Raw genomic sequence first — 57,671 nt, 5'->3', positions numbered from 1 at the left:
TAGGTCTCCGTCAGCTTGTCGTACATCCAGTCGGCCACCACGCCGGTCGTGGCGTCGTAGCCGAAGAGGTAGTCCACCGTCGCGGCCAGCTCGAAGGCTCCCTTGTAGCCGTGGCGGCGCATGGCCTCGATCCACTTCGGGTTGACCACGCGGGCGCGGAAGACGCGGGACGTCTCCTCCACCAGGGTGCGGGTCTTGACCGTCTCCGGGCGGGTGGAGTCGCCGATGTACGCCTCCGGCGCGGTACCGCGCAGCGCGCGGACCGTGGCCACCATGCCGCCGTGGTACTGGAAGTAGTCGTCCGAGTCGGCGATGTCGTGCTCGCGGGTGTCCGTGTTCTTCGCGGCCACCGTGATCCGCTTGTAGGCGGTCTCCATCTCCTCGCGCGCGGCCCGGCCCTCCAGGCCGCGGCCGTAGGCGTAACCGCCCCACACCGTGTAGACCTCGGCCAGGTCGGCGTCCGTCCGCCAGTCGCGCGAGTCGATCAGCTGGAGGATGCCCGCGCCGTACGTGCCGGGGCGCGAGCCGAAGATACGGGTCGTCGCGCGCCGTTCGTCGCCGTGCTCGGCCAGGTCCGCCTGGGCGTGGGCCCGGATGAAGTTCTGGTCGGCGGGCTCGTCGAGCGAGGCGGCGAGCCGCACCGCGTCGTCCAGCAGCCCGATGACGTGCGGGAACGCGTCACGGAAGAAGCCCGAGATGCGCAGCGTCACATCGATGCGGGGACGGCCGAGTTCGGCGAGTGGGATCGGCTCCAGGCCGGTCACACGGCGCGAGGCCTCGTCCCAGACCGGCCGGATGCCGAGCAGCGCCATCGCCTCGGCGACGTCGTCGCCCGAGGTGCGCATCGCGCTGGTGCCCCACAGGGACAGGCCGACGGAGGCGGGCCACTCGCCGTTGTCCGTGCGGTAGCGGTTCAGCAGCGAGTCGGCCAGGGCCTGCCCGGTCTCCCACGCGAGGCGGGACGGGACGGCCTTCGGGTCCACCGAGTAGAAGTTGCGGCCGGTGGGCAGGACGTTGACCAGGCCGCGCAGCGGCGAGCCGGACGGGCCCGCCGGTACGAAGGCGCCGTCGAGCGCGCTCACCACGTGGGCGATCTCGTCGGTGGTGCCGGCCAGGCGCGGGACGACCTCGCGGGCCGCGAAGTCCAGTACGGCCGCCACGTCCGCCGAGTATCCGGCGGCTACCGAAGCCACCGCCCCGGGGGCCCAGTTCGCGTCCTCCATCGCCTGGACCAGCGCGCGGGCCGCCGCCTCCGCCTCGTCGGCGGTCGTACGGGTGGCCGCCGACTCGTCGAGGCCGAGCGCCTCGCGCAGGCCGGGCAGGGCCGTCGTACCGCCCCAGATCTGACGGGCGCGCAGGATCGCGAGGACCAGGTTGACCCGGGCCCCGCCGGTCGGGGCGCCGCCCAGGACGTGCAGACCGTCGCGGATCTGGGCGTCCTTGACCTCGCACAGCCAGCCGTCGACGTGCAGCAGGAAGTCGTCGAAGCCGTCGTCGTCCGGGCGCTCTTCGAGGCCGAGGTCGTGGTCGAGCTTCGCGGCCTGGATCAGGGTCCAGATCTGGGCGCGGATGGCCGGCAGCTTCGCCGGGTCCATCGCCGAGATCTGGGCGTACTCGTCCAGGTGCTGCTCCAGGCGCGCGATGTCTCCGTACGACTCCGCGCGCGCCATCGGCGGCACCAGGTGGTCGACCAGGGTGGCGTGCACGCGGCGCTTGGCCTGGGTGCCCTCGCCCGGGTCGTTGACCAGGAACGGGTAGATCAGGGGCAGGTCGCCGAGGGCGGCGTCGGGCGCGCAGGACGCGGACAGGCCGGCGTTCTTGCCCGGCAGCCACTCCAGGTTGCCGTGCTTGCCCAGGTGGATCATCGCGTCGGCGCCGAAGCCGCCGTCCTCCGCGCGCGCCTGGATCCAGCGGTACGCGGCCAGGTAGTGGTGCGACGGCGGCAGGTCCGGGTCGTGGTAGATCGCGATCGGGTTCTCGCCGAAACCGCGCGGCGGCTGGATCAGGATCAGCAGGTTCCCGCGGCGCAGGGCGGCGAGCACGATGTCGCCCTCCGGGTTCGCCGAGCGGTCCACGAACATGGTGCCGGGAGCCTCGCCCCAGTGCTCCTCGACGCTCTCGCGGAGCTCAGCGGGGAGTTCGGCGAACCAGCGCCGGTAGTCGGCGGCCGGGATGCGGACCGGGTTGCGGGCCAGCTGCTCCTCGGTGAGCCAGTCCTGGTCGTGGCCGCCGGCCTCGATCAGGGCGCGGATCAGCTCGTCGCCGTCGCCGGAGACCAGGCCCGGGATGTCCTCGACGGGGCCGAAGTCGTAGCCGCCGGCGATCAGCGTGCGCAGCAGTTCGACGGCGCTGGCCGGGGTGTCGAGCCCGACCGCGTTGCCGATGCGGGAGTGCTTGGTCGGGTACGCCGACAGCACCAGCGCGACCCTCTTGTCGCGGCGTTCGATGTGCCGCAGCCGGGCGTGGCGTACGGCGATCCCCGCGACCCGGGCGGCCCGCTCGGGGTCGGCCACGTAGGCGGGCAGGCCGTCCTCGTCGAGCTCCTTGAAGGAGAACGGGACGGTGATCAGGCGGCCGTCGAACTCGGGCACGGCGACCTGGGTCGCGGCGTCGAGCGGGGACAGGCCCTCGTCGCTCTCCTCCCAGGCGCCGCGCGAGCCCGTGAGGCACAGGGCCTGGAGGATCGGGACACCGAGCGCGGCGAGCGCGCCCGCGTCCCAGGACTCGTCGTCGCCCCCGGCGGAGGCGGTGGCGGGCTTGGTGCCGCCCGCCGCGAGGACGGTGGTGACGACCGCGTCGGCCGACTCCAGCGCGGCGATCAGCTCCGGCTCGGGGGTGCGCAGCGAGGACACGTAGAGGGGGAGCGCCTGGGCGTCCTGGGCCTCGATGGCGTCGCACAGGGCGTGGACGAAGGCGGTGTTGCCGCTCATCTGGTGGGCGCGGTAGTAGAGCACGGCGATCTTGGGGCCGGTGGTGGTCCCGGGCGTGCGCTCCAGCGGGCCCCAGGTGGGCGAGGCGGCGGGCGGTTCGAAGCCGTGGCCGGTGAGGAGCACGGTGTCCGAGAGGAAGCGCGCCAGCTGGTCCAGGTTGGCGGGGCCGCCGTGGGCGAGGTAGCCGTGCGCCTCGGCGGCGATGCCGATCGGGACGGTGGAGGCCTCCATCAGCTGGGCGTCCGGGGCCTGTTCGCCGGTGAGGACGACCACCGGGCGGGTCTGGGCGGGGGCCAGCAGCAGATCGAGGCCCTCCTGCCAGGCGCGGAGGCCGCCGAGGAGGCGTACGACGACCAGGTCGACGCCGTCGAGGAGGCCGGGGAGGTCGTCGAGGGGAAGGCGGGAGGGGTTCGCGAACCGGTACGGGACGGGGCCGTCCGCCGTGTTCGCGGCGCGGGCGCTGAGCAGATCGGTGTCGGACGTCGACAGCAGCAGGATCATGCGGCGGCAGGCCTTCCTCGGGGTTTCCGCGCCCCGGGCAGTGAGGACAGCGGGAGTTCCTGACTCACCCGGCCGATTGGCTCCGCAGGGTTCACAGTGGCGGGACCGCGCCGGATTCGCACCGGGCTTCCTCCCATGTCGCCGTCCTCGGCGATGGCGGGCCGTACGGCTCCGCCGGTGGTCATCCTAGGTGGCCCTTTCCCTGGCCGGGAGTGGGGGTGGGGGTGGGCGTGCCGGTCCCGGCGGGGCGGGTGCCGAGTGCGGCGCCGTTGCCGGGGCTCTGCCCCGGACCCCGCGCCTCAAACGCCGGCGAGGCTGATTCGCGGACTCCGCGCCTCAAACGCCGGCGAGGCTGATGGGGGCGGCGGGGCTGATTGGGTCGGCGAGGCTGATGGGGCGGCGGGGCTGATGGGGGGCGGGCTGGGTGTGGTGGGACGCGTCGTGGCTGGTTCGGGGTGGTGATCGACACAGGGGGCGGGCGCAGAATCGTGGGTATGCTCGCCGCCATGCCCACGCCCCCTTCCGCCGCAGCGCGGGACGAACCCGTCATACGGGATCGCGGCGACGCCTGCCCCGGCGCGCTGCGCCTGCACGCCGCCGACGACGGGTTCCTGGCGCGGATCCGGATACCCGGCGGGCTGCTCACGGTCGCTCAGGCCTCCGTGCTCGGGCTCGCCGCGGACCGGTTCGGCGACGGGCACCTCGAACTGACCTCCCGGGGCAACGTCCAGCTGCGCGGGCTCGACGACGGATGCGGCGCGGCCCTCGCGGGGCTGCTGGACACGGCGGGACTGCTCCCGGCGCCCGGTCACGAGCGCGTCCGCAACATCGTGGCGACGCCCCTGTCCGGCCTGGACACCCCGGCCGAGGTCGCCGGTGAAGGCACCGGTGCGGGCGCGGGCGATGGCGAAGGGGTCGGGCGGCCCGACGTGATGGGGTGGGTGCGCGCGTTCGACGGGTTGCTCTGCGCGAGCCCCCGGGCGGCGGCCCTGTCCGGACGGTTCCTGTTCGCCTTCGACGACGGGCGCGGGGACGTCGCCGCGCTGGGCCCCGACGTGACCGTGCTCGGCGGGCCCGACGGCCGGGCGCTGATCCGGCTCGGCGCGGCCGCCGACGCCGTGGAACTGGCCGCGCCGCACGCGGCCCGGGCGGCGCTGCTCGCCGCCGAATACTTCCTCGACACCGCCGACGCGGCCGGCACCCGGGCCTGGCGGGTGTCCGAACTTCCCCCCGAACACCCCCTGGACGAGGCCGAGTTCACCCGCCGACTGGCCGCCGCCGGGATCGAGGCGGCCGTCGTCACCGAGGTGGCCTGGCCGTACGCGCCGCCGCCCCGGCCGTGGGGCGCGGGGACCGGCAACCGCACGCACCTGTGCGTACTGCCGCCGCTGGGGCGGCTGAGCTCCGAGCAGTGGCGGGTCCTGGTACGGGTCGCGGACCGGGGCGCCCGCGAGCTGCGCGTCACCCCCTGGCGCACCGTCATCCTGCCCTCGGCGAGCACCCGTAGGCCCCTCTCCGGTGCGGACCTGATCGAGAGTGCCGGCCTGGTCCTCGCCCCCGACAGCCCCTGGGAGTCCGTCACCGCCTGTACCGGACGGCCCGGTTGCGCGAAATCCCTCGCGGACGTACGCGCCGACGCGCGCGCCGTCGTGGACCGGGCGCGCGGGCCGCTGCCCCTGCACTGGTCCGGGTGCGAGCGGCGGTGCGGGCACCCCCGGGGCACCGACTGGGTGGACGCCGTGGCCACCCCCGACGGGTACCGCCTGTCCGTCCCGGGAGGCCAGGCACCCCGGCACGTCACGACCCCTGAGCTCGGCGCGGCCCTCCTGGACGCGCGCACCACCTCCCGAACAACCCCGATTTCCCACGACGCAGTGAAGAAATGAGCGAGTACACCGTGTTCGAGTACGAGAAGGACGGCGCCGCGATCTACCGCCAGTCCTTTGCCACGATCCGCGCCGAGGCGGACCTCTCCGGGCTGCCCGCCTCCGTCGCCCAGGTCGCGGTGCGCATGATTCACGCCTGCGGGATGACCGACCTGCCCAAGGACCTCGGCTACACCCCGGACGTCGTGCTGCGGGCGCGCGCCGCCCTCACCGCCGGCGCGCCGATCCTGTGCGACGTGCAGATGGTCGCCAGCGGAGTCACCCGCAAGCGGCTGCCCGCCGACAACGAGGTGATCTGCACCCTCTCCGACCCGGCCGTGCCCGAGCTCGCCGCGAAGATGGGCACCACGCGCAGCGCCGCCGCCCTCGAAGTGTGGCGGGACCGGGGCCTGTTGGAGGGTGCGGTGATCGCCGTCGGCAACGCGCCGACCGCGCTGTTCCGCCTGCTGGAGATGATCGAGGAGGGCGCCCCGCGCCCCGCGGCCGTCATCGGCGTCCCCGTCGGCTTCATCGGCGCCGCCGAGTCCAAGGACGCCCTCGCCGAACACCCCTCGGGCCTCGACCACTTGATCGTGCGCGGACGGCGCGGCGGCAGCGCCATCGCGGCCGCCGCCGTCAACGCGATCGCGAGCGTGGCCGAGTGAGCGCCGCACACGCCAAGGGCCGGCTCTACGGGGTCGGGCTCGGGCCCGGCGACCCCTCCCTGATGACCCTGCGGGCCGTCGAGGTGATCGCCGAGGCGCAGGTCGTCGCGTACCACAGCGCCCGGCACGGCCGCTCGATCGCCCGCTCCATCGCGGCGAAGCACCTGCGCGCGGACCACATCGAGGAACCGCTGGTCTACCCGGTCACCACCGAGACCACCGACCACCCCGGCGGCTACCAGGGGGCGATGGAGGAGTTCTACGAGGCCTCCGCCGCCCGCCTCGCCGCGCACCTCGACGCCGGCCGCACCGTCGCCGTGCTCGCGGAGGGCGACCCGCTCTTCTACGGCTCGTACATGCACATGCACAAGCGCCTCGCCGACCGGTACGAGGCCGAGGTGATCCCCGGGGTCACCTCGGTGAGCGCCGCCGCCGCCCGGCTCGGGACCCCGCTCGTGGAGGGCGAGGAGGTGCTGACCATCCTGCCCGGCACCCTGCCCGAGGAGGAGCTCACCGCCCGCCTCGCCGCCACCGACTCGGCGGTCGTGATGAAGCTCGGCCGCACCTTCCCCGCCGTCCGGCGGGCCATGGAGGCCAGCGGCCGCCTCGCCGAAGCGCGGTACGTGGAGCGCGCGACCATGGCCGGCGAGCGGACCGGGGTCCTCGCCGACACCGACCCCGAGAGCGTCCCCTACTTCGCCGTGGCCGTCGTGCCCAGCCGGATCGGCAACCCGGGCAGCGTGCCGTCCGGGCCCGGTGAGGTCGTGGTCGTCGGCACCGGCCCGGCCGGGCCGCTGTGGCTGACCCCCGAGACCCGGCGGGCGCTGGCCGACGCGGAGGTGCTCGTCGGGTACACGACGTACCTGGACCGGGTTCCGGTCAAGCCGGGCCAGATCCGGCACGGCTCCGACAACAAGGTGGAGTCGGAGCGGGCCGAGTTCGCGCTCGACCTCGCCCGCCGCGGCCAGCGCGTCGCCGTGGTCTCCGGCGGCGACCCCGGCGTCTTCGCCATGGCGACCGCGGTCCTGGAGGTCGCGGGGCAGGCGGAGTACAAGGACGTCCCCGTACGGGTCCTGCCAGGCGTGACCGCCGCCAACGCGGCGGCCGCCGCGGCCGGCGCCCCGCTCGGCCACGACTACGCCACCATCTCGCTCTCCGACCGCCTCAAGCCGTGGGAGGTCATCGCGGAGCGGCTGCGCGCGGCCGCCGCGGCCGACCTGGTTCTCGCCCTGTACAACCCGGGCTCGCGCAGCCGGACCTGGCAGGTGGCCCAGGCCCGGGAGCTGCTGCTGGAGCTGCGCTCCCCGCGGACGCCGGTGGTCGTCGCCCGCGACGTGGGCGGCCCGACGCAGACGGTGCGGATCGTCACCCTCGGCGAACTGGAGCCGTCCGAGGTGGACATGCGCACGATCCTGCTGATCGGCTCCTCGCAGACCCAGGTGACGGAGCGCGCCGACGGCTCGCGCGTGACGTGGACCCCGCGCCGCTACCCCTGATCGTGGCCCATTTTTAGCCTCGCCGGCGTTTGAGGCTCCGCGCCGGGCACATCCAGCCTCGCCGGCGAGGCTGAGGGGGCGTGCTACGAAGTCTTCGCGCCGCCCAGCCAGTTCAGAGCCTCGGCCACCGCGTGCGCCTCCGATACGCCCTCCGGGACCGCGGGACGGCGTACGACCAGGACCGGGATGCCCGCCTCGCGGGCAGCGGTGAGCTTGGGGGAGGTTGCCGAGCCGCCGCTGTCCTTGGTCACCAGTGCGTCGATACGGTGGCGGGCGAGCAGCGCCCGCTCGTCGTCGAGCGTGAACGGGCCGCGGTCCAGGAGGACTTCGAGGCGCGGAGGCACCGGCGCGGCCGGGGGGTCCACCGAACGCACCAGGAACCAGGTGTCGGTGAGGTGCGCGAAGGTGTGCAGGCCCATGCGGCCGGTGGTCAGGAAGGCCCGGCTGCCGAGGGACGGCACCAGGCCGGCGGCCTCTTCCAAGGAGTCGGCGAAGGTCCAGTCGTCACCCGGGCCGGGGACCCAGCCGGGGCGGCGCAGCGCCAGCAGCGGGACGCCCGTACGAGCGGCCGCCTCGGCGGCGTGGAAACTCATCCGCTCCGCGAAGGGGTGGGTGGCATCGACCAGTTGCGTGACCCGGTGGTCCCGGAGCCAGGCGGCGAGGCCCTCAGGCCCGCCGAAGCCGCCGATGCGGGTCTCACCGGGCGGGAGCACGGGTGCGGCGACCCGGCCCGCCAGGGAGGTGGTCACGCGGAGCGTCTCCGGGGCGGGTAGCCCGGCCGGTCGTCCCGACCCCGTACCGTCCTGCACCGTACCGTCCTGCACCGCACCGTCCTGCACCGCATCGTCCCGCCCCGCCCCGGCCAGGGCTTCGGCCAGGCGGCGGGCCTCCGTCGTGCCGCCCAGGATCAGGACGTGCCGTGCGGGGCCGGAGCCAGCGGTGTCAGCGGTGTCAGCAGACATGCCGGTCGCGCTCGGCCGAGTACAGGTGGCTGTCCCGGAACTGCTCGGCGCCCAGGGTGCGGCCCACCACGATCACCGCGGTGCGCACCAGCCCGGCCGCCTTCACCTGGCCCGCGATGTCGGCGAGGGTGCCGCGCAGGATCAGCTCGTCGGGACGGCTGGCCATCGCCACCACCGCCACCGGGCAGTCGGCCCCGTAGTGCGGCAGCAGCTCGTCGACCACCCGCTCCGCGTACCGGGTCGCCAGGTGCAGGACCAGCAGCGCGCCGCTGCGGCCCAGCGTGGCGAGGTCCTCGCCGGGCGGCATGGGCGTGGCCTGCTGGGCGATCCGGGTCAGGATCACGGTCTGGCCGACGGTGGGCACGGTCAGCTCCCGCTTCAGCGCGGCGGCCGCCGCGGCGAACGCCGGTACGCCGGGCACCACCTCGTACGGGATGCCGGCCGCGTCCAGGCGCCGCATCTGTTCCGCGACGGCGCTGAAGATCGACGGGTCGCCCGAGTGCAGCCGCGCCACGTCCTGGCCCGCCTCGTGGGCGCGTACGAACTCGGCGATGATCTCGTCCAGGTTCAACTGCGAGGTGTCGACCAGCCGGGCGTCCGGCGGGCACTCGGCCAGCAGTTCGCGCGGGACCAGGCTGCCCGCGTACAGGCAGACGGGCGCGGCGGCCAGGGTCCGGGCACCGCGCACGGTGATCAGGTCGGCGGCGCCGGGGCCCGCACCGATGAAGTACACGGTCATGTCGTCTGGTCCACCATTCTCTTCGTCACTGACCACTGGGTCACCGGCATCGCCTGCCGCCAGCCCGTGAAACCGCCGACCGGCACCGCGTGCGCGACGGCCAGCTTCACCAGCTCCCCGCCGTGCCGTTTGTGGCGGTCACCGAGCACCGCCTCCGACTCCAGGGTGACGGTGTTCACCACCAGCCGGCCGCCGGGGGCCAGCGCCGCCCAGGCCGCGTCCAGCAGGCCCGGCGCCGTCAGGCCGCCGCCGATGAACACCGCGTCGGGCACCGGGAGTCCGGCCAGCGCCTCCGGGGCCGCACCCGTCACCACGCGCAGGCCGGGCACGCCGAGTGCCGCCGCGTTGCGGGTGATCCGCGCGGCCCGCTCGGGTACGCGTTCCACGGCCACCGCCCGGCAGGAGGGGTGGGTGCGCATCCACTCGATCCCGATGGAGCCGGAGCCGCCGCCGATGTCCCACAGCAGTTCACCGGGGGCCGGGGCCAGCGCGCACAGCGTCGCCGCCCGGACGTGGCGCTTGGTCAGCTGGCCGTCGTGCTCGTACGCGGTGTCCGGCAGGCCGGGCGTCGCGCCCAGGCGGGGGGCGGCGGCGGCCGGATCCCGGCGGCAGTCGACGGCCACCACGTTCAGGGCGTCGCCGGGCTCGTGGTCCCAGCCGTCGGCCCGGCCCTCGTACGCGTCCTCGTGCTCGGACCCGAGCTGCTCCAGCACCCGCATCCGGCTGGGCCCGAAGCCCCGCTCCCGCAGCAGAGCGGCGATCTCGCCCGGGGACGCCGCCCCGGCGCTCAGCACCAGGACCCGCCGCCCCTCGTACAGGGCGGCCGCGAGCCGGGCCACAGGGCGGCCGACCACCGTGACCACCTCGGTGTCCTCCACCGGCCAGCCCAGCCGGGCGCAGGCGTACGAGACGGACGAGGGGTGCGGGTGGACCCGCAGGGAGCCGGCGCCCAGCTCCTCGGAGAGGGCGCGGCCGATCCCGTAGAACATGGGATCCCCGCTGGCCAGCACCGCGATCCGGCGGCCCGCGTGTTCGGCCATGAGCTTCGGCACGGCGGGCCGCAGCGGGCTCGGCCACGCCACCCGTTCACCGGTGCACTCGCCCGGCGGCAGCAGGTCCAGCTGGCGGGGTCCGCCGATCAGCACCTCGGCGCGGGCCAGCGCCTCGCGCGCGCCGGCCGTGAGCCCGGCCCAGCCGTCGGCGCCGAGGCCGACGACCGCCACGGGCAGGGGCGAGGATGGTGCTGCGGAGCTCACTGCGCGGTACCTCGAACGGAAGTCGGAGAGGGGTGGACCCGCAGCCTACTGGTGCGCAACGCGGGCTCCAGGACCAGGGTGACCGCGACCGACGCCGCCGCCAGCACCGTCATCGCGACCGGGGCCGAGGTGTACTGGGCGAGCAGCCCGGCGAGCGCCGCGCAGACGCCCTGCATGGTGAGCATCCCGGCCGAGTGCAGACCCAGCGCCTGGCCCTGGGTGCCCTCGGGGAGCAGCGCGACCAGCCGCTCCTGCATGAGGAGTCCGGCCGAGAAGCCGACGGACGCCACGGCCACCGTGACCGCCGCCACGACGGGGCCGGGCTCCAGGACGAACACCAGGTAGGGCGCGGCGAGCAGCAGCCGCAGCGGGGCCGCCAGCCGGGCCCGCAGCCGCGCGGGCAGATACCGCCCGGCGAGGGTGTCCCCGACGAGCATGCCGGCCGCCGCGCTCCCGAACAGCAGCCCGGCGTGCGCCGCGTCGTAGGGGACGAACAGGGACTCGCAGCCGACGATCAGACCGTTGGGCACCCACAGGGCGAGGTAGAGCGCGCGGCGCGACGGGTCGCGGAACAGGGCGGCGTTGGTACGCCAGGTCTCGGCCGGTGAGGGCCGGCCGCTCGCGCGCGGCTCCCGCCGGCGCAGCCCGAACCGTACGGTGAGCACGGCGGCCAGCGAGAGCCCGGCGGCGGTCAGCAGCGCCCCGCGCGGGGAGATCGCGGCGACCAGCAGCCCGCCGAGGGCGTACCCGGCGATCTGCGTCACTCCGGAGCAGACGGCGAGCAGCGACCGGCCCAGGAGGTAGTCCTCGGCGGGCAGGACTTCGGTGAGCAGCCCGTAGCGGACGCCGCCGGCGAGGGAGTCGGCGAGCCCCTGGCCCAGCAGCACCGCGAACAGCGCCCACAGCGGCAGCCCCGGGACGGCGAGCACCAGCGTGCCGAGCGCGCCGACGGCCGAGAGCCCGCCGAGCGCCGCGCGCGGGGGCAGCCGGTCGGCGGCGGAGAGCAGCAGGGTCGCGCCGAGCATCTGGGCGAAGGACGGGCCGAACATGCTGAGCGCGGAGAGCAGCGGGCTGCGCGTGCGGTCGTAGACGAGGACGGCGAGCGCGAGCCCGCTGACGGTGGAGGCGCCGACGCGCAGGGCGGCCGCCGCGAAGAAGGGGGTGAACTCGGGAACACGGGCGAGTGAGCGGTAGGTCCGGGGCATGCGGGGAGTGTCCGGGGCCGCCCGGCGGGCGCCTAATGTTTCGCGTACCGGCGAAACCCGGAGGGGTGGGAACCGGAGGGTGGGAACCGGAGGGTTGGAAAGAGAGGTGGGGACGGCGCGTGGGCTGGTGGCGGATCGACACCGACGCACTGGCGGACAGCCGGTTCGTGGTGTCCGCGCTCGCCGAGACCACGGCCGCGGTGATGGCACTGCACTGGCAGACCGCCGCGCACCCGGCCGAGCGGGCCTGGCTGGCAGCCCAACTGCCCCGCTACCGCGCCCATATGGCCTCCGAACCGCTCACCGGCGAGCTGGTACGGGCGGCCCTCGGACGGCTGTGGACCGCCGACTTCCTGACGCCGCCGCCGGACGGACGTTCCTTCGAGGAGGAGCTGGAGTCGATCCGCGCGACCCCGGACGCGGTCGTACGGACGAACCTGCGCGCCGCCTCCCGACTCCCCGAGGCCCTCGAACGCGTCCGGGGGCTGGGCCCGCGCACGGCCGAACTGCTGGAGTGGGTCTGGGCCGAGGCCGTACGCCCCGACTGGGAGCGGCGGCGCCGGGTCGTCGAGGCGGACATCCTGGTCCGCACCCGGGAGTTGAGCCTCGGGGGATGGGCGGCGGCGCTGTCGGGGATGCGGCCCGGCATGGCGTGGCTCGGCGAGGGGCGGCTGCGGATCAACCTCCAGCAGAGGCCGCCGCGCGAGCTGTCGGGGGAGGCCGGGCTGGTCTTCGTACCCGTGACGCCCCGGCACGGGTGGGTGTCCTGGCGGGGCGCGCACCGCAACGCCCTGGTGTATCCGTGCGAGGGGCAGCTCACGCAGTCGGGCGCGGGCGCCGCCCCGCAGGCGCTGGTCCGGCTGCTGGGGCCGGTCAGGGCGCGGGTGCTGGTCCTGCTGGAGAGCCCGAAGTCCACGACCCAGCTGGTGGCCCTGACCGGGCTGAGCCTGGGCGCGGTGGCCGGACAACTGAAGGTGCTGCTGGCCGCCGGACTGATCCTGCGGCGGCGCACGGGGCGCACGGTGCTGTACGGCCGGGTCGCCGCCGGGGACGTACTGGTGTCGGCGGCGACCGGGGGCCAGGAGGGCCCGCGCGGTGAGGGCGCGCGGTGACGGCGCGCGGTGAGGCCGCGGGGTGGGGCCGCGCGGTCAGGGAGCGCGCGGTGGGGTCGCGCGGTGAGGCGGCGCGGTCAGGGAGCGCGGTGGGGTCGCGCGGTGGGGCCGCGCGGTGGGGCCGCGCGGTGAGGCGGCGCGGTCAGGGAGTGCTATGAGGGCGCCGGACCCGGCGGGGCTGCTCCCCTCGGGCGCCCCGGGTGTGAGCCCGTCCGCCCCCGGGGTGCCTCAAGGCGCCCCGGGCGGGGGCTGACCTGCCGCGGCGTCACCCCGGAAGACTCGGCCGCATGGACGACGACACGGACAACCACCCAGCAGCCCCTCCGACGGGCCACCCGGCGGGCCATCCGGACGACCACGGCCACGGCCACGGCGGCCACGGCGGTGACCACGCGGTGGTGCTCGGCGCGGGTCTGGCCGGGCTCCTGGCGGCCAGAGTGCTCGCGGAGAAGTTCGCCCGCGTCACCATCGTGGAACGAGACGAACTGTCCGACACCGGGCCCGCCTTCCGGCCCGGGGTCCCGCAGTCCCGGCACGTGCACGTGCTGTGGTCGCGCGGCCTCGCCCTGATCGAGCGGATGCTGCCCGGAATCACCGGCACACTCGAAGCGGCCGGGGCGGCGGTGCTGGAATCGCCCCGGGACTTCCTCTGGCTGAGCCCGGCCGACTGGTTCCGTCCCGTGCCCGGCGCCGAGGTCCTCCTCAGCAGCCGGGAACTGCTCGACTGGACGGTGCGCCAGGAGGTCCTGCGGGACCGGCGCATCCGGATCCGGGCCGGCTCCCCGGCCACCGGACTCGTCGCCGGGGCCGACGGCCGATCGGTGACCGGCGTGGAACTCCAGGACGGTGACCCGTTGGCCGCGCGCTTCGTGGTCGACGCGACCGGACGCACCTCCAAGGCCCCCGCCTGGCTCGCCGCGCTGGGGCATCCGGCCCCGGCGGCCACCCGCTGCGACTCCCATCTCGGCTACTCCAGCCGCTACTTCGAGATCCCGGCGGACCCCGCGCGGCGCTGGCGCGGCATGTACGTCCAGGGCAGACCGGAGAGCCCGCGCGGAGGCGTGCTGGCGCCGCTCGACGGCAACCGCTGGCTGGTGACCCTGCTCGGTTACGGCAGGGAGCACGCCCCTCCCACCAAGGACGAGGAGTTCCTCGACTTCGCCCGCAGCCTGCGCAGCCCCGCCCTGTACGACGCGATCCGCGACGCGAAGCCGCTCTCCTCGGCGACCGGCTTCCGGGGCACGGCGAACGAGTGGCGCCACTTCGAGCGGCTGGACCGCTGGCCGGCCGGGTTCATCGTCCTCGGCGACGCCTCCTGCCGCTTCAACCCCGTGTACGGGCATGGGATGACGGTGGCCGCGCTCGCGGCGGACGCCCTCGCCGCGGAGATCGACGCCCTCGACGCGCGGGGCATCCCCGGAGCGGCACGGCGGATCCAGCGAAGGACCGCCGCCGCGGCGGAGACGGCCTGGCAGATCGCCACCAGCGAGGACATGCGCTACCCGGAGACCGAGGGGCCGCCGCCCGACCGGGCCACCCGGATCCTGCAGAGGTACATGTCCCGGGTGATGGTGGGCGCCAACAGCGACCCGGCGATCTCCACTCCGTTCTTCGGCGTCCTGTCCCTCTCCACCGCCCCGAACGCCCTGCTCAGCCCGAGCACGGTGATACGCGTCCTCTCCAAATGGCGCCTCCCGACGACCCCGCCGACCACCCCCTACCCACCACACCACGGCCCGCCACCGTGAGCGGGCCGCCGGGGGCAAGGTGCCTCCCCGGCGCCGAACGGCCCTGCCCGCACTCCCAGGCGGGCAGGGCCGTCTCGGCCGCCGCTCATGGGGGCCCGCTGACCACGAAAGCCATGAAGCCGCGGAGGACCATGAAGGCCACGGCGCACGATGCGCCGTGGCCTCCGCTCAGGTGCCGGGGATCAGCAGGGACGGTTGTACCAGTTCATGGCCACGCTGGTGGAGCCGCCGTAGCCGGACAGCGTCAGTGCGTTGTAGCCGCTGGTGGGGATGAGGTAATAGGTCGGCGTGAGTGTGACCGTCGTCCCGGCGGGAATGCCGCTGGGAGCGGACAGATTGACCACCTGTGTGGTGCCCGTCGCGCTCGGCACATAGCCCGAGTTGGAGGTGACCTGGAGCCCCTGGTAGCCGGGCTTGCTGACCGTGAACTGCCAGGTGCTGCCGGCCGGCACGCCGGTCGTCGAGGTGATGGTGAAGGCGAACTTGCGGTTGTAGGAAGGCCCGACACAGGTCTGACCCAATGTCGCGTCCTGAATCCCCACCGACGCGGTCTCAGTAGCCGGAGCGGCACTGGCCGCTCCACCGCTGGAGAGCAGGGTCGCGGCGGAAATCGCGAGCGTTCCTGCCACCGAAAGGAGGCGGCGGTTCGCCCGCCCCGTCGTGATCTGCATTCCCGATCCTCCCCGCCGCGGCTGCGGCGATCCGACCCTCGGTCCCGCTCCGGGACCGAGCCGTGCTCGGGCCGACCCCACCTGCGGGCCGTTCACACGGGTAGGCACATGACCCACCGTTGCGCGCCCGGAGCAACATAGCCGACATGAACATGCCAAGCGAGAAAAAACCGAAAAAATGTCGGTCCGGGACCATCCTGATCACGGATTCATCGGTTCCAGATGCCCTTGCCGACAATGTTTGCGGCCGAAACGACTCGGGCGATCTCCAGCACGCGATGATCTTCATGAAGATCCAGGTGGTGGAGCTTCCGCATCACGACGTCCAGCGCTGACACTGACGACGTGAGGTCGTCGGACGCGCACCGGGCTGGCCGAGCGCGGCCTGGACTACGTGACCGCTGTAGGTGCGGACACCAGCGCCCACCCTGGTGGGACGGGGCTCTGCCGGTCGAGACCCTGATCGCCGAGTCGCCGCCTGGTCAGAACGAGCCCACCGATTACTGGCTGACCAGTCTGTCCGCCGGCACCGCACTGCGTCACCTGGTGCGGATGGCGGAGATCCGCTGGCGCGTCGAGCACGACTACCGCGAACTCAAGCACGGCCTGGGCCCGGACCACTTCGAGGGCCGCACCTGGCACGGGTGGCGCCACCACGTGGCCCGAGGTGTCGGCGTGCGGCGAACCCCTCGGCGACGGACTCTCGGCGTCCGGCGATTAGCCCTGGGAGCGAGTTGCCGCCGGGAGAACGGTCGTTACGGGCGCGGAATTCGGCCGACCTGACGGTCCGCCCCCTCTCCCGCTCGGGGGTCTTGTTCGTACAACCCTGCGCCCGAGGCCCAGCGCTCTACCCACGGGCGGGCCTCATCCGCAGAATCCCACAACCCCACGGAAGACCATGCTCCGTTCAGCCGGCGTGCCTCGGCCGGGCTGTAGAGGCCCCGGACACGGAAGTTCTCCAGGTGCCAGACGGGCACGATGACGCATGCCTGCCGCGGTGACCCGCGATGCCGGCCGACGGCGATGACGCGCCCGTGCCCCCAGTCCCACCGGGGCCGCACCAGCCAGACCTTCCCGCCCGGCGGGAAGTGCTTGGTGCCGCGCCTGGTCTCCACCGCGCCGGGCCCGTACGCGAGCTCCCGGCGTACGTTGGCCGCGACCGCGTAACCGAGGGCTTCCTCCGGTGTCCCTGCTCCGCTTGCCACGTACCGTCGGCCCCCTCGCCCTAACCTTCGCCCGCCCGACCGTAGTCCCGGTGCTGTCGCACCGCCAAGGGGTTATCGCCCCTGCTTGAGCGAGGTCGTGCCGATCCGCGTAGTCGGCCGGCCAGTTGGCGGGATTCGGCAACGTGACCCGGACAAGGTCGGCGTCGAGCGCGCCGCCAAGTGGCAGCGCCCCTCGTTCGGTTGACATTCGACTGAGCGCGGACGGACGAAAGGACGCCCGCAGCGGCCGGCTCAGCCGCCGGAGGAGCGTTCGTACAGGGCGAGGACGCCGGCGTCGAAGTAGCTGCTGTACGAGGTCTCCTCGTCGCCGCCCCCGTCGCGGCCGCCGATCACCCCGATCAGGGTGTGCGCGCCGGTCAGGACGGGGCCGCCGCTCGTGCCGTCGGGTACGTCCGCGCAGTCCAGCCGCAGCTGCGTGGGCCCGGCGGCGCGGGCGGTGTTACGGCAGTCCAGCGGCCGCTCGGCGTCGTTGGGGTAGCCCACGACCCGGGCCGGCGCGGGCAGTTCGGGCCGGACGCGGAGGGTCTGGGCCCCCGTGAGGTCTTCCAGCCGCGCGCCCGGATGCCCCGGGCGGCGCAGCCGGAGGAAGGCCACATCGTGATCCGGGTCGAAGTCCTCGGTCCACCGGGGATCCACGTCGATCCGCTCCGGCACCCAGACCCCGTACGGGGCCCCACCGTCCCGGTAGCCGGGGACGAAGGCGAGGTTGGTGCGGAAGCCGCCCTGGTGGACGCAGTGCGCGGCGGTGGCGATGAGGTTCCCGCCGGGGGAGTGCACCACGCTCGCAGAGCAGTGGTGGTCGGAGTCCCCGTCGCCGGGGGAGAAGAGCGCCCCGATCGCGGGCTCGGGCGCGGCGGTCCGGGCGACGAGCGGCTCGGACGCCCGCCACGGAACGGAGTCCTCGGCGGCCACGGTGCCCTCCGGGGCCTCCGGAGCCGGAACCTCCCGGACGATCCCGTCCAGCACGGCGGCCGCCGTACTGTCACCGAGCCCGGGGTCCTGTACGTAGGTTCCCTGCGCGGGATCCCCGTCCGCGACCTGCCCCGCGAGCCCGCCCAACTGCCACGCGCACCCGGCGCTCCCGAGCACGAGGGCGCACCAGACGCCCATGAGGACGGCGCCCCGCAGAGCCCGCCGGTGATCCTTGGTGAACATGGGGAACTCCCGCTCCGGAGACCCGCCCGACTGTACGTGCGAAGCGCGAAGAGGCAAAAACGGGCCGCCGGTGGACGGGAGTCTCGACACCGGCTGGTACGACCGCAACCACTACCTGCTGATCGCCACCGACGCCCACGACGTGGCCCCCGCCATCGACGGCACCCGGCCCACCGAGGCCCAGGCCCGCGACCGCCTCGGCCTGATGGCCGCGCACCACGCCTCCGTCGCCTCGGCCGACTGGTATCCGCTGCCGTCGGTCCTGGCGACGTGGTGCCGCGCGGGTAGCGCGGATGGCGCGGATAGCGACACCGCGATGCACCGCGCGCTCGACCCTCCGGCGGACCCGGGCCGGCCTTGGTCGACATTGGCCGAGGATCTCACCGCGAATTGACAGTGGGCTGCCGTAGGGTGGGTCCCGCAGCTGGTTCGCCCCCGTCCGCCAGGCGGGAAGCGTCGTAAGAGGGAACCCGGTGGGAATCCGGGACTGCCCCGCAGCGGTGAGCGGGAACGACCGCCGTCATACGCACTGGGCCCGGACGGGCCTGGGAAGCGACGGCCAGTAGGTGCTTGCCCCTGACCGACAGGTCATGGCAGGCGTGCTCGCGAGTCCGAAGACCTGCCCGTTGCCCGCCGTGCGGACGCCCATCGTCCGTACGCGGAGATTCCGGTGACCTCTCGGGCGGGTCGGCGTGCACCTCAGCCATCCCTTCGCGTCGCGTCGCGTTCGCGTGCCCTTGTTCCGGCACCGGGGTCTGTCCTCAGACACGCTCGCGAAGGAGAGTTCTGTGACCACCGCATCCGCGACACCCGCCGCCACACCCGCCGCACCCGCCGCTGTACGGGCGACCGTGCACGGCTACCCCCGGCAGGGCCCGCGACGGGAGCTGAAGAAGGCCGTCGAGGGGTACTGGAAGGGCCGCGTCCAGGCCGACGAGCTGCACGACACCGCCGCCCGCCTGCGCCGCGAGGCCTGGCAGCAGCTGGCCGCCGCCGGCCTGACCGAAGTACCGACCGGCGGATTCTCGTACTACGACCACGTGCTCGACACCAGTGTCATGCTGGGCGCCGTCCCGGCCCGCCACCGCGCCGCCCACGACGCCGATCCGCTCGACGGCTACTTCGCGATGGCGCGCGGCACCCAGGACGTGGCGCCGCTGGAGATGACCAAGTGGTTCGACACCAACTACCACTACCTGGTTCCCGAGTTGGGCCCCGACACCGTCTTCGCCGCCGACGCCCGTGCACAGCTCGCCCAGTACCGGGAGGCCGCCGCCCTCGGCCTCGCCGCCCGGCCCGTGCTCGTCGGGCCGGTCACCTACCTGCTGCTCGCCAAGCCCGCCCCCGACGCCGGCCCGGGCTTCGAACCGCTCACCCTGCTCGACCGGCTGCTGCCCGCCTACGCCCGCGTACTGGCCGAACTGCGCGCGGCCGGCGCGCAGTGGGTCCAGCTGGACGAGCCCGCCCTGGTCCAGGACCGCACCCCGGCCGAGCTGAACGCCGCCGCCCGCGCCTACCGTGAGCTGGGCCGGCTCACCGACCGGCCCAAGCTGCTCGTCGCCTCCTACTTCGACCGGCTCGGCCAGGCCCTGCCGGTGCTCGCCGCCGCCCCCGTCGAAGGGCTCGCCCTCGACTTCACCGGCCGCGCCGCGGCCAACCTGGAGGATCTCGCCGCCGCCGGCGGAATCCCGGGGAAGCGGCTGGTCGCGGGCGTCGTCGACGGACGCAACGTCTGGGCCAACGACCTCCGGCGGTCCCTGACCACCCTCGGCACCCTGCTCGGCCTGGCCGGGCAGGTGGACGTGGCCGCCTCCTGCTCCCTGCTCCACGTTCCGCTCGACGTCGCCGCCGAACGGGCCCTCGACCCGCAGGTGGCGCGCTGGCTGTCCTTCGCCCGGCAGAAGACCGCCGAGACCGCCACCCTCGCCCGCGGCCTGGCCGGCGGCACCGAGGTCATCGCCGCCGAACTGGCGGCGAACCGGGCCGCGTTGGCGAGCCGCGCCGGATCCGCGCTCACCCACGACCCGGCCGTCCGGGCGCGCGCGGCCGCCGTCACCGAGGCCGACGCCCGCCGCGCGCTCCCGTACGCGGAGCGCTCCGGCGCCCAGCGGGCCCGCCTCGGCCTGCCGCTGCTGCCGACCACCACCATCGGGTCGTTCCCGCAGACCGGCGAACTGCGCACCGCGCGCGCCGACGTGCGGGCCGGGCGGATCGACGAGGCGGCGTACGAGGACCGGATCGCCGCCGAGATCCGCGAGGTGATCGGTTTCCAGGAGAAGGCCGGGATCGACCTCCTCGTCCACGGCGAACCCGAACGCAACGACATGGTGCAGTACTTCGCCGAGCAGCTCACCGGCTACCTGGCCACCCAGCACGGCTGGGTCCAGTCCTACGGCACCCGGTACGTGCGGCCGCCGATCCTGGCCGGGGACATCTCCCGCCCGGAGCCGATGACCGTACGCTGGACCTCGTACGCGCAGTCGCTGACGGGCCTGCCCGTCAAGGGGATGCTGACCGGCCCGGTGACCATGCTGGCGTGGTCCTTCGTACGGGACGACCAGCCGCTCGGCGAGACGGCACGGCAGGTCGCGCTCGCCCTGCGGGACGAGGTCGCGGACCTGGAGGCCGCCGGTACCTCCGTCATCCAGGTGGACGAGCCGGCCCTGCGCGAGACGCTGCCGCTGCGCGCGGCCGACCACGCCGCGTACCTGGCGTGGGCCACCGAGGCGTTCCGGCTGAGCACCGCGGGGGCGCGGCCGGACACCCAGATCCACACGCACATGTGCTACGCGGAGTTCGGGGACATCCTGCGGGCCATCGAGGACCTCGACGCGGACGTCATCAGCCTGGAGGCGGCGCGCTCGCACATGCAGGTGGCCCGGGAACTGGCGGGCGCGGGCTACCCGCGCGAGGTCGGACCCGGCGTCTACGACATCCACTCGCCGAGGGTGCCGAGCGCGGAGGAGGCGGTGGCCCTGCTGCGCAAGGGGCTTGAGGCGATCCCGGCGGAGCGGCTGTGGGTGAATCCGGACTGCGGCCTCAAGACGCGCGGCTGGCCGGAGACGCGGACGTCCCTGGAACACCTGGTCTCAGCGGCCCGCACGCTCCGCGCGGAGCTGCCCACCACCTGACCCGGGCCCGCCGCCGGGCTCCCGCCGGGGGCCTGTCGGGGTCCCCGCCGTGGGGCGGGTCCGGGGTTCGCCGGTCTGCCGCCTGCCGTCGTCGGCAATCCGGCGGCGGGGTGAGGTGTAGGCGCACCGTTTCTCCTCGGCCGTGTCGTCGTTGATCCCGCAAAGGACCCGGGGCGTGCGCGAGGCCGGCGGGCGGGATCGCCCGCGCATCCGTCGCCCCCGCCGAGCCGAGGAGCCGTGTCATGACCCAAGCCGCCGGAGGCAGGATCGGCCGTCCGGGTCCGGTCGCACCGTGGTGACTTCCCTGGGCGGCACGGATGTCCGTACCGCCGCCGTCGCCGCGCCGCCGGCCCTGGTGTTGCCCCTGCCCGGCGAGCCCCTCGCCGACTGCCGCCACACCGACTGCGCCGAGCGGCTGAGCGCCGGGCTCGCGGCCCTGCGCGACACCCTCGCCGGGCGCCCGCCCGCCGGGTATCCGCCGCCGTCCGGCGAGGCCGACCGGGTCCGCCACCGCCGGCTCACCGGCCGCCGAGCGGCGTTCCCCGTCTGGCAGTCCCTGGCACGGGCGCTGCACGGGCTGGCCGCCACCCCCGAGGGGGCGGCCGACCGCATGGTGGCCCGGGCGGCGGCCCTCTACGACGCCTCCTCCGTGCTCCTCCTCTACGCCGGCGGCGCGGCCGCCGCCCACCCCGGGGTCTGCGACGAATGGGCCCGCGACCACGTGCCCGTACCCGGAGCCCTGCGCGCGGCCCGCGACCGGCATCCGGGACCCGTACTCGACCCGCTGACCCGCGCCGCGCGGGACCACGCCCGGGTGCGCGTGGCGGTGCTGCCGCAGGGCGGCCGGTGTCCGGGGCGCGGGCCGACCGAGGCCGAACAGGCCCGGTACGACGCACACTTCCACGTCGAGCGGCAGCCGGTGTGCCGCCCCGCGTACCGGGCGAGCCTGGCCGGGCTGCTGGCCCGGTGCGCGGCCGACATCGGCGCCCACGGCCTCGGCCCCCTCCCGGACGGCTGCCCGGATCACCTCGGACGGGAGGCGCTCGCCCGGCTGGCGCCGGTGGCCTTGTACGAGGAGCCGCCAGGCCCGGCACGTTGATGCATGATCGTGGCCATCGACACAGGAAGCAGCACCACCGCCACCGATCGGGAGACACCGGCATGACCAGCCGCCACAGCCGCCACAGCCGCCACATCGAGTTCGAGCACCTCCACAACTTCCGCGACCTGGGCGGCTACCGCTCCGCCGACGGCCGTACCGTCGCCTGGGGCAGGCTCTACCGGGCCGACTCCCTCGGCAAGTTGCGGGGCGCCGACTGGGAGCGCTTCCTCGCGCTGGACATCCGTACCGTGATTGACCTGCGCTACCCCTGGGAGATCGAGGCCAAGGGCAGGGTCCCGGAGGCGGACCGCTTCACGTACGCCAACCTCAGCATCGAGCACCGGCCCTACGACCAGGCAGAGATAGACCCCGAGATCGACCCCTGGCGCTACCTGGCCGACCGCGCCGCCGAGGTCACCGAGGACGGGGTCGAGGAGATCCGCCAGGCCGTCGAACTCATCGCCGACGGCCCCGGCCCCACGGTGTTCCACTGCACCTCCGGCAAGGACCGCACCGGGCTGATCGCCGCGTTCGTCCTGACCCTGCTGGGGGTCCCGGAGGAGGAGATCCTGGCCGACTTCGCCCTCACCGAGCTGGCCGCCGCCCGCCTCACCGCCGACTGGCACGCGGCCAACCCCGGCCGCACCCTCCGCTGGCCCGCGTACGGACGCGCCCCGGCGGCCCTCCTGGCACTCGTGCTGGCCGACCTGACGACCCGCTACGGATCCCCGGCCGCGTACCTCACCGACCGCGTCGGCATCACCGCCGCCACCGCCGAGTCCCTGCGGAGCCGCTTGCTGACCGCGTGACGGTGGAAGGTCCACGAGCCGTGGACCGCGAGGGCCGCCGGGGTCACGGGCTCCGGCGGTCGCGGCTGTGTGGGGCCGTGACCGCCGTTCCCCGGCCGGCGGGTCAGGCGCCCGGGGGCACCCGTGACGGGCGGCCCGTGCCGCGGGTCAGCGCGTAGCCGCCGATGCCGGCCAGGGCCGCGAGGAGGCCGCCGGCCGCCGTCCAGACCCACCGGTCGGACCACCAGCCGCCCGACCAGCCGCCCTCGGGCTCCGCGGCGACCGCCGGCTTCGGCGGGGTCAGCGGGGCGGCGAGGGCGGCGTCCACCGCGAGCGCACCCCCGGTCTCCTTCACAGCGGCCCGTACCCGCGCCCGTACCGGCTGGCCGAGGTCCTCCTGCGCCGCGTCACTCACGGTCAGGCGGACGTAATAACTGCCCGGCAGCGGGTCGTTGGCCCACGGCTCCGCCCCGGCCCGGACCGGCCGCAGGGTGCAGGACAGCTCGACGGAGTCGGCCGCCTTGGCTGCCGCCCGGGTCTGCATGCCGTACATGCAGGCCTGCCGGCGGCGCAGCCCGTCGTACACGTCGAGCCGCCAGGTGGCGGAGCCGTGCCGGGAGGCCGCCGGAGGCAGCTTCACGGTCGCCGTGACGGTGGCCCGCTGGCCCGAGTCCAGCGGGACCGCCCAGTACAGGTAGTCGCCGACGGACGCGTCCGCCGTTCCCTCCTGCCCCGGCAGGAGCGCCGCGGCCGTACGGAACGTGGTGCCTGCCTCGGTCGGCCCGGCCGCCGTCGGCCCGGCCTCCTTGCCGCTCGCCGCGGGCGAGGGGCTCGCGGCCGAGGCCGCTCCCGCCGCCGCGAACAGGCCGACGCCGGCCAGCGCGACGGCTGCGGTCAATGTGCGTACGGTACGCATCAGTTGGTCCTCCAGACCGAGATACGCCAGCGCGAGATCCAGCCCCACACCAGACCCGCGAGGAATCCGGTGAGCACCAGCACGGCGAGCAGCCACCAGCCGCGGCCGAGACCGAAGGCGGCGACGTCGGAGGCCTCGTCCGGCGCGTCGACCAGGTCGATGGTCAGCTCGACGGGCAGGCCCGGTGTGGTCTTGACGGAAGCGCCCGCGGAGAAGGAGTTGCTGACCTGGAGGCAGACGGTCTCCGCAGCGGGCTTCCCATCACCGTCGCCGTCCTCATCGTCGGCCTCGGCCGTCGGGTAGCGCAGCCCGGTGGAGATCAGGTCGGTACGCCCGTCTCCGGCCTCCGAGCCTCGGACGATCTCCCGCCCGTGCCCGGTCGTCGCGCGCAGCATGACCCCGTAATCGTTGTTGACGGCGCGGTCGGCGGCGATGCTCACCGAGGCGCGCAGCTCCTGGCCGGGCAGAACGTCCACCCGGTACCAGCGGTGTTCGCCGAAGGCCTCGCGGTCGGTGTAGAGGCCGGCCTCCAGCTTCGGGGCGCCCTCGCACTGCTTGGCCCCCTCGGTCGCGACGGGCTTCACCACCGGGGTCGCCGCCCGGTCCACCAACTGCTTGACGCGGCCGGAGAGTTCGTCGGTGTGCTGGACCGAAGTGTACGTACCGCCGGTGGCCTCGGCGATGCAGAGCAGCTGGCTGCGGGTCTTGGCGTCCGGGACGAGCCCGAGCGTGTCGATGACCAGGTGGATGCCCTGGGCCGCGATGTCCCGTGCCACCTCGCAGGGGTCGAGCGGGGCGCAGGTGTCCTCGCCGTCGGTGATGAGCACGATCCGCCGGGTGGCGTCGCCGCCCTTCAGGTCCTCGGCGGCCCCGAGCAGGGCCGGCCCGATGGGCGTCCAGCCGGTGGGGGCGAGGGTCGCCACCGCCGTCTTCGCCTCGGTCCGGTCGAGCCGGCCGACCGGGTAGAGCTGCTTGGTGTCCTTGCAGCCGAGCTGGCGGTCGTCACCGGGATAGTCGGCCCCGAGGGTCCGTATGCCGAGCCGCACCTCGTCCGGTACGGCGTCCAGCACCTCGTTGAAGGCCTGCTTCGCGGCGGCCATCCGGGACTTGCCGTCGATGTCGGTCGCCCGCATCGAGCCGCTGACGTCCAGCACCAGCTCGACCTTGGGGGACTCCTTCGCCGCGGGCTCCCCGGCGGCGGCATGCGCGGGGAACAGCCCGACGGCCAGTACGGCCAACAGCCCGCCCGCCCCCGCCGTCACCCATCTTCTTGTGATCATCGCCGGATCGTATTGAGGATCACCGCCCAGACCAAACCGCTCCACGGAGTACGAGGCGAGGCGTACGGGGAAAGCTACCGCCCGCCGTGGAACCAGTCGGCGGCGCGCCGCAGTTCCTCCGGGGTGCCGGGGGCGAGCGCGAGGAGGCGTTCGGGGCGGTGGAGCAGCCCGCGGCGGCCGGGGGAGACCCCGGCGTTCGCGAGGAGCCAGCCGCTGAGCGCGTGCGGGTCGGACGGGGAGCCGCGCAGGATGTCGGCGTAGAGCCGCCGCGCCGTGTCCGGGTCCCCGGCGGCCAGGTGGGCGTCGGCCGTGGCCGGGGTGCGGGGCGGGGCGCCGTAGAGGTGGGCGCGCGGGTCGGCCCAGTCGGCGGGCTCGCGCGTGAGAACCGGCCGGTGCAGGGAGGGCGGTGGTGGTGCGGCGCCCTCCCGGAAGGCGGTGGTCAGGGCGGCCCGTTCCTCGTCGCCGCAGCGCAGATTGCGCAGCCGCCATTCGACCCGGTGGCTCCGGGCGGCGGCGCGCGCCCGCGCGGCGATACGGGGGGCGACGGGTTCGCGGAGCCAGGAGTCGAGGGTGGCCGCCAGGCCGTGGAGGAGCCGGGTGCCGGGGCCGGTGAGCCTGGCCCGGGTCAGCAGGGTGCGGATGACGAGCCTGGTCTGGAGACGGCTCAGGGCGAAGTGGAACGCCGCGAGCTCGGGGTCGGCGGTCTTGTCGGCCATCCGGTCGCGCCAGAACCCGGTCACGCCGGTGAAGGCGTACGCGCCTTGCAGCAGACCGGTGGCGGGCCGCGGGTCGGGGCGCCAGGGCGCGTAGTGGACCTCGGCGCCGTCGTCGTCGTCGAGGAGCGGGAAGAGGTGGAGCAGGGCTCCGAGTTTGCTGTGCTGGAACTCGTGCACCATGGCTTCGGCGAGCGCCAGGCCGTCCACGGGCCGGGAGATGACCATGGACCCGAACGCATCCGAGGTAGTCGCGCTCAGCGGCGACGCGGCGGCGGGAGCCGACTCCGACGCGATCCCGGCCGAGGTCCCGGTCTCGGCTCCGGCCTGGGTCCCGGCTCCGGCCTCGGCTCCGGCCTCGGCCCCGGCGTCGGCCCCGGTCCCGGCCTGGGTTCCGATTCCGGTCCCGGCGTCGGTCTCGGTCGCGGCGTCGGGCCCGATTCCGGGCCAGGGGACGATACGGCGGACCTCGTCGACGCGCAGGCGGCCCGGGCCCGTGGCGGTGCTGCCGAGGAGGGCCGCCGCCTCGGTGAACAGCCGCTGCCAGTACGCGGCCTCCGCGCCGCCGAGCGGCCGCGGCGGGACCGGCTCGTCGAGGTCGCGGTACGGATCGAGGTCGTCCAGCCAGGTCGACGTACCGGCGAAGACGCGCGAAGGCGTCCAGTGGGCGTTCGGCGTCGCTCCGTCCCGGGGGCGGACGGTGACCGTTACCTCGTTGGAGCCGGCGCCGGCCGACAGGTGGAGGTCGCCGCCGCGGAGCCGCGCCGTCGCCGTGCCGAAGCCCTCAGGACCGTCGATGCGGGCGAGGCCCAGGGTGGGCAGCGCCAGCCCGCCGTCCCGTACGGGTACGACGACATCGGCGTCCAGCCCCGCCCCGATCCGGGCGACGAGGCCGATCGCGAACAGGTGCCCCGCGTCCACCCACAGCGGCGGCCCGCCCGCCGTCCCGTGCAGGCGGCGCAGCATGTGCGCCATCCAGCACCCGACATGAGGGCTCATCAGCAGGGCCTCGGCGGCCTCGGGCCGCGCCTCGGCCGCCTCCGCGATCAGCCGCCAGGCGGTGTCGGCGGAGCCCAGGCCGCTCAGGGCGTCCGGGTGTTCGTCGAGCCGGTCGAGCAGCTCGCCCAGCAGCATCAGACGCCGGGTCCGCTCGACCCGCACCAGGAATCCGACCGCCTCCGGCGAACCGCCGCCCGACGCGAGCTCGTCGAACAGCCGGCTGGGTATGCGTAACCGGCCGTCATCCTCCCGCGAGCGCGAGGCCATCTACGCGCCCCCGCCGCCGCCACCGCGCGGGGGATTCGGACCGCCCCGGGCGTTGCTGCGGGGGCGCCGGGCCTGGGTCAGCAGCCGCTGGTCGCGCAGAGGTGAGGGAATGCCACGCAGGGCGGCGAGGCTCACTCCGGTCAGATCGATCAGATCGGACGCGACGTGATCGGGGCGGTCCGAACACCCCGGACGGTCCGCGTCGGCCGGCTCATGCACCGTGATTCCCCCTTCATGTGCCCCGATCACGCGGCCTTTTCATGTGTGCCGCTCGCGATGCCGGAGTCCTTACATGATGACGAACGGGAGCACTCCGTGAAACCCATGTGATCAAGCCAGTTGATTGCCGGGCCGCCTACGGCCGGGGACCGGCACATGCCTGAACAGCCGCCTCCAGAGCCACCGCCCGCACCTCGTCGTCGTCGAGCAGCGTGACGGCGTCGTAGAGCATCCACAGTTCGCCGGGTTGCTCGCTCAGCGCACGGATGATGCCGATGAGGTCGATGCGGGGCTTGGCGTGCCGCCGCATGCGCTCGACGCTTCTGGTGCCCAGTTCCGAGACGAGGGTCTGGCGTTCCTCGGGGTCCGTCATCATCGGATAGGAGAGCAGGGCGGCGAGCAGCTGATCGACCGGCGGACGGGACGTACGGGGCGGACGCGGCGCGGCGGGTGGCGGGATGTGCTCGGTCCGCTCGGGGCTGTGGAGGGAGAGCGCGGGCACCTGATCGGTACGGCGGTGGGCCCTGAGCCGCTCCACCCGCTCCCGTACGTCCTGGAAGAGGACCACCGGATCCGGCCACGGCCCGGGCGGCTCCCCCTCCAGTACGTCGAGGACGCTGTCGGAGAACAGCCCGGTACCGCGCCCCGGGTCGTTGGCGGCCCGCTGCCCCCGGGTCGCGGCCAGCAGCAGGGTCTGGTGGTGGCTCTGGACGCGCTGCCCCGCGGGGAGGCCCTCGGTCGGCAGGGTGTGGTGGAAGCCGTGCTCTTCCTCGAAGGTCTGGCAGGCGTCGACGATCCAGATCTGCCGGGCGAAGCCGGGCAGCGCGTCGCTGGCCAGGGTTCTGCGCATCGACTCCAGGTCGAGATTGCGTTTGTCGGCGGTGGTGGCGTCCGCGCAGAACAGCCGCAGCCGTTCCGCCTGGTCGAGTACGCCGTGGCCGCCCCACCACACCCACAGCATCTCCCCGTCGAGGGAGTGGAGCCGGGACAGGAGCAGGCCGCGCAGTGTGGCGTGGTCGGCCGGGCCGTACGGAACGCCGGGGTCGGCGAGCGGGTCGAGGCAGAGCAGGATGTTGCCTTCCGGCATGCCGTTGCGGAGCAGCCACGCGCGGAAGCGGAGCGCGTCGTTCGCCGGCCCGGGCAGGTCCCAGGCGGCCCCGGCGGCATAGCGCTCGATGCCCACGATGAGCGCGAAGCTCCGCTCGGGCGCGGGCGCGGGCTCGGGCGTGGGACGGGGCGCCGGGTGGGGCGTGGTGGCGTCGGTCACGGCAGTCGTGCCGCGATGGCCCGGTAGACGGCGGGGTTGGCCCAGTAGGCGCTGTGCGCGGCGGGGAACGGCTGCCGGTTGTCCACCTCGACGTCGGTGACGCGGCCGGGGAACAGTGGCGCGCCTATGTACCCGAGCAGATCGCGGGGGTCGTACACGTTCAGCCAGACGGGCAGGTGGTCCGGCAGCGGCTCGGGGTGGACGAGCCCGGGCAGCGCGCCGCTCTCGTAGAGGAAGGGCCCCTGGGAACCCACCGTGATCAGCTGCGCGACCTGCGGCAGGGGTGTGGTCAACAGGGTGTCCAGGGCGATGATCCCGCCGAGGCTGTGGCCGATGACGACGACGGGTGGTTCCAGCTCCTTGACCAGCTCGCGCAGGCGTTGGCGCAGGGGCTCGCCGTGGGCCAGGTACAGCATGATGTCGGCGGCCGCCGGGTGGGCCGCCTCGGTCAGTGCCCGCCTGCGGCGAACCGCCTGGTGGGAGGCGATCCGCAGGACGGGGCGGGCCAGCAGGGCGCCCACCCCGCGTTCCGAGCCCTCGGGGCGGGCGCCCATGCGTTCGGCGAGCGCCGCCACGGCCGTGTCCCGGGCGGCGCCGTCGGGCACGACCGGCGCGTCCTCGGCGAGCAGGGCGGCGAGGGCGCCCGCCACCAGGGCGCGGGCGAGCAGCCGGGCGAGTTCCCCGTCGTCGGGCAGGGCCGTGGCGGCGCGGCCCAGCAGCGGGCTGCGGGAGAGTTCGGTGACGGCCGACGCGAGGTACGGGCCCGGCAGGCCGGCGGCGCTCGCGATGCCGGCCACCTGCCCGTCGAGGGCGGCGAGCAGCGCGCGCGGGCGTTCCGCGGGGAGCGGGGCGCCGGGCGGCAGTTCCGCGCCGGGGCCGCCGCCGGAGCCCGGGCCGTTGCCGGAGCCCGGGCCACCGCCGCCGGCCGCGGCGAGCGCGAGTTCGGCGAGCGGGTCGCGGTAGAGACCGGCCCACAGCTCCGTCTCGTCGGCCGGTTCCGCGGCCTCGTCGAGACCGCCGCGGCTCCTTCCCCCGGTGTACGGAACGGAGAGGCCGCCGGCTCCCAGGCGCGCGCCGAGTTCCGCGCCCCAGTAGTACGGGGACACGCGGACGCCGGGGGCGACGTCACGCAGCCCGGCGGTGAAACGTCCATATACGTCCGAGAATCCGGGTTCTCGTACGCCCGTACCGTGAATGAACAGTGCCGTGGTCATGTGCCCCCGTCCTCGCCCTCGCCCCGAGTCACACCGACGCGATCGTGGCACATAACGTGCCGTCAACTTGGCAGTATGCTGAAAAAGTGCCCCCTTGACTCGGGTGCGCTTCAGCTCTGGCGCTCGGTCGTGCTCTGCCGACGCAGCCTGCCCGGCACCGGACTCCACAGGGGGACCGCATGAGTTCTGATGCGATGATCAGTCATCTCGTCGGCGCCACCGCGCTCATTCTGATCATCGCCCACACGGCGGGCTGGCTCGCCCGCCGGCTGGGCCAGCCGACCATCATCGGGCAGTTGACCGCGGGGATCGCGCTGGGGCCGACGATGCTGGCGGAGTTCTCCCCGGGGCTGGCCACGACGCTGTTCCCCCCGGCGCTCGCCCCGGTCCTGACCGGCCTCGCCCAGATCGCCCTCGTCCTCTTCCTCTTCGCGGTCGGGTACGAGCTCGATCTGCGGGTGCTCAAGGGGCGCGCCCACTCGGTGGTCGCCGTGTCCCTCGCCGCCTTCCTGCTGCCGATGGCGGCCGGATGCGGCGCCGCGGTGCTCTTCCACGAGCAACTGGCGGAACTGGGCGCACCCGAGAGGATGACCGGGTCCTCGGTGCTGTTCTTCGGCGTCGCGCTGTCCATCACCGCGGTGCCGGTGCTCACGGCCATCGTCCGGGAGAACGGGCTGGCCGGGACCGTGCCCGGGATCGTCGCCGTCTCCGCCGCCGGGCTGATCGACGTGATGGGCTGGACGGTCCTGGTCGGCACGCTGCTGGAGTCCGACGCGCACGGCGGGCTCAGCTGGCAGGTGCGACTGCTGCTGCTGGTGGTGTTCGCGGCGGTGATGCTGCTCGGTGCCCGGCCGGTGCTGCGCCGCGTGCTGTGGCGCTCGCAGGTCGATCCGTCGCTGCGCCTGGCCGTGCTGGTGGGTTTCGCCTTCGCCTCGGCGTGGGTGACCAACGCCCTGGGGCTGCACGTCATCTTCGGCGCGCTGCTCGCCGGAGTGGTGACGCCCCGGGAGCGGGGCGGCACGCTGGACCCGGATCTGGTGAGGCCGCTGCACGACATCGGCCTGCTCCTGCTGCCGTTCTTCTTCGTGGTCTCCGGCAAGAGCGTCGAGATCGGCGCGCTCGACTCCACCGGGGTGGTCGCGCTGCTGGTGATCACCCTGCTCGCCGTCGCCATCAAGGTGGTCAGCGGGACGGTCGCGGCCCGCCTGTCGGGTCTGGACCGGCATGACGCGCGGACCGTCGGCGTGCTGCTGAACACCCGGGGTCTGACCGAGCTGATCGCCCTGAACGTCGGGCTCCAGGCCGGACTGCTGAGCGGCCGGCTCTATACGGCGCTCGTCCTGATGGCCCTGGTGACCACCGTGATCACCCAGCCCATGCTGGTCGCCGTCCGCCGGATGCGGGAACGGGCGGCGGCGGGCGACCCTACGCCTGTCACCCCCGAGGCGCCCCAGCCGCCCGTGCGGGCCCGTCCCCTGGGCGACGCCCCGGCGGCGGACCTCTGACACCCGCGCCCCGCCCCGGCCCGCCGCCCCGCCCCGGCCCGCCGCCTCGGCCCGCCCCGCGGTTCGGCCCGCCGCCGCGGGCCCGGGGCGCACCCGGGCCCGCGGCGGCGGCCCGCCTACAGCGGCATCGGCGCGATGTCGCACTCGATCCGCTGGTGGAGACGGGCCGCCATCAGCCACGGGTGGTCCGGGCCGAGCACCCTCGTGAAGCCCTGGACCGCTTCCGAATTGAGCTGGTCGGCCTCCTGGATCCGGCCGAGTCCGCGCAGGTCGAGAGCGAGATTCGCGCGGCAGGACAGGGTCAGCGGGTGGTCGGGACCGCACGTCCCGACGAGCTTCGGCAGGTTCTCCTCATCGATGCCCCGGGCCGCTTCGAAGTCCAGCCGGGCGTAGTGGTTGTTCGCCAGACCCATGACGGCCGTCAGGGTGAAGGGGTGCATGTCCCCCAGCGTCGCGAAGAAGGCCTCCGTGGCCTCCGCGTCGACGGCCTCGGCGGCCGCGACCTCCCCGAGGGCGCGCAGGGTCGCCGCGAGGTTGGTCATCGTGATCAGCGTGTACGCGTGCTGGGGGCCGAGTGACGCGCGGTAGCGCTCCAGGGTCTTCTCGCCCAGGTCGCGGGAGCCGGCGAAGTCCCCGCGCAGCCGCCGGTCCACGGTGGCGTTCACCGCGCAGGCGAGGGTGTCCGGGTAGTCGGGGCCGTACCGCAGGGTGAACCGCTCCAGGGTTTCCTCGGTGAGTTCGGACGCTTCGTGCAGGGCGGCGTCGCGGCGCCGGCACACGGCGAGATTGCGCGCGGCCCGGAGGGTGGCGGCGTTGTCCTCGCCGAAGTCCGTGCGGTAGATCCGGTAGGTCTCCTCCTGCATGATGCGTGCGGCCGGGTAGTCGCCGGACTCGCGGATGTCGATGGCGAGGCCGTTCATCGTGTTGAGGGTGAGGCCGCTGGTCGGCCCGTACAGGGTGTCCCACTGCCGGGCCGTCTCCTCGTCCAGTACGCGGGCCGTCGCGAACTGGCCACACGCCCGCAGGGTCACACCGTAGCCGTGGGCGGCCAGCAGGGTCGCCGGCTCCTCCGGCCCGAACAGGTCCCGGGCGCGGCTGTCGGCCTCCTCGTCCAGGGTGCGGGCCGCGTAGAAGTCGCCCTTGTAGCGAAGGACGCCGGCCATCTGCGTCATGGATCCGATGAGATCCTCCTCGGCGATGGAGGCCCGCCGCGAGATGTCGAGGATCGTCTGGTTCAGCTCCAGGGCCTGGGCCACCTCGCCGGTCTGGAGCAGCAGGAAGGCCAAGTGCTTGCCCATCTGGAGGACCTGCGGGTTCTCCTCGCCCGACTCGGCATGCCAGGCGGTCCACGCCTCCCTGGCCACATCGGCGCCCGCGGTGTGCGCGCCCCAGTAGTAGAGGTAGAGCACGATGGACGTGATGAGTTCCCGGCCCCAGGGGTCGGAGGTACGGACTGCTCCACTGCTCAGCACGTGGGGCAGCAGGGCCTGGTAGGCGGCCCACTGGTCGGGCGAGGCCGGGGCGCCGGGTTTGGCGGCGGCCAGCAGTACCTGTGCGGCGCGGCGCAGTTCCCGGGTCTGCTCCTCGTCCAGGCCCGCGGCGAGCACGGCCTGCATCAGGCGGTGGATGTGCAGGGTGCCGCTCTTGTAGTCGAGCTTGATCAGCGACAGCTTGGTGAGGTCCCGGGTGGCCCGGGCGAGCAGGACCGGGTCGCGCAGAACGGGGTCGAGCACCGGGGTGATGTCCACGTTGCGGGTGCCGCGCAGGATGCTCAGCGGAATCGGCTCGGGGGCCATGCAGGCGCAGATCTCCAGCAGTTGCCGGGCGGCCGGATTGCTGGCGGCCAGTTGGTCCAGCGAAATGTTCCACGCGGCGGCGACGGAGATCGGGTAGTCCGGCGCGGGGTCGAGTTCCAGGATGCCGGGCCGGCGCTCCGCCAGCAGGTCCAGGTACTCGCTGACGGGCATGCCGGTGGCGGCGTGCCAGGCGCCGCCCTGCTCGATCGCGAGCGGCAGGTCGCCGAGGGCCTCGGCCAGGCGGTCGGCGTCCTCCGTGCTCAGATCCCTGGCCCGGCGCTGGAGCAGGGCGATGCTCTCCTCGCGTTCGAAGACGTTGACGGTGAGCGGCGCGGCGACACGCTCCCAGTCGCGGTTGCGGGAGGTGACGATGATCTTCCCCGGCCCGCCGGTGGGGAAGTAGCGGCGGACCATCTCGATGTCCTCCGCGTTGTCGAAGACCAGGAGCCAGTTGTCGTGCGGCCGCCCGGTGCGCAGTGCCTCGCGGACGGCGGGCACCGCCGTGTTGGCCTGCGGGCCGACCTCCAGGTTCAGGGCGCGGGCCAGGTCCACGAGGGCGCCGAGGACGAGGTTCTCCCGCTCGGCGGGGATCCACCAGATCACGTTGTACTCGTGGCTGTGCCGGTAGATGTACTCGATGGCCAGCTGGCTCTTTCCGACGCCGCCCATGCCGTGCAGGGCGTGCGGGAGCACCGCCGCGGTCTCGTCCGAACGCAGTTGTTCCTCGACCGCCGCCAGCAGATTCTCCCGACCCGTGAAGTTCGGGTTCTTCGGCGGGACGTTCCCCATGACCCTCGGCTGGCCGGAGCGGACGAAGAGGGGTTGGGCTTTGAGCTCCATGGTCGGGTCAGCCTTCCGGGCTTCGGCGTACGCGGGGTTGGGAGTGGGCGTCGGCACATGTGCTCCAAGCGGTTCGAGGTGGTACGGGGGCACCGGGGTCTGCTCAGGAGATATGCCCGGCTTCGGCAGCTCATGCCCCCCTACGTCGGGTGAGCCACCTGGTGTGGTGACGCCGGAACCGGCGCCGACGCCCGCCGACACGCGGGCGGCCCGACGGGCGTACGGGCCCGCGAGTGCCTTCAGTACGGCCAGCTCGACCCGTACCCAGGGCTCGTTCGCCGGCGTCGCCTCCGGCAGCGCGGCGCCCTCGGGGTCCTGGAGCGCGGCCCGCAGCCGCACACCCCGGTCGCGTGCGCTCGGCAGGTCGGCGAAGAGGTCCACCGTCCTGGCGAGCTGGCTGCGCGTCCCGGTCGCGAGCAGCGCCTCACGGATCCCCTCGGCGAAGTCGGGCCGGCCGTCGCCGTCCGGGCTGCCCCAGTCGATCAGCCCGCCCATCAGGAGCTCGGCCACGTGCCCCGGATCCGCCTCGGGCAGCGCCCGGTTGCGCAGCTCCTCGATCAGCTCGAACTCGAAGGGCACCGCGGCCAGATGGCCGGTCAGCCGCCGCGCGGTCGGGGTGGCCAGCGAGAAGAACCGGCGTACGGCCGCCTCGGCGGAGCCGGGGCCGGTCAGCCGCGGCTTCTGCATCCCCGGCGTCGGTCTGCCCTTGGCCAGGGTGCCCGCGAGGAGGAAGGGCAGGGTCCGTCGCGCGCCGGGCTCCCCCGTGACCAGGTCGGCCCAGGCGGCGAAGGACTCGGGTTTCAGGCTCAGCACCGGAATCGGGACGGCCGGCCCGGCGCCCGGCTTCGGGAGCGGCTCCGCCAAGGGCCCGCCCTCCGGCGGACGGTGCCCGATCCGTGTGTTGGGCGCGCCGAAACCACCCGATTCCAGCTCGGCCCGGTACGGAGGCGCCGAGGAGCGGTGCCAGAGATAGGTGGGCAGCAGATGGACCAGCGCGGTGGGGCCTCCGCGCGCGAGCCGCACCAGCAGGTCGTCCGCCGCCCGGCCGGCCCAGCCGTGCGCCAGTCCGTCGGTCACGAGGAGGTGGACGCGCGTTCCCCGCGCGTCGATCACCTCGGCCGGGTCGCCGGTGCGCTCTCCCGGCCAGCGCAGCCGCGCCGCGCCGCGACGGGGTAACTCCAGGCGGACCACGCGTACATCGCGGAAGGCCCCGCTACGGGTGGCCTCCACGGCGATCGCGGCGACCCGCTCCTCCCAGATCCGCATGGTCGGCGCGGCGTCGATGAGCAGAACGAGGTCGAAGGCCTTCTCGGTGGCGGGCCGCAGATAGGGAAGCCAGAGGTCGTCGGAGATGCCGTGCCGGGCCGTGCGCTCCTCGTCCAGTTCCTGGCGGTTGCGGGCGGGGACACTGCGGCTCAGCCGGTGCAGTGCCTTGGCGAGCCGCAGCGGTTGCGGGCGCCGCACGCGTCGGCGCCCCGCGGGGAGCGCGGCTTCGACCGCCACCTCGACCGTGGCCGCCGTGGCCGGGTCCGGTGCGGTGGAGCCGTCGTCCGGGAGGGAGAGGGACGGGGACATGACGGAGGAACCGTCGTTGCCCGCGTCCGCGGGGGGCGGGAGCGACGGCCGGCCGACGGGCGTCCGGTCGGGATCGACAGCGGGCGGGTGAGGCGGGGGAGTACCGGGATCCTCCGGGGGTTCGGTCTCGCTCCCGGGTCGCGTCCGCTCCGGAACCGGGGGCTCCTCATCCGCCGCCGGAGGCGGGGTCGCCGCCGCGCGGGCGGCCGCCAGCCATACGGCGTCGGCGATCTCCCGCCAGGTCGGACCGTCGGCGGAAGGGCCGTCCGCCCCCGCGCGGGCGTCGGGTGCGCGCTCCCTGGGAGTGCCGTCCATCAGCGGCCTTTCGCGAGGTCGCGCAGCAGCAGTTCAATGAGCTTACGCCCGTCGGCATCCGCCTGAAAACCACCCGCTGTGGTCAAGTGGACCGCATTGAGCAACTGGTCCACGGACTGTGTGCCCCCCTTGCGCACCCGTCGCTCGAAGTCGTCGACGAGGGTGTCCACCCCCTCCGGCCTGCGCCGGAGGTGGCTGACCACGATGGAGATGAGCTGTTCCCGGCTGGGCGGGCGCATCTCCAGCGGCAGACAGCGCCGCCGGAACGCGGCCGGAAACTCCCGTTCGCCATTGCTGGTGATCACCACGAGGGGGAACTCGCGGCACTCGACGCGGCCGCCGACGACCTCGGCGCGGCCGCCCGGGTCGTCCGTGAAGACGCTGACGGCGGGCAGCGCGCTGCGCACCAGCTCGGGCACTTCGTAGCTGCCGTTCTCCAGGACGTGGAGGAGGTCGTTGGGGAGGTCGATGTCGCTCTTGTCGAGTTCGTCGATCAGCAGGACGCGGGGCCGCTCGTAAGCGAGCAGGGCGGTGCCCACGGGGCCGAGGGTGATGAAGTCGCCGAGGTGCGGGGCCTGTTCGGTCGTCGGCGTCGGATCCGGCATCGCCGTCGGCGCGTCCGGGAGCGGTTCGGGGCCGGCTCCCGCCCGCCAGGTGGCGATGGCCTGGGCGCGGCCGATGGAGTCGTACTCGTACAGCCCTTCGCGCACTGTCGTACGACTGACGATGCCCCACTGGAGGACCCGGCCGAGGCCCAGTTCGCGGGCGACCAGATAGGCGAGGGTGGACTTGCCGACGCCGGGCGGTCCGGTGACCAGCAGCGGGCGCCGCAGCAGCAGCGCGGCGTTGACGGTGTCGATCTCCTCGTCCCGCAGGCTGGGCCGGGGGTCGTTCGCGCCCAGGCGGCGGTGGACCGCCCGGTCGTCGTCGGCGGGGGGCGGCTGGAGCGGCAGGCCCGCGAACTCGCGCCAGGGCGGGGCGGGCGGAAGGGCCGGCGGATCGCCGGCCGGCGCGGCACCGGTCGCGTGGAAGACACGCCAGGTTCCGTCGGCTCCGGATCCGGCTCCTTCGGCGGTGGTCGCGTCGACCGCGGTGGCATCCTGCTCCCGCTCGTACTCGGTCACGCCGGTACCTCCTCGCAGTCGATGAGCCTGAAGGGGTCATCGTAGAAGAACGCCACATGCCTACCCGGGAGTTGCTGTCCGTCCGCGTCGGTTTCGGCCTTCATGCGCAGCCGGTGGATGGTGACGGGCAGCTGGGCCCTGGGATAGCCGACGAGCATGTTCAGCGGCGCGCCGAACTGCTGCTCCGACGGGACCCGGCGGTCCCAGAGGGCCACTCCGATGCCCTCGGCGATCGCCGCCTTCAGCGCCTCCAGCGCCTGCCCCTCCACGGCGGGGGCGCCCAGGGTCACGGCGGTCAGTTGCTGGTCCACCACCAGCCGGTTGCGCCAGATCCGCAGTCCGGCCGCCGGGTCGGAGGCCGTCCAGGGGTGGGGCCGGGCCGCGGCGGCCGCTTTGAGCGTCTGCCAGCGCAGGCGCCAGCGACGCAGCTGCGCCGGGTCGCGGGTGCGCATCCGCTCCAGGCTGCGCAGGTGGACGTAGTAGCGCAGCCCGATCGGGACCGGATCGGAGGCGTCCGTTTCTTTGCCGTATTTGCCGTCTTTGCCCAGCCCCGCCACGTCGTGGTTGAGCATGGAGTAGGGCAGGACGAACTCGACGTGGATCGGGCTCAGGTCCTCGCCGGAGCTGTCCGCCTCCGCCCAGAACTCCTCGCCGCGGCGGATCGCCCGCTCCACGGCGCCGCCCAGCGTCTCCAGGGTCGCGCGCTCCATGTTCCCCGAGACGGGGGCCCAGTAGCCCGACGTCCGGTTGACCCAGTGCCGGACGAAGATGTCGGGTGAGCCGTCCCCGGCGGGATCCACCATGACGATCAGGCACCGGGGGAGATCGGCGTCCGGGAGGCCTTCCGTCCGGGTCGATTCGCGCCGCCGCAGCAGCGCCTCCTGCGCCCCGGCGCCCGCCGACCACTTCTCGCACCACTCGCGCAGGCGGCGCCGCTCGCTCTCGCGGGGGGTGAGCTCGGCGACGAACTCCAGCAGGAGGACGGCGGGCGGCAGCCCGTCGGCCTGCGCGTTGAGGTCCAGCAGGTGTTCGAACAGCTGATCGGGGGTCAGGTGGCGCGGCAGGTCCAGCCGCAGCTCGTGGGCGAGCCGGTCGAGCAGTCGGCCCCGGTCGATTCCCGCGTGCGGGGCGAGCAGGGCACGGGCGGCGTTCACGTCCTTGTCCTCGAACGCCCCGAGCAGCGCGAGCGCCGGACCCGGCTCGGGTGCCCAAGCGCTCAGCACCCGCTCGCGCACCCTTCCCGCGATATCGCTGCCCTCGTGCAGGCCGACGGCGTAGAGCAGCGCGTCCAGGCCCGCCTCCGCGTCGTGCTGCTCACGTAACACGGCCTGGACGAGGGCGACCGTATCGTTTCGGGCGTCCTTGCCCGGCAGGTCCACGTGTCTTTCGAGATATTCGCCGACGCTCTGGCCGAAGAGGACCCGCTGGGACGGGTCCCTCACGCAGTCCAGCTCGCAGAGCTCGTCCACGAGGACCCGACGCAGAAGCAGGTTCTTCGGCGGCTGCCGTAACACGCTCATCACCCCCGACCATCCCCCAGAAGTCGGCACGGGTTCCCTTGTCGGTCCGCGAAGTTATCACGGCACCCACCTTGCCACCAGATGATCTGAACAAACGTCAAATCTTCGCCCATCCCGACCGCTTGGCGCAGATTCTCCGGGTGCCGCCGAGCGTACTGCCGAGCCCGCTCGGGCCCGCTGTGAGGGTCGAGGTCCCTTTACCGCTTCTTCCCGGCCACGCGCAAGGCTTCACCGGGAAAAACCTTGATCGCGCACTAGGCTGGTGGGTTGTTTGGCGCTGGACCGGAACAACCCGGGCAAACCTGGGCTCCGGTGGCGACCCGGACGTTTCCGGGAACGAGACGCGAGGGCCGATGGCAGCAACACCTGAGCGCCGTGAACTCACCCTGCTCGACGACGGGGAGCTGGGGGAGACGCATGAGGAGTCCGGTAAATCCGCCCGGTTCTCCGCCGGGCCCGCCGCCCCGGCGCGCACCCTCATCGACATCTTCGAGGCCTCCGTACGGGCGTACCCCGACGAGCTCGCCCTGGACGACGGCGCCGCCCGGCTGACCTACCGGGCGCTGGCCGCCGAGGTCGAGCGCCGGCGCCGCGCTCTCGCCGCCGCCGGGGTGGGGCTCGGTGACCGGGTCGGCGTACGGGTGCCCTCCGGGACCAACGAGCTGTACGTGGCCGTCCTCGCCGTGCTCGCCGCGGGCGCCGCCTACGTGCCGGTCGACGCCGAGGACCCGGACGAGCGGGCCGAGCTGGTCTTCGGCGAGGCCGGGGTGCGGGCGGTGCTGGGCCCCGCGGCGCGCATCGCCGCCAACGGGTTTGCGGCCGCCCGCGACGGCGACCGCGATCGCGTCGGCGTGCCCGCAGGGCGGCCCGGACCTGAGCATGACGCGTGGGTCATCTTCACCTCCGGCTCCACCGGCAGGCCCAAGGGCGTCGCCGTCACCCATCGCAGCGCCGCCGCCTTCGTCGACGCCGAGGCCGGACTGTTCCTCGCCGAGGAGCCGATCGGACCCGGCGACCGGGTCATGGCCGGACTGTCCGTCGCCTTCGACGCCTCCTGCGAGGAGATGTGGCTGGCCTGGCGCCACGGCGCCTGCCTCGTGCCCGTCCCCCGCTCGCAGGTGCGCGGCGGCGCCGACCTCGGCCCCTGGCTGGTGGAACAGGAGATCACCGTGGTCTCCACGGTGCCGACCCTGGCCGCCCTCTGGGAGCCCGAGACCCTCGCCGAGGTCCGGCTGCTCATCTTCGGCGGCGAGGCCTGCCCGCCCGAGCTCACCCAGCGCCTGGTCACCGAGGGCCGCGAGGTCTGGAACACGTACGGCCCCACCGAAGCCACCGTCGTCGCCTGCGCCTCGCTCCTGACCGGCGAGGAACCGATCCGGATCGGCCTCCCGCTCGGCGGCTGGGAACTGGCCGTGGTCGACGAGTCGGGTGAGCCGGTGCCGATGGGCGGCAGCGGCGAGCTCGTCATCGGCGGCGTCGGCCTGGCCCGCTACCTCGACCCCACGCTGGACGCCGAGAAGTACGCCCCGCTCGCATCCCTCGGCTGGCAGCGCGCCTACCGCAGCGGTGACCTGGTCCGCGCCGAACCGGAAGGCCTGGTCTTCCTCGGCCGCGGCGACGAGCAGATCAAGCTCGGCGGCCGCCGGATCGAGCTGGGCGAGGTGGACGCCGCGCTCCAGGCCCTGCCCGGCGTCGCCGGCGCGGCCGCCGCCGTCCGCACGGCGCGCGGCGGCAACCAACTGCTCGTCGGCTACGTGGTCACCCACGAGGGCTGGGACCACGCGGCGGCGGTCGAGCGGCTGCGCGCCGAGCTGCCCGCCGCCCTCGTACCGCTGCTCGCTCCCGTCGAAGAGCTGCCGACCCGCACCTCCGGCAAGGTGGACCGGGACGCCCTGCCCTGGCCGCTGTCCAAGCTGGAGACCACCGCACCCGCCGAGCAGCTGTACGGTACCGAGGCCTGGCTCGCCGAACAGTGGAGCGAGACCCTCGGGGTGGCCGTCACCGGCGCCGCCGACGACTTCTTCGCGATCGGCGGCAGCAGCCTCGCCGCCGCCCAGCTCACCACCCGGCTGCGTACCCGCTACCCGAACGCGGCCGTACTCGACGTCTACCAGCGGCCCACCCTGCGCAAGCTGGCCCGGCGGCTGGAGAAGTCCGTACAGGACGACGGCGCGGCCCGGACCGTCGCGCCGGTACCGCTGCGGTCCCAGCTGGCACAATCGCTCCTGCTGCTCCCGCTGTTCACCCTGGTCGGCCTGCGCTGGACGGTGGCGCTGCTGGCCCTGGGCAACGTACTGCACCGGTTCGGGCCCTACGCGTGGGCGCCGGCCGCCTCATGGTGGCTCGTCGCCGCCGGTGCGGCGCTGCTCCACAGCCCGCCGGGCCGGCTGGCGATCGCGGCCGGCGGCGCGCGCCTGCTGCTGCGCGGGGTGGAGGCGGGACGCTACCCGCGCGGCGGAAGCGTCCATCTGAGGCTGTGGACGGCCGAGCGGCTGGCCGAGTACGCCGGCGCGACCTCACTGACCGGTTCCTGGCTGGAACGCTACGCGCGGGCCCTCGGCGCCAAGGTCGGCCCCGAGGTGGACCTGCACTCCCTGCCCCCGGTCACGGGCATGCTCAAGCTCGGCCGCGGCTGCGCCGTGGAGTCCGAAGTGGACCTCTCCGGGCACTGGCTGGACGGGGACCGGCTGGAGATCGGCCCGGTCAAGGTCGGCGCGGGCGCGGTGGTCGGCACCCGCAGCATCCTCTTCCCCGGCGCGCGGGTCGCCAAGCGGGCCGAGGTGGCCCCCGGCTCCGCCGTGGTCGGACAGGTTCCGACCGGCCAGCGCTGGGCCGGGGCGCCCGCCGTCAAACTTGGCAAGGCCAAGCACAACTGGCCGCGGCAGCGCCCGCCGGGGTCGGCACACTGGCGCGCCATGTACGGGGCGACCGGCCTCGGGCTCACGGCCCTGCCCGTGCTCGCCACCCTGCCCGCCCTGCTCGTCGTGAGCCGATTCGTGCCCGCCGGCGCCGGGCTCGTCCCCGCACTGCGGGGAGCGCTGCTCGCCGTGGTGCCCGGGGCCCTCGCCTTCGGTTTCGCGTACGCGCTGGCGCTGTTGGTCTCCGTACGTCTGCTGAGCCTGGGGCTGCGTACGGGCATCCACCCCACGCACAGCAGGGTCGGCTGGCAGGCCTGGACGGTCACGCAGCTCATGGACCGCTCCCGGGAAACGCTCTTCCCGCTGTACGCCGGGCTGATCACACCGGTGTGGCTGCGGCTGCTCGGCATGCGGATCGGCCGGGGAGCGGAAGTGTCCACCGTGCTCGCGCTGCCGAGCCTGACCACCGTGGGCGAAGGCGCCTTCCTCGCCGACGACACCCTCACCGCCCCCTATGAACTGGGTGGCGGCTGGATGCGGATCGGACACTCCGAGATCGGCCGCCGGGCGTTCCTCGGCAACTCCGGAATGACCGCGCCGGGCCGCATGGTGCCGGACGACGGGCTGGTCGGCGTGCTGTCCGCCACGCCGAAGAAGGCCAAGAAGGGCAGCTCGTACCTGGGGCTGCCGCCGGTCCGGCTGCCGCGATCCGCCGCGGCCGCCGACCGGAGCCGGACGTACGACCCGCCCGCGCGCCTGCTGTGGGCGCGCGGCCTGGTGGAGCTGTGCCGGCTCGTCCCGGTGTTCTGCTCGGCCGCGCTGGCCGTACTCACCGTGGCGGCGCTCTGCGCGCTGATGACGGCCGCCGGCCTGGGGGTCTGGGGAGCGGCGCTGCTGTCCGGAGTGGTCCTGCTCGGCGCCGGTGTGGCGGCGTGCGGGGTCGCGGTGGCCGCGAAATGGCTGCTGGTGGGCCGGCACCGGCCGGGGGAGCACCCGCTGTGGAGCGGCTTCGTATGGCGCAACGAGCTGGCCGACACCTTCGTCGAGGTACTGGCCGTGCCGTGGCTGGTCGGTTCGGTGCCCGGCACCCCGCTGCTGGCCCTGTGGCTGCGCGGACTCGGGGCCCGGATCGGCAGGGGCGTGTGGTGCGAGAGTTACTGGCTTCCCGAGACGGACCTGGTGGTCCTGGGCGACGCGGTCACCGTGAACCGCGGCTGTGTGGTGCAGACACACCTCTTCCATGACCGGATCTTGCGGACGGATACTGTGGTCCTCCGCGAGGGCGCGACCCTGGGCCCGGGCGGAATCGTCCTGCCCGGCAGTACCGTCGGGGCCCGCAGCACGCTGGGTCCCGCCTCTCTCGTGATGGCCGGGGAAACCGTGCCCGCCGACACCCGCTGGCTGGGCAATCCGATCGAGGCGTGGCGGTCCTGAAAGGGTCGTACCAGCGCGGCGCAGCACGGCACGGCACGGCACGGTGCAGGGAGCGGGAGCGGGAGCGGCAGTGAACGGCAACGGCCAGAAGACCACGGCGCCGGACCCGTACTTTCCGGCCAATGGCGACCCCCGTTACCGCGTGCACCGGTACGAACTCGCTCTGGAATACCGTCCCGGCCCCAACCGGCTCGCCGGCACGGCCCGGCTCAGCGCGATCGCCGGCCGGGCACCGCTCACCGAGTTCGCCCTCGACCTGGCCGAGTTCAAAATCAGCCGGGTCCTGGTGAACGGCAGGGCGCCGCGCTACACCCACCGGGGCGGCAAGCTCCGTATCCGGCCGGCCAAGCCGCTGCCCGCCGGCGCCGCCTTCACCGTCGAGGTGCACTGGGCCGGCAACCCCCAGCCGGTGCGCAGCCCCTGGGGCGGCATCGGCTGGGAGGAACTGACCGACGGCGCCCTGGTGGCCAGCCAGCCGATCGGGGCTCCCTCCTGGTACCCCTGCAACGACCGGCCCGCCGACAAGGCCTCGTACCAGATCTCGGTCAACACACCCTCCGCCTACACGGTGGCGGCCTGCGGCCGGCTGCTCACCCGGACGACGAAGGCCAGCACCACCACCTGGGTGTACGAGCAGCCCGCGCCGACCTCCAGTTACCTGGTCGGCCTGTCCATCGGCATGTACCAGACGGTGCTGCTCGGCGACCCCGGACTCGGCGGCGTCCCGCAGAGCGCCCACGTACCGGCGCACCTGCTGCCCCGGTTCTCCCGCGACTTCGCCCGGCAGCCCGCCATGATGCGGCTGTTCGAGGAACTGTTCGGGCCCTACCCCTTCGGCGAGTACGCGGTCGTCGTCGCCGATGAGGAACTGGACGTCCCCGTGGAAGCCCAGGGCCTCTCCCTCTTCGGCACCAACCACGTGGACGGCGCCCGCGGTTCGGAGCGTCTCATCGCCCACGAACTCGCCCACCAGTGGTTCGGCAACAGCGTGACCATCGCCGACTGGCGGCACATCTGGCTGAACGAGGGCTTCGCGAAGTACGCCGAATGGCTCTGGTCGGAGCGCTCCGGCGGCCGCACCGCCCACGAACACGCGGCCGCCGCCCACCGTCTGCTGGCCGCCCGGCCGCAAGACCTCCGCCTGGCCGACCCGGGCCGCAAGCTGATGTTCGACGACCGCCTCTACCAGCGCGGCGGCCTCGCCGTCCACGCGATCCGCCGCGCCCTGGGCGACGATGCCTTCTTCCACATGCTGCGCGACTGGACCACGGCCCACCGCCACGGCGTGGTCACCACCGCCGCCTTCACCACCCACGTCTCCCTCTACGCGGCGGAACCGATGGACCCCCTCCTCTCAGCCTGGCTCTACGCCCCAACCCTCCCACCCCTCCCGCCCCCGCCCCCCGCACTCCGCTGAGCGCGGTCGGCCAAGGTGGGGTTCAGAGGGTGAGAAGGCTTCGCAACGTGAGGCTGACGCCGACGGTGAGGACGGCGAGAGCGGTAAGGACCGTCGCGTAGCGGGTGTAACGGCGCAGGGAGGGCAGGCGGCGTTCGCCAAAAGCGGCGAGTCTGCTTCCGCGGCCGGAGAGCAGCAGGCCGGCGGCGGACGCGGGAGCCGGAATCGTCCGCGGCTCCCGGCCGGAGTCGGAACTCACCGACGTGGCCACCGTGCGCAGCAGGGTGGAAACGGTCACGGGTGCCGGGTGGGTCGCGTGGTATGTGGAAGCCGTCAGATCGGCTGCGGGCGCGAGACCGGCGCCGACGACGAGGTGGGGGCGCAGGACGATCCCGCCGGAGTCTTCGGCCGCGGCTCGGGTGAGAGAGGTGGGTGAGCCCGGGTTCCGGACGAGCCGGCTGGGGTCGGTGTTCCGGAAGGGTCCCCGGCCGTAGACGTGCAGGACGACGTCCACGCCGTCGCATATGCCGTGCAGGGATGTGGGGGTGGCGAGATCCGCCGACACGGTCCGGTCGGTGGATCAGCCGGCCGGACGTCGGAGCACGAGATCGGAGGTGAAGACCTGCTCCCCCTCCTGCGTGCCGCGCACGTGGACGCGGAGCTCTTCGGCCGTCTCGGCGCGCTCGACGTGGGCCTCTATCCAGCACGGGGCATCGAGCTCGGCGTAGCGGATGAAGTTGCTTTCGAGGCCGACGAGGAGAGCGTCGGGCTGCCGGGTCGCGGCGCGGGCGGCCTGTCGGGCGGCCTCGATCAGCAGCATGCCGGGGACATGGTCGATCGGGTGGTCGAAGAAGACCGCGTGGTCGGTGTCCACACGGAGCTCCCAGCGGTTCGCGCGGGCCGGCACCGGAGGGGCGAGCACGACGTGCTCCCGGTTCGTGTGACCCACGTCGGCCGGGTCGACCGGCGCGGGCAGCGCGCGGCCCGTCGTGGTGGGGCGCTCGCCGCGCAGTCTTCGGTGGACGGCCGGGCTGGTGCAGCTGAACCGGGCACCGCCGGTCGCCACGGGCAGTCCGTCGCGCCGGACGGTGACGTCGTAGCGCATGCCCGAGATGGACCTGCCTCGGCGGACGATGTCGTGGCACGTGGTGTGCAGTTCGACATCGGTCGGGGTGGAGCTGGTGGCGAATGCGGCGGGGGTGGCGTCGAAGAACATGTCCCACATCAGGAACTGATGGCCGAACGGGACGCCGTACTCGGTATGGGTCAGCAGGGTTCCGGCCTGACGGATCGACTCGATCAGGAGCAGGGGATCCTGGTGACCGTGGGCCGGGGTGAAGAGCGCGTGGCTCCGGGGCCACTGCGCTCGGACCACGAAGGCGTCGGACGCATCGGCCGAGGCCTCCGTGTCCGTGTCCCAGCCGGTGAGGAGCACTTCCGCCACGGAGGCCCGGTGAACGTATCCGCGCGGCACCGTGGTGGTGAGCAACGGGCTCATCACCGGGGCGCCGTCGATACGGGGAGCTTGGGCCGAGCTGAGCATGCGTGGCATTCCTGTCTGCTTGTGGGCAGGGGCAAGCCAGACAGCGCATCCGGGCCCCCGACTCCGATTGAACGCGTGCAGCTCAGAGGCTAGATCAACCTTGTCTGTTTCAGAGTAAAGCTTTAGCTAAAACGTGCGAATGCGCTTGGTTCACGCCGTTGTTACCGTCCCGCTCTGCGTCCGCCCGAACGTGTCTGCAAGGTTTCCGGTCAGTTGGAATCGGGCAAGATGTCCGTTTTTCTGCCCTGATTTCGTGGTTTTTCTGCGGTCCGAACGGCCGTGTCGGGGGAAGGCCGGCCGGTCGGAAGTGCGTTGACAACCAGACAGCGCTGCCTGCTAACGTGCGGCGTAGTGAGCGTGAGCGCTGTTCGATACGGCGTGCTTCAGGGGGAGCAGATGAATTGGCAGGTCGCAGATTCCGTCAAACTCGTCCCGCCGCAGGGCTTCCCGCCCGCGGAGGAGTCGGCGCTGACGGGCGCCGACGATGAGGGCGGGGTGCAGGTTCTCGTCGTCGAGAACGAGAACCGGGCAGCGGACGCACTGGTCCAGGCGCTGCGCCGGCACGGATATCTGGCCAAGAGCGTGGATACGGGCGCCATGGCACTGCAGGCACTTCAAGGCGTCGACATGGTTCTCCTCGGCCTCGACCTGCCCGATCTCGACGGGCTTGAGGTGTGCCGCCGGATTCGGGCGGCCAGCGATGTCCCGATCATCACCGTGACCGCGCGCGGAGCCGAACTCGACCGCGTGCTCGGCCTGCAGGCCGGATCGGACGACTATGTCGTCAGGCCTTACGGCTTCCGGGAGTTGCTCGCCCGGATGGAGGCCGTGCTGCGCAGGGTCCGTCCTCAGCACCCCGCGGCGCAGGTCATCACGTACGGGCCGTTGCGCATCGACGCGGTGACCCGCGAGATCCAGCTGGACGGCCGGCGGGTGGAGCTGACGCCCAAAGAGTTCGACCTGCTCCATATGCTGGCGTCCCAGCCCGGCACCACCCTGTCCCGGCGCGAACTGATGAGTCAGGTGTGGGACGACGACTGGTCGCACCGCGGGCGCACCATCGATACGCACGTCAGCACGCTCCGCAGCAAGCTCGGTTCGAGCAGCTGGATCGTCACCGTGCGAGGGGTGGGCTTCCACCTGGGGCATCCGTGACTCGAAACAGCTCAGTATCAATCCGGACTCATGCCGTCCCGCACCGCCTGGCAGTCCGTGCGCACCGAATACAATGCAGACAGGGTTGTTTGTTTTTGAGCGTACGACGACGAGCGGGGACTGGGATGGCGCAACAGGAACGAGGCATCAGGTCGAGACGATCGATCCTGGAGGCCGCCGCCGACGTGTTCGGGGAGCGTGGATACGACGCGGCGAGCACGAACGAGATACTCGCGCGGGCGGGTCTCACCCGAGGCGCTCTGTATCACCACTTCCCCTCGAAGGAGTCGATTGCCGCAGCGCTGGTGGAGGCGCAGCTCGAGGCGCTGGTGGTGCCGGACCGGACGCTGAAGCTGCAGGCGATCATCGACCTCACCTCGGCGTTCGCGCGCCGACTGCAGTACGACACGGTTCTGCGGGCCAGCGTCCGACTGACGGTCGAGCAGTCGTCCTTCTCGTGTTCGGCCCAGGCGCCCTACAACATGGCGATCACCTTGATCGAAGACCTGCTGAAGCAGGCGGGCGAGCAGGGCGAACTGCTGCCGGGGACGGATCCGTTGGAAGTCGCATCGACCATCGTCGGGGCGTTCACCGGCCTGCAGGTGATGTCCCAGGCCTACAGCAACAGGCAGGACCTGCTCGATCGGATCACCGCGCTGTGGCGGCTCATCCTGCCGGGACTCGTCACCCCGGGGCTGCTCCCGCGCCTGCGTACGACTGCCTTGCCCGATGCCGACGAGCCCGCGGACTCGACGCCCGCGGACTCGATGCCCACGGATGCGACGCCCGCGGACTCGACGGAGGAAGCGGGAACGGCTCCGGCGTGACGGAGGCGGTGGACGTCGAGGAACAGGCCTGGAGCGCCAGGAGCGACCCCAGGCCTGCGGATTCAAGAGAGAACGACGTCAGGCGAGGCCGACGCTCCCGATGCTCTGTCCGATCTCCTCGATGAGCCGCGTGATGCGTTCCTCGTCCCGCCGGTAGTGGGTCCACTTCCCGACGCGCGTGGAGCGGACGAGGCCGGCGCGTTCGAGCACGGCCATGTAGGCGGAGACGGTGGACTGGGCCAGTCCGGCCTTGGCCTGGATGTGGCTGACGCACACTCCGACCGTGCGTGGGTCCGTGATGTCTTTGTTGACCGGGAAGTTGCCTTCCGGGTCGCGCAACCACTGAAGTATCTGGAGCCGCACCGGGTTGGCGAGCGCCTTGAGCGGTTCGAGCAGGGGCGCGACGTCGGCCGTCGTGGGCATGTCGTGTGTCGTCATGGGCCTTCCGGGGGCTGACGTAGAGCCGATTTCGATACATCGACGATAACCGATGCGTTGCGCCGCCGGGGGCTGTCCGCCCTCGCGGATCAGTGAGCGGACTCGTCTTGACATCTCATATCGATATTCTGCGATACTTCGATCTGTTCACGTTCCGCAAGGCACGGTCCCGGACCGCATGCCACTGCAACGGAGGGATTTCACATGCCTATCGGGCTCATTGCCCTGGCACTGGGGGGCTTTGGTATCGGCCTCACCGAGTTCGGGATCGTAGGCCTGCTGCCCGAGGTGGCGGCCGACTTCGATGTCTCTGAAGCAGTCGCCGGGTACCTGGTCTCCGGCTATGCGCTGAGCGTCGCCATCGGTGCCGTCGGCCTGACCGCGGCGGTCGCCCGTCTCGACCGCAAGAAGGTCCTGCTCGGCCTGATGCTGCTGTTCATCGCGGGCAACCTGATCTCCGCCGTCGCCCCGACCTACTCGCTGCTCATGGTCGGCCGGATCGTCGCGGCGCTGTGCCACGGAGCGTTCTTCGGAGTGGGCGCGGTCGTCGCCTCCGGCATGGTCGCCGAGAACAAGAAGGGCAGCGCCATCGCCCTGATGTTCGGTGGTCTGACCGCCGCGAACGTCCTCGGCGTCCCGCTGGGCACCTTCCTCGGCCAGCAGTTCGGCTGGCGCTCCACGTTCTGGGCCATCACGGTCATCGGTGTCATCGCCCTGATCGGCATCCAGGTCCTGGTTCCGCAGTCCAGCTCGGACGGCCAGGCGAGCTTGCGCAGCGAACTCGCCGTCTTCCGCCGCGGGCAGGTCTGGGTCTCCCTCGCGCTCAGCGTGCTCGCCTTCGGTGGCGTCATCGGCGGCTACACGTACATCGCCTTCACGCTCACCGAGGTGTCCGGGTTCGCCACGAGCACCGTGCCGTGGCTGCTGGTCCTGTTCGGTGTGGGCACGTTCATCGGCAACTTCTTCGGCGGCAAGGCCGCCGACAAGTCCCCGAACGCCGCGCTCATCGGCATCCTCGGTGCCCTGGCCGTCATCATGAGCGTCTTCGCCCTCACGGCGGAGAGCAAGATCGCGACCATCGTCGCGCTGCTGCTGATGGGCACCATCGGCCTCGCGGCGGCGCCCGGTCTGATGGTGCGCATCATGAAGTACGCCGAGGACGCGCCGACCATGGCCTCCGGCGCCAATGTGGCGGCCTTCAACGTCGGCAACGCCCTCGGCGCCTGGATCGGCGGTCTCACCATCGCCGCCGGGTACGGGTTCGTCTCCCCGCTCTGGGTCGGTGCCGGCCTCGCCCTCGCCGGACTCGTCGTCGTCGCGACCAGTTCTCTGGGCGGCCGTCCCACGGCCTCCAAGACTGTTTCGGCAGGCGCGGCGCCGCGGGTGGAAAAGGCCGAAGCCGGCGTTCAGTAGGAGCGGACGCACGGCTTTCAAGAAATTCGAGAAGCAGGGCCGAGGGACCTTACGGTTCCTCGGCCCTGCTTCTTTTTGTTTCCTGTCGGACGGCGCGCCAAGGAGGCGTAAAAAGAGTTGACAACGGCCGTAACAAGCTCCTCACCAGCGAAGTTGACACTTCTCTGACCTTTCTTGACGGTCCTTGAAAACTCCCTTGTTTTTCCTTTAAGTCCATGACAGAGCCTGTATTGGATTTCATTGAAGCGGCTTAACGGGTCGGGCAGTATTACTTTCACAGCCCGATGGGAACCGTCGGGCGCATTCCCGGTGAGTTTCCTCGGGAAGCTCATTTCCCGCGCCCAAAGGCGAGCGCGTGAAGCACCTCGACGGAACGTAGGTGCCTTCTTCTCCGCACATCCCAATCCGAGAAGGTGACGCACGTGCCACGCTCCACCTCCCAGGCCACCCAGCCCCTGACCGGCGGCGACCGGCCCGCACTCGTCGAAGAGGTCCTCAGCACCAAGGACCGCACACGCATCGCCGGGTTCTTTCCCGGCCTGGGAAGCCGGGCCGCCTACCAGAACCTCGGCCGTTCCCTCCTCGACTCCAAGGTCCCCGAGGTCACCCGCATCTACCAGGACGCCGCCCGCGCCCTCGGTTTCCCCGGCCGGCCCGATCTGCTGCTCACCGCACCCGAGAATCTCCCCGAGGGGAAGATGGAGCGGCAGGGCTATGTCGGAGCGGCCCTGCTGGTGCACAGCCTGGCCCTGGACGCCTACCTGCGGGACCGGGCGGAGAAGAACGGGACGCCCGTCAGCTTCATCGCGTACACCGGCGAGAGCTTCGGCATCCTGACGGCCGCGGTGGCGAGCGGCTCCCTGTCGGTCTTCGACGGCGTCAAGATCGCCCAGGCGTTCACGCCCCTGATGCTCCTCGCCGCCGGCGCCCGGAGCACCGACGAGGCGTTCGCCCGGAACATCGCCTGCTACCTGCCCGACTCCGTCCGCCGCGCGCCGTTGATACCGGAGCCGTCCCACGTGGTCGCGGTGAAGGCGCGGGACGCGGAAGCCCTCGCGGCGGCCCTGGACGCGATGCGCGCGGCGTACCCGCTCAGGGATGTCGAGGTGCACAAGACCTATGCGCCGACGCAGGCGAACATCTACGTCCGCTCCGGCATCAAGGGCGAGTTCGACCGGTTCGTCACCGCCTTCCCGCACGTGACCACCGAGAACCTGAAGGACCCGACCGTCTTCCTGGCGCACTCCGCGCGGATGCGGCCCGCCCGCCAGGCCCTGGAACAGTTCCTCGACCTCAACCGGGTCGGGTTCGCCAAGCCCCGCATCCCGGTGGTGGCGAACCACACCAGGTCACTGCTCACCACCGCGGACGACGTCCGCCAGGGCATCCTGGCCATGACCGACCAGGTCATGACGTCCCAGGACACCTGCACCGTCCTGAGCGGCCTCGACGTGGACATGATTCTGGAGCTCGGCCTCGGCAACAAGTCCGTGCAGCTGCTGAAGGACAACAACGTCGCCACCCCCGTCATGGCCTGCACGGGCCGCGAGGACACCGAGCGGTTCCTGCGCGCGGTCACCGTGGTGGACGGCCTGATGGCCCAGCTGGAGAAGTTGCACGCCACGGGGGAGCGGCCGGAGAACGGGCACCACCTGGAGAACGGGCACTACGACTCCCTGCGCGACCTGTTCCGCCTCGCCGCGGAGAGCGACGCCTGCGACGAGTACTTCTCCCACATGCTCGGGCGCGTCATCACCGCGGAGATGCTGTGCCCCGACAGGGAGGGGTCGCCCGCCTTCTACCAGTTCCTCGAGGTCTTCCAGCACACGCGGAACTACCGGCAGCTCATCGCCGTCGACCGGGGTGAACTGGTCACCAGGGCGCGGCTGAAGAAGCGGATCATCAGCGATGACCCCGCCCTCCTCGGCAAGGCCTATGTCGAGCTCAGCGTCATCGACCACGCGGGCGATGCCGAGACGCGAACGAGCGACACCGACCGCCCGGAAGTGGTGGTCGTCCACTTCGACGGGCTCGCCGACCTGGACGAGGACCGTCTGGTCCGCAGGACCCGCACGCTCCTGGAGACTGAGCCGGAAGCGCTCCAGCGGTACCAGCAGATGCTCGAAGACCTGCGCGTCGACGACGACAGCTCCCGGGTGGACCACCGCGTCGTCTACCCGTACCTGCTGTTCCACACCCTCGTCGCGCACCGGCCCGTGCTGTTCGCGCAGAGCGACCACTACCTGGAAGGCGGCGACACGGCGGGCTGGCTGACCGCGCTGGCCGTCTCCGGCGCGGTCTCCCTCGCCGACGTGATGACCCTGCACACGGCGAGCCCGCGGGAAGAGGCCGTGGAGCGGTTCCTGGACCGGATCGCCGGTGCCGAACTTCCCGTGATCTCGCCCGAGGGCGTGCCGATCCAGTCCAAGAAGGACCTGCGGGACGCCAGCAGTGCCGTACTGCGGGGGAGCGCCCTCAGCACCGAGGTGCGGCGGCGGATCCACCTCAACGGCAACTGCCAGATCATCGCCCTCGGTTCGGACCTGGACGCCGCCGCCGTCGACGCGGGACCGTGCCACACGCGGGTCGTCCACGTCACGGATCCGGCGGAGGCCCGGCACAAGCGTCTCAACCCGGCGCTGGACGAGTTCGAGTACGCCTGCGTCCTCGCCCTGACCAATGAGAACGAATGCGTCCTGGACAACGCGCAGGGCCGCAGGCTCCTCCCCAGCACGGTCTACGCCTACGTCAACATCGACGAGTCGATCGTCAGCTTCGGCAAGGGCGGCAGCGAGTCCATGACGATCTTCGTCAGGAAGGACGGCGAAGAGCACATCACCGTCCGGAAGATCCTGAGCGAAGCCCTGACGACCGCGCGGTGGGACCCGGACGGGGCCGGAGTGATGCTGCCGCCGTTCGTGAAGGCCAAGCGGCAGGCCGAGTTCCTCCAGGGCCTGCCCGAATCGGTGCGCGGCTACTTCCCCGAGGTCTACACCGTCCTGGAGCGGGACGCCCCCGTCCCGCCCCATCTGCGCCACGGCGGCCGTACGGTCGACAAGGAAGTCATCTACGAGATGAGCTACGTGGCGGGGGACGAAGTCAGCCGCTTCGTCGAGAAGCAGGCACCGCCGCCGGCGGTGGTCGCCCGCCTCTACGAGCTCATCGTCCGCGTCCTGAACGAGGACGTGCACAGCGTGGGCCGTGTCCCGGCGCCGGGCGAGACGCTGGACATCTCCTACTTCAGGAAGATCGAGGACCGCCTGGACCTGTGCCGCCGCACAGCGCCCCGTACCTTCGACGCGCATCTCCTCGACACCGAGCGGATCGTCATCAACGGCGTCTCCTACCTCAACTCCTCAGCCCTGTTGAAGCGGTTCCGGGAATCGCCCGAGTTCCTCGCGATCCTCGAACCGGCCTTCCACTCGCTCGTCATGGGCGATACGAACACCGAGAACATCAAGGTCACCGACGTCGAGCCGCTGCTGCACGCCCAGCGAGTCATCGAATCGGGTGCGCCGCGGGAGGAGATCACCGCGGCACTGGAGGCCATCACTCCCACGTCGCTGGGGATCAAGTTCCTCGATCCGCGGGCCATCGGGTTCAAGGGTGAGGGCAAGGACGTCCGTGACGACCCGATGTACGACAACAAGCCCTGGCACAACTCCATCGGTCACTACGACGAGATCCACTGCGAGCAGTTCACGATGACCGTCGACACCGGTGCGGGGAAGACCCCGAGCGTGGAGATCGCGTTCCTGGACGGCAATCCGTACCAGCGGGCGTACCGGGTGCGCGACGTGGTGCCCAACGGCGGCACGGTCAACACCGAGGTGCCCGAAGGCATGGAAGACCACTTCGCGTCCGTGATGACCGCCGCGCTCCGGTTGGACGACCCCGAGTCGGCCTACCTGCGGGACGACCCGTACTGGCTGATCCGGTTCGTGTTCACGATGGGGCAGCACTTCACCGCCATGCCGCCCTTCCACTTCCAGAAGGAGCTGGACGGCACGGTCATGGACACCTACCAGACCCAGCGCCGCCCGGTGGCGATCTACTGCGAGGGCATCAAGTGGCTGAACTGGGCCCTACAGATGCTGGACGGCTCAAGGAGCGAGTTCCTGGGCCTTGAGGTGCCCCCTGTGCCCCGCTAGCCACCCCGCGCATCCTCGGCCCCCGGGCAGTCGCGGCTGCCGCCTGCCCGGGGCGTCGCCCTCACGAACGCCCGCACTACAGAAGGCTCTTCGCATGACATCCGCTTCGTTCCCGGTTCCGGTGGACGGCCTGCGCCACCTGTCCAACGAGACCCGCGTCATCGCCACCCCGTGGAGTCGCATGGTGCGCGGCATCGGCCTGGGCCAGTACCCCATCGCGTACGACCCCGAGGGCGCCGCGCGGATCCGCCACACCTTCGATCTGCTCGCCGCGAAGGGGGTCGAGAGCAACGCCTACACCCGGTTCTCCCGGCTGCTCGCCGACTTCGTGCTCGACGTCGTGGACCCCGGCACCGTGCGCCGCCCTGTCGTCGAACAGGACGTCCGCCCGATCCTGGACGCCGTCCGGGCCGAGGAGAACCCGTACTTCCGGCTCATGGCCGGCTGCATCCTGATGGACGCCTTCGCCAAGCTGGGCCTGCACAGGTCCTTGCTGGTCAACGCCGAGACGGACTTCCCCGCCGAGATGCTGGCCGTCGTCGACACGATCGAGCCGGACCAGATCAAGGACGAGAACGCCGGACGGCACGGCCACTACGAGAAGCTGTCCGCCTGCACCGCGGTCTTCCTCGCCCTCGGACAGCTGGGCCTCAAGGACCGGCTCGTGGCAGGGCGGCGCAACCACATCCGCGAAGCGCTCGGCCTGCTGGAGAAGATCCCGGCACCGTTCTTCCGTGGGCGCGGCGGCGCCACGCTCCTCTCGGTGATCTCGCTGCTCGGGTACGAGCGCTTCATCCACGGCGAGGGCCGGGACCACCTCAAGGAACTCCTCGACTACCTCGACCGCGCGGATGAGCTGGACACCCCCCCGGCGTTCCCGCAGCCCATGTCGGAGAGCTTCACGAAGATCTATCCGCTCCTGACCACGCTGAACGCCATCGCCATGAGCGGCCGGCCCCAGGAATACCTGACCCACGGCCGGGACCGCCTGACAGAGGCGAAGGAGCTGCTGGGCCGCATCACGCCGGTCGAGCGCACCCACATGGGCCTCTACTACCTCATCGCCCTGCACAACCTCGGCCAACTTGACGCTGACGCACCGGAGTTGAAGGCGCTCGTCGAGGACGTCGTCGGCCAGTGGACGGACATCGATCCCGGAGCGAACTACTTCCTCAACGGGATCTCCTACGCCTACATCATCCAGACCGCCATGCTCACCGGCCGCATGGACCTGATCAGCGGCGAGACCCTCGACCGGATCGTGGACAGCTTCCCCGACCTGAGCCGCACGGACGACGACCGGATCAACCGTCCCTACCCGTTCGCCTACACGCTCAACGTGCTGGCAGAGGTGGGCTCCTCCCACCTCCTGTTCGAGCCCAGGGACGCCTACGACGGTGCCACCCCCATCGCCTGGGTCATCGACCGGCTCTCCGAGGGCGGCCGCGAGGAGCACCGGCTCTACATGCTGAACCACGCCCTCGTCAGCTACGCCCTCCGGATGCGGGGGCCGCAGCGCGGAGAGACCCCCCTGTTCAAGGACTTCGACTTCCCTGTGCGCGTGCCTCGCTGAGGCACCAGCCCCCGTACCGCTCGCCGAGAGCGCCACATGAAATATCCCGCCCAACCTCAAGGAGCGTCATGAGCACTTCAGTCCAGAACCAGCGCGCGGAGATCAAGGAAATCGTCTGTGACGTCCTTGAGATCGACCTCGAAGAGATCAAGGAAGCCAGCCTCTTCAAGGAGGAGTACGACGCCGACTCGCTGCGCTCCATCGAGCTGCTCGCCGCGTTGGAGAAGAAGTTCGGCATCGTGATCGAACAGGCGGAGCTCGCCCGGATGGTGAACCTCGAAGGGGTGTACGCGGTCGTCGAAGAAGCGGCAGCCAAGTAGGTCCACGGAGCAGGTGTTCATCACCGGAGAGGCAGGACAGCCATGGGTGACTCCACGATCAAACGCGTGGTCATCACCGGTACGGGAGTCGTCTCCAGTATCGGTGTGGGCAGAGCGGAGTTCCTGACCGGACTGCGTTCAGGACACAGCGCGGTGAAACCCATCAGCGCATTCGACACCGCTGGTTTCGCGCATGCCATGGGGTGCGAGGTCGTCGGCTTCGCACCCGAGGAGTGGATCCAGGACACCGACCTGGACACCCTCGGCAGAGCCAGCCAGTTCTCGGTGTCGGCCAGCCGCATGGCTGTCGAGGACTCCGGGCTGACACTGGAGGAGTTGGGGGAGCATGACGTGCTGGTCGCCGTCGGAACCACCGACGGCGAGGCCCGCGATCTCGACACACTCGTCGAGACCGAACTGCGCGAGGGCGCCGCGGGCATGGCCCCCCAACTCGCCGCCCGCATCCCCGCCGGCCGGCTCTCGGCCGCGGTGGCCTACGAGTTCGGCCTGAGCAGGGTCGAGGCGGTCACCCTGCCCACCGCCTGCGCGGCGGGCAACTACGCCATCGGCTACGGCTTCGACGCCATCAGGTCCGGTGACGTGGACATCGCCCTGTGCGGCGGCGCCGACGCCATGTGCCGCAAGACCTTCACCGGCTTCTACCGCATCGGGACCATCGCGCCCGAGCGCTGCCAGCCCTTCGACAAGGACCGCAAGGGCATCCTCACCGGCGAGGGCGCCGGCATGCTCGTCCTGGAAAGCCTCGACTCCGCCCTGGCCCGCGGCGCCCACATCTATGCCGAGGTCCTCGGCTTCGGCCTCAACTGCGACGCCCACCACCAGGTCGCCCCCGACGAGGACAGCATCGCGAACTGCATGCGGCTCGCCCTCGACAATGCCGGGGTCACGCCGGACGAGGTCGACTTCATCTCGGCACACGGCACGGGCACCAGGGCGAACGACGTGACCGAGGCCGCCGCGGTGAAGCGGGTCTACGGCGCGGACACCGCCCCGCCGACCATCTCCATGAAGTCCATGCTCGGCCACACCATGGGCGCGGCCAGCGCGCTCGCCTCCATCGGCTGTGTGCTCGCCATCACCGAGGGCTTCATTCCGCCCACCATCAACCACGTGGAGACCGACCCGGAATGCGGGCTCGATTGCGTGCCGAACGAGGCCGTCGAGGCACGGCCCCGCGTGGTGCAGAACAACGGCCTCGCGTTCGGCGGCAACAACGCCGTGGTCATCTACGGCGAGTACACGGGAGAGCGGCGATGACGCGTACCGACGGACGTGGCGGCACGCTGATCGCCGGAACCGGAGCCGTGGCGAGTGTGGGGAGCGGTGTCGACGAGATCTTCGACGCGCTCTGCGCGGGCCGCAGCGGGCGGGCCCCTCTGCGCGCCTTCGACAGCGAGCGCTTCCGCGCCGATCACGCCTACGAGATCGACGACCGTGCGTCCGGTGCGGACGTGCCGCTGCGCGCCACCTCCTGGCTGCTGCGCTCCGTCGAGGAGGCCCTCGCCGATGCCGGGCTGAGCGACGACCTCGGGCGCACGCCCGTCCTCGTCGGCACCGGGCTGCGCGAACTGCGGTCGGCCGAACTGAGCTGGCACGAGGGGGCGGAGTTCGACACCGAACGGCTGCACTTCGGCACGGCTCTGCGGGAGCGGTTCGGCGCCACCCGTACGTACACCCTCTCCAACGCCTGTTCCGCCTCGCTGCACACCCTGGCCATGGCGGAAGACATGCTCGCCGCGGATGACGCGGACACCGTGGTCGTCGCGGGTGTCGACACCGTGACGGCCAGCATGTTCGGCCTGCTCGACCGGGTCCAGATGACGGTTCCCGACCGGGTGCGCCCCTTCGACCAGGCGCGCCGGGGCACTCTCATGGGCGACGGCGCCGCCGCCGTGGTCCTGACCAGGGCGGGCAACGGCGCTGCGGGCCGCGCCCGCGGGCTGCTGCGCGGAACCGCCATGAACTGCGACGCCGGACACCCCACCGCCCCCGACCCGCGGGGCATCGCCGAGGCCATGCGCGCCGCGCACGAACGGTCCGGGGTGAAGCCCGGCGACATCGACCTGATGCTCCTGCACGGCACCGGGACCACGCTCAACGACGAGGCGGAGACCGCGGCCATCGGGGAAGTGTTCGGACCGCACGTCTCCCGTCCGCTGATGGCCGCGCTGAAGTCCATGACCGGTCATACCTCGGGAGGCTCCGGCCTGCTGAGCCTGATCGTCGCCACCCGTTCCCTCTCGACGGGCAGAATCCCGCCCACCCTCGGCCTGGACACGCCCATCGCCGGCGCCGAGGAGTTCCGCGTCGTCCGTGCGGGCGCCCCGCAGCCCCCTGTCACCCCGGCGCCGCGGGTCGCGCAGATCAACGCGTTCGGATTCGGCGGGGTCAACGCCGTCGCCGTACTGGAAGGGACGTCCTGATGCCCACCCGTTCCGCC

The 57,671-nt window shown here is 72.6% G+C and carries 41 protein-coding genes, 1 pseudogene and 2 riboswitches (2 of these 44 running past the window's edge); of the genes and pseudogenes, 23 read left to right on the top strand and 19 right to left on the bottom strand.

Annotated features, from left to right (window positions below; genetic code table 11):
* Window positions 1-3,431, bottom strand: partial view of a cobaltochelatase subunit CobN gene (cobN, locus tag MTF65_RS22795; protein WP_243630757.1) — the 5' portion only. Its footprint begins 187 nt before the window's first position; only the first 3,431 of its 3,618 coding nucleotides appear in the window; it begins with the start codon at window positions 3,429-3,431; its stop codon lies beyond the left edge, outside the window.
* A gap of 53 nt (window positions 3,432-3,484) precedes the next feature.
* Window positions 3,485-3,564, bottom strand: a riboswitch (cobalamin riboswitch).
* Window positions 3,565-3,937: 373 nt separating this feature from the next.
* On the opposite strand from cobN, the gene MTF65_RS22790 reads away from it, so the two are divergent.
* Genes MTF65_RS22790 through MTF65_RS22780 form a run of 3 tightly spaced genes read left to right on the top strand, consistent with a single transcriptional unit; the run spans window position 3,938 to window position 7,457 of the window.
* Window positions 3,938-5,317 carry a cobalamin biosynthesis protein CobG gene (locus MTF65_RS22790; protein WP_243630756.1) on the top strand — a complete coding sequence of 460 codons (1,380 nt, stop codon included), beginning with the start codon at window positions 3,938-3,940 and terminating at the stop codon, window positions 5,315-5,317.
* Window positions 5,314-5,961 carry a precorrin-8X methylmutase gene (locus MTF65_RS22785; protein WP_243630755.1) on the top strand — a complete coding sequence of 216 codons (648 nt, stop codon included), beginning with the start codon at window positions 5,314-5,316 and terminating at the stop codon, window positions 5,959-5,961. Before MTF65_RS22790 ends, MTF65_RS22785 begins: the two co-directional genes overlap by 4 nt.
* Window positions 5,958-7,457: a precorrin-2 C(20)-methyltransferase gene (locus tag MTF65_RS22780; RefSeq protein ID WP_243630754.1), complete on the top strand. Its 1,500-nt coding sequence runs from the start codon at window positions 5,958-5,960 to the stop codon at window positions 7,455-7,457. The genes MTF65_RS22785 and MTF65_RS22780 overlap by 4 nt, the downstream gene beginning before the upstream one ends.
* Window positions 7,458-7,540: 83 nt before the next feature.
* On the opposite strand, the gene MTF65_RS22775 is transcribed toward MTF65_RS22780, so the two are convergent.
* From MTF65_RS22775 to MTF65_RS22760, 4 genes are read right to left on the bottom strand one after another with little or no spacing between them, the layout of a single operon-like run.
* Window positions 7,541-8,419, bottom strand: coding sequence for a cobalt-precorrin-6A reductase (locus MTF65_RS22775; protein WP_243630753.1), 879 nt, complete (start codon window positions 8,417-8,419; stop codon window positions 7,541-7,543).
* Entirely contained in the window at window positions 8,409-9,158 is a 750-nt protein-coding gene (gene cobM, locus MTF65_RS22770) for a precorrin-4 C(11)-methyltransferase (protein WP_243630752.1), read from the bottom strand. The genes MTF65_RS22775 and cobM overlap by 11 nt, the downstream gene beginning before the upstream one ends.
* On the bottom strand, window positions 9,155-10,414 hold the full coding sequence (cbiE, locus tag MTF65_RS22765; RefSeq protein WP_243630751.1) for a precorrin-6y C5,15-methyltransferase (decarboxylating) subunit CbiE: 1,260 nt from the start codon (window positions 10,412-10,414) through the stop codon (window positions 9,155-9,157). The genes cobM and cbiE overlap by 4 nt, the downstream gene beginning before the upstream one ends.
* Window positions 10,411-11,619 (bottom strand): MFS transporter, encoded by a 1,209-nt coding sequence (locus tag MTF65_RS22760; RefSeq protein ID WP_243630750.1) that lies wholly within the window; start codon window positions 11,617-11,619, stop codon window positions 10,411-10,413. The genes cbiE and MTF65_RS22760 overlap by 4 nt, the downstream gene beginning before the upstream one ends.
* Window positions 11,620-11,738: 119 nt before the next feature.
* Here MTF65_RS22760 and MTF65_RS22755 point away from each other — a divergent pair, with 119 nt between their 5' ends.
* Together MTF65_RS22755 and MTF65_RS22750 are read left to right on the top strand one after the other, a co-directional pair.
* A complete protein-coding gene (locus MTF65_RS22755; RefSeq protein ID WP_243630749.1) occupies window positions 11,739-12,731 on the top strand; it encodes an ArsR family transcriptional regulator in 993 nt (330 codons plus the stop codon).
* A 287-nt stretch (window positions 12,732-13,018) separates the two neighbouring features.
* A complete protein-coding gene (locus MTF65_RS22750; protein WP_243630748.1) occupies window positions 13,019-14,479 on the top strand; it encodes an NAD(P)/FAD-dependent oxidoreductase in 1,461 nt (486 codons plus the stop codon).
* A 182-nt stretch (window positions 14,480-14,661) separates the two neighbouring features.
* Here the strand turns inward: MTF65_RS22750 and MTF65_RS22745 are convergent, their stop codons facing one another.
* Entirely contained in the window at window positions 14,662-15,150 is a 489-nt protein-coding gene (locus tag MTF65_RS22745) for a hypothetical protein (RefSeq protein WP_243630747.1), read from the bottom strand.
* A gap of 146 nt (window positions 15,151-15,296) precedes the next feature.
* On the opposite strand from MTF65_RS22745, the gene MTF65_RS22740 reads away from it, so the two are divergent.
* A complete protein-coding gene (locus tag MTF65_RS22740) occupies window positions 15,297-15,485 on the top strand; it encodes a hypothetical protein (RefSeq protein ID WP_243630746.1) in 189 nt (62 codons plus the stop codon).
* Between the two features lie 97 nt (window positions 15,486-15,582).
* Window positions 15,583-15,813, top strand: a pseudogene (locus MTF65_RS22735) (IS701 family transposase); the annotation flags it as partial.
* Window positions 15,814-16,607: 794 nt separating this feature from the next.
* Here MTF65_RS22735 and MTF65_RS22730 read toward each other — a convergent pair.
* Entirely contained in the window at window positions 16,608-17,531 is a 924-nt protein-coding gene (locus tag MTF65_RS22730) for a serine protease (RefSeq protein WP_243630745.1), read from the bottom strand.
* 70 nt (window positions 17,532-17,601) lie between these two features.
* On the opposite strand from MTF65_RS22730, the gene MTF65_RS30745 reads away from it, so the two are divergent.
* The 4 genes from MTF65_RS30745 (at window position 17,602) to MTF65_RS22710 (ending at window position 22,573) form a co-directional block, all read left to right on the top strand.
* Complete coding sequence (locus MTF65_RS30745) at window positions 17,602-17,925, top strand: hypothetical protein (RefSeq protein ID WP_374207283.1); 324 nt, start codon at window positions 17,602-17,604, stop codon at window positions 17,923-17,925.
* Between the two features lie 65 nt (window positions 17,926-17,990).
* Window positions 17,991-18,152: riboswitch (cobalamin riboswitch) on the top strand.
* 167 nt (window positions 18,153-18,319) lie between these two features.
* Window positions 18,320-20,662 carry a 5-methyltetrahydropteroyltriglutamate--homocysteine S-methyltransferase gene (metE, locus tag MTF65_RS22720; RefSeq protein ID WP_243630744.1) on the top strand — a complete coding sequence of 781 codons (2,343 nt, stop codon included), beginning with the start codon at window positions 18,320-18,322 and terminating at the stop codon, window positions 20,660-20,662.
* Window positions 20,663-20,954: 292 nt separating this feature from the next.
* Window positions 20,955-21,761 carry a hypothetical protein gene (locus MTF65_RS22715; protein ID WP_243630743.1) on the top strand — a complete coding sequence of 269 codons (807 nt, stop codon included), beginning with the start codon at window positions 20,955-20,957 and terminating at the stop codon, window positions 21,759-21,761.
* A gap of 62 nt (window positions 21,762-21,823) precedes the next feature.
* Window positions 21,824-22,573: a tyrosine-protein phosphatase gene (locus MTF65_RS22710; protein WP_243630742.1), complete on the top strand. Its 750-nt coding sequence runs from the start codon at window positions 21,824-21,826 to the stop codon at window positions 22,571-22,573.
* 103 nt (window positions 22,574-22,676) lie between these two features.
* Here MTF65_RS22710 and MTF65_RS22705 read toward each other — a convergent pair whose 3' ends face one another.
* The 6 genes from MTF65_RS22705 to MTF65_RS22680 form a co-directional block, all read right to left on the bottom strand.
* Entirely contained in the window at window positions 22,677-23,468 is a 792-nt protein-coding gene (locus MTF65_RS22705; RefSeq protein ID WP_243630741.1) for a hypothetical protein, read from the bottom strand.
* A complete protein-coding gene (locus MTF65_RS22700; RefSeq protein WP_243630740.1) occupies window positions 23,468-24,748 on the bottom strand; it encodes a VWA domain-containing protein in 1,281 nt (426 codons plus the stop codon). Before MTF65_RS22700 ends, MTF65_RS22705 begins: the two co-directional genes overlap by 1 nt.
* Before the next feature lie 74 nt (window positions 24,749-24,822).
* Complete coding sequence (locus tag MTF65_RS22695; RefSeq protein ID WP_243630739.1) at window positions 24,823-26,727, bottom strand: HEXXH motif domain-containing protein; 1,905 nt, start codon at window positions 26,725-26,727, stop codon at window positions 24,823-24,825.
* Window positions 26,728-26,946 carry an aldo/keto reductase gene (locus MTF65_RS22690; protein WP_243630738.1) on the bottom strand — a complete coding sequence of 73 codons (219 nt, stop codon included), beginning with the start codon at window positions 26,944-26,946 and terminating at the stop codon, window positions 26,728-26,730.
* A gap of 136 nt (window positions 26,947-27,082) precedes the next feature.
* The gene (locus MTF65_RS22685; protein ID WP_243630737.1) at window positions 27,083-28,213 is read right to left on the bottom strand and encodes a caspase family protein; all 1,131 of its coding nucleotides are present in this window, start codon (window positions 28,211-28,213) and stop codon (window positions 27,083-27,085) included.
* Window positions 28,210-29,427 (bottom strand): alpha/beta fold hydrolase, encoded by a 1,218-nt coding sequence (locus tag MTF65_RS22680; RefSeq protein WP_243630736.1) that lies wholly within the window; start codon window positions 29,425-29,427, stop codon window positions 28,210-28,212. The genes MTF65_RS22685 and MTF65_RS22680 overlap by 4 nt, the downstream gene beginning before the upstream one ends.
* Window positions 29,428-29,606: 179 nt before the next feature.
* On the opposite strand from MTF65_RS22680, the gene MTF65_RS22675 reads away from it, so the two are divergent.
* Window positions 29,607-30,932: a cation:proton antiporter gene (locus MTF65_RS22675; protein ID WP_243630735.1), complete on the top strand. Its 1,326-nt coding sequence runs from the start codon at window positions 29,607-29,609 to the stop codon at window positions 30,930-30,932.
* Between the two features lie 116 nt (window positions 30,933-31,048).
* Here the strand turns inward: MTF65_RS22675 and fxsT are convergent, their stop codons facing one another.
* The 3 genes from fxsT to MTF65_RS22660 are packed head-to-tail and all read right to left on the bottom strand — an operon-like array spanning window position 31,049 to window position 38,102.
* A complete protein-coding gene (gene fxsT / locus MTF65_RS22670) occupies window positions 31,049-35,458 on the bottom strand; it encodes an FxSxx-COOH system tetratricopeptide repeat protein (RefSeq protein WP_243630734.1) in 4,410 nt (1,469 codons plus the stop codon).
* Complete coding sequence (locus MTF65_RS22665) at window positions 35,458-36,582, bottom strand: MoxR family ATPase (protein ID WP_243630733.1); 1,125 nt, start codon at window positions 36,580-36,582, stop codon at window positions 35,458-35,460. Before MTF65_RS22665 ends, fxsT begins: the two co-directional genes overlap by 1 nt.
* Complete coding sequence (locus tag MTF65_RS22660; RefSeq protein ID WP_243630732.1) at window positions 36,579-38,102, bottom strand: effector-associated domain 2-containing protein; 1,524 nt, start codon at window positions 38,100-38,102, stop codon at window positions 36,579-36,581. The genes MTF65_RS22665 and MTF65_RS22660 overlap by 4 nt, the downstream gene beginning before the upstream one ends.
* A 353-nt stretch (window positions 38,103-38,455) precedes the next feature.
* On the opposite strand from MTF65_RS22660, the gene MTF65_RS22655 reads away from it, so the two are divergent.
* Window positions 38,456-42,394, top strand: a complete 3,939-nt coding sequence (locus MTF65_RS22655; RefSeq protein ID WP_243630731.1) for a Pls/PosA family non-ribosomal peptide synthetase — start codon at window positions 38,456-38,458, stop codon at window positions 42,392-42,394.
* A gap of 70 nt (window positions 42,395-42,464) precedes the next feature.
* Entirely contained in the window at window positions 42,465-43,811 is a 1,347-nt protein-coding gene (locus tag MTF65_RS22650) for a M1 family metallopeptidase (RefSeq protein ID WP_243630730.1), read from the top strand.
* Between the two features lie 22 nt (window positions 43,812-43,833).
* On the opposite strand, the gene MTF65_RS30545 is transcribed toward MTF65_RS22650, so the two are convergent.
* Window positions 43,834-44,355, bottom strand: a complete 522-nt coding sequence (locus tag MTF65_RS30545; protein WP_308407206.1) for a hypothetical protein — start codon at window positions 44,353-44,355, stop codon at window positions 43,834-43,836.
* A 15-nt stretch (window positions 44,356-44,370) separates the two neighbouring features.
* Window positions 44,371-45,333 (bottom strand): ScbA/BarX family gamma-butyrolactone biosynthesis protein, encoded by a 963-nt coding sequence (locus tag MTF65_RS22640; RefSeq protein WP_243630729.1) that lies wholly within the window; start codon window positions 45,331-45,333, stop codon window positions 44,371-44,373.
* Window positions 45,334-45,684: 351 nt separating this feature from the next.
* On the opposite strand from MTF65_RS22640, the gene MTF65_RS22635 reads away from it, so the two are divergent.
* A complete protein-coding gene (locus MTF65_RS22635; protein ID WP_243630728.1) occupies window positions 45,685-46,488 on the top strand; it encodes a response regulator transcription factor in 804 nt (267 codons plus the stop codon).
* A 125-nt stretch (window positions 46,489-46,613) separates the two neighbouring features.
* Window positions 46,614-47,315 (top strand): ScbR family autoregulator-binding transcription factor, encoded by a 702-nt coding sequence (locus MTF65_RS22630; protein ID WP_243630727.1) that lies wholly within the window; start codon window positions 46,614-46,616, stop codon window positions 47,313-47,315.
* A gap of 78 nt (window positions 47,316-47,393) precedes the next feature.
* On the opposite strand, the gene MTF65_RS22625 is transcribed toward MTF65_RS22630, so the two are convergent.
* On the bottom strand, window positions 47,394-47,753 hold the full coding sequence (locus MTF65_RS22625; protein WP_243630726.1) for a helix-turn-helix transcriptional regulator: 360 nt from the start codon (window positions 47,751-47,753) through the stop codon (window positions 47,394-47,396).
* Window positions 47,754-47,957: 204 nt separating this feature from the next.
* On the opposite strand from MTF65_RS22625, the gene MTF65_RS22620 reads away from it, so the two are divergent.
* The 7 genes from MTF65_RS22620 to MTF65_RS22590 all read left to right on the top strand — a co-directional run.
* Window positions 47,958-49,166, top strand: coding sequence for an MFS transporter (locus tag MTF65_RS22620; protein WP_243630725.1), 1,209 nt, complete (start codon window positions 47,958-47,960; stop codon window positions 49,164-49,166).
* A gap of 422 nt (window positions 49,167-49,588) precedes the next feature.
* Window positions 49,589-53,317 carry an ACP S-malonyltransferase gene (locus MTF65_RS22615; protein ID WP_243630724.1) on the top strand — a complete coding sequence of 1,243 codons (3,729 nt, stop codon included), beginning with the start codon at window positions 49,589-49,591 and terminating at the stop codon, window positions 53,315-53,317.
* A gap of 94 nt (window positions 53,318-53,411) precedes the next feature.
* Entirely contained in the window at window positions 53,412-54,890 is a 1,479-nt protein-coding gene (locus MTF65_RS22610) for a hypothetical protein (RefSeq protein WP_243630723.1), read from the top strand.
* Between the two features lie 68 nt (window positions 54,891-54,958).
* Window positions 54,959-55,210: an acyl carrier protein gene (locus tag MTF65_RS22605; protein ID WP_243630722.1), complete on the top strand. Its 252-nt coding sequence runs from the start codon at window positions 54,959-54,961 to the stop codon at window positions 55,208-55,210.
* A gap of 42 nt (window positions 55,211-55,252) precedes the next feature.
* Complete coding sequence (locus tag MTF65_RS22600) at window positions 55,253-56,488, top strand: beta-ketoacyl synthase (protein WP_243630721.1); 1,236 nt, start codon at window positions 55,253-55,255, stop codon at window positions 56,486-56,488.
* A complete protein-coding gene (locus tag MTF65_RS22595; protein WP_243630720.1) occupies window positions 56,485-57,654 on the top strand; it encodes a beta-ketoacyl synthase in 1,170 nt (389 codons plus the stop codon). Before MTF65_RS22600 ends, MTF65_RS22595 begins: the two co-directional genes overlap by 4 nt.
* On the top strand, window positions 57,654-57,671 hold the 5' portion of the coding sequence (locus MTF65_RS22590; RefSeq protein ID WP_243630719.1) for a beta-ketoacyl synthase N-terminal-like domain-containing protein. It continues 987 nt past the right edge of the window; only the first 18 of its 1,005 coding nucleotides appear in the window; the start codon lies at window positions 57,654-57,656; its stop codon lies off the right edge, out of view. The genes MTF65_RS22595 and MTF65_RS22590 overlap by 1 nt, the downstream gene beginning before the upstream one ends.

The organism is Streptomyces sp. APSN-46.1 (assembly GCF_022815725.1).
Lineage (GTDB): Bacteria > Actinomycetota > Actinomycetes > Streptomycetales > Streptomycetaceae > Streptomyces.
The sequence above is the reverse complement of the archived record's forward strand: the minus strand, read 5'-3'. Positions and strand labels throughout refer to the sequence as shown.

Coding starts and splice junctions, on each gene's coding strand:
- MTF65_RS22740 (WP_243630746.1), top strand. CDS start 15,297: ATGAACATGCCAAGCGAGAAAAAACCGAAAAAATGTCGGTCCGGGACC.
- MTF65_RS22745 (WP_243630747.1), bottom strand. CDS start 15,150: ATGCAGATCACGACGGGGCGGGCGAACCGCCGCCTCCTTTCGGTGGCA.
- MTF65_RS22630 (WP_243630727.1), top strand. CDS start 46,614: ATGGCGCAACAGGAACGAGGCATCAGGTCGAGACGATCGATCCTGGAG.
- MTF65_RS22680 (WP_243630736.1), bottom strand. CDS start 29,427: ATGACCACGGCACTGTTCATTCACGGTACGGGCGTACGAGAACCCGGA.
- MTF65_RS22625 (WP_243630726.1), bottom strand. CDS start 47,753: ATGACGACACACGACATGCCCACGACGGCCGACGTCGCGCCCCTGCTC.
- MTF65_RS22695 (WP_243630739.1), bottom strand. CDS start 26,727: ATGGCCTCGCGCTCGCGGGAGGATGACGGCCGGTTACGCATACCCAGC.
- MTF65_RS22730 (WP_243630745.1), bottom strand. CDS start 17,531: ATGTTCACCAAGGATCACCGGCGGGCTCTGCGGGGCGCCGTCCTCATG.
- MTF65_RS22610 (WP_243630723.1), top strand. CDS start 53,412: ATGACATCCGCTTCGTTCCCGGTTCCGGTGGACGGCCTGCGCCACCTG.
- fxsT (WP_243630734.1), bottom strand. CDS start 35,458: ATGGACGGCACTCCCAGGGAGCGCGCACCCGACGCCCGCGCGGGGGCG.
- MTF65_RS22750 (WP_243630748.1), top strand. CDS start 13,019: ATGGACGACGACACGGACAACCACCCAGCAGCCCCTCCGACGGGCCAC.
- MTF65_RS22775 (WP_243630753.1), bottom strand. CDS start 8,419: ATGTCTGCTGACACCGCTGACACCGCTGGCTCCGGCCCCGCACGGCAC.
- MTF65_RS22595 (WP_243630720.1), top strand. CDS start 56,485: ATGACGCGTACCGACGGACGTGGCGGCACGCTGATCGCCGGAACCGGA.
- cobM (WP_243630752.1), bottom strand. CDS start 9,158: ATGACCGTGTACTTCATCGGTGCGGGCCCCGGCGCCGCCGACCTGATC.
- MTF65_RS22705 (WP_243630741.1), bottom strand. CDS start 23,468: ATGCGTACCGTACGCACATTGACCGCAGCCGTCGCGCTGGCCGGCGTC.
- MTF65_RS22790 (WP_243630756.1), top strand. CDS start 3,938: ATGCCCACGCCCCCTTCCGCCGCAGCGCGGGACGAACCCGTCATACGG.
- MTF65_RS22640 (WP_243630729.1), bottom strand. CDS start 45,333: ATGCTCAGCTCGGCCCAAGCTCCCCGTATCGACGGCGCCCCGGTGATG.
- MTF65_RS22710 (WP_243630742.1), top strand. CDS start 21,824: ATGACCAGCCGCCACAGCCGCCACAGCCGCCACATCGAGTTCGAGCAC.
- MTF65_RS22675 (WP_243630735.1), top strand. CDS start 29,607: ATGAGTTCTGATGCGATGATCAGTCATCTCGTCGGCGCCACCGCGCTC.
- MTF65_RS22605 (WP_243630722.1), top strand. CDS start 54,959: ATGAGCACTTCAGTCCAGAACCAGCGCGCGGAGATCAAGGAAATCGTC.
- MTF65_RS22660 (WP_243630732.1), bottom strand. CDS start 38,102: ATGAGCGTGTTACGGCAGCCGCCGAAGAACCTGCTTCTGCGTCGGGTC.
- MTF65_RS22700 (WP_243630740.1), bottom strand. CDS start 24,748: ATGATCACAAGAAGATGGGTGACGGCGGGGGCGGGCGGGCTGTTGGCC.
- MTF65_RS22785 (WP_243630755.1), top strand. CDS start 5,314: ATGAGCGAGTACACCGTGTTCGAGTACGAGAAGGACGGCGCCGCGATC.
- MTF65_RS22760 (WP_243630750.1), bottom strand. CDS start 11,619: ATGCCCCGGACCTACCGCTCACTCGCCCGTGTTCCCGAGTTCACCCCC.
- MTF65_RS22600 (WP_243630721.1), top strand. CDS start 55,253: ATGGGTGACTCCACGATCAAACGCGTGGTCATCACCGGTACGGGAGTC.
- MTF65_RS22620 (WP_243630725.1), top strand. CDS start 47,958: ATGCCTATCGGGCTCATTGCCCTGGCACTGGGGGGCTTTGGTATCGGC.
- MTF65_RS22655 (WP_243630731.1), top strand. CDS start 38,456: ATGGCAGCAACACCTGAGCGCCGTGAACTCACCCTGCTCGACGACGGG.